Source organism: Streptomyces sp. 130, assembly GCF_007096885.1.
Taxonomy (GTDB): Bacteria; Actinomycetota; Actinomycetes; order Streptomycetales; family Streptomycetaceae; genus Streptomyces.
Genome location: NZ_VJNO01000011.1, coordinates 57,672 through 115,342, shown reverse-complemented (window position 1 = coordinate 115,342; position 57,671 = coordinate 57,672). Strand labels below are relative to the sequence as shown.

Genomic DNA, 57,671 nt, shown 5'->3' with positions numbered 1-57,671 from the left:
GGACGGGCCCAGCGAGCAGGAGACGGAACAGGATGCGCATCGGAGTTCTCACCGCAGGCGGCGACTGCCCCGGCCTCAACGCAGTGATCCGTTCGGTCGTCCACCGGGCCGTCGTCGGTCACGGTGACGAGGTCATCGGCTTCGAGGACGGCTTCAAGGGCCTCCTCGACGGCCACTTCCGGCCGCTCGACCTGAACGCGGTCAGCGGCATCCTCGCCCGCGGCGGCACCATCCTCGGCTCGGCCCGCCTGGAGCGCGCCCGGCTGCGCGAGGCCGCCGAGAACTGCGCCGAGCTGAGCCGCCGTTACGGCATGGACGCGCTGATCCCGATCGGCGGCGAGGGCACGCTCACCGCCGCCCGGATGCTCGCGGACGCCGGGATGCCCGTCGTCGGCGTCCCGAAGACCATCGACAACGACATCTCCTCCACCGATCGCACGTTCGGTTTCGACACCGCCGTGGGCGTCGCGACCGAGGCCATAGACCGTCTGAAGACCACCGCCGAGTCCCACCAGCGGGTGATGGTGGTCGAGGTGATGGGCCGCCACGCGGGCTGGATCGCGCTGGAGTCCGGCATGGCCGGCGGTGCCCACGGCATCTGCCTCCCCGAGCGTCAGTTCGAGGTGGACGACCTGGTGAAGATGGTCGAGGAGCGCTTCGCGCGCGGCAAGAAGTTCGCCGTCATCTGCGTCGCCGAGGGCGCGCACCCGGCCGAGGGCTCCATGCCGTACGCCAAGGGCGAGATCGACCAGTTCGGGCACGAGCGGTTCCAGGGCATCGGCAACCGCCTGGCCGTCGAGCTGGAGAAGCGGCTCGGCAAGGAGGCCCGCCCGGTCATCCTCGGCCACGTCCAGCGCGGCGGGACGCCGACCGCGTACGACCGCGTCCTCGCCACCCGCTTCGGCTGGCACGCCGTGGAGGCGGCCCACCGCGGCGACTTCGGCCGGATGACCGCGCTGCGCGGCAACGACATCGTGATGGTCCCGCTCGCCGAGGCGGTCACCCAGCTCAAGACGGTCCCGCTGGACCGGATGCACGAGGCCGAGTCGGTCTTCTGAGCCGGTTACGCCGGGCGGCTGTGGTCTTTTGGCGCGGGGCTCTTTCCCGTCATGCCGGAGGGCCGGCCGTCTCCCAGAAGCGGGGCACGATCCCGGTGAGGAAGGCCCGGCCCTCCTCACCGGTGTTGCCCGGCCGGTCCGTGCCCGCGCTGCTCCAGCTCAGCGTGGAGACCATCAGCGCCTGGTAGTCGCCGTGCAGCCGTTCCAGGACCTCCTGGAGGCGGCGCCGGTCCAGCGGCACCAGCCTCCCCACCGGCCGGGTGTACGCCTGCCACCGCGTCGTCACCGCGCCGCGCAGCAGGTCCGCCAGCTCCTCCTCGCGCCCGGTCGCCGTCACGAAGTCCGCGGGCGTCAGCCCCAGCGCCTCGCTCAGCGCGGCGGACTGGCGCTCGTTGCCCCGCCACCGCCCCGACTCCTCCATCCGCAGATAAGCGGAGGCGGCCATCCCCACCCGGGCGGCCAGCTCGTCCGGCGACAGCTCCCGGGAGACCCGGTGCTCGCGCAGGCTGCGCGCGGCCGTCAGCAGCTCGCCCGGGGCGCACCACAGCACCCCGGCCAGTGCGGTGAGTTCGTACTCCGAGGGGAGCGCCAGCCCGCGTTCCCAGGCGGCCACCGTCTCGGCGGTGATCCGCAGTCCGTACTGAGCGCCGAGACCGTAGGCGACATGGCCGGGAGCCATACCCAGGGCCTCGCGGAGTCTTCGCGCGGCGGGGGCGTTGAAAGGCGGAGAGGGGTGCACGGGGACACCGTAGGGAGGCGGGGGCCCGTTGACCACGGTGTGTTCACCCGAGAACACGGCTCGTAGGAAAGTCCTAGCGGGCGCCCTGTGGTTCAGCGTCCCTCCGGCCGCCACCGGTAGCGCAGCTCGGGCCGCCCCACCTGCCCGTACTGCGGACTGCGCACCGCCCGTCCCACCGTCACCAGGTGCTCCAGATAGCGGCGCGCGGTGATGCGCGAGATGCCCAGCTCCTGGCCGGCCGCCGAGGCCGTCAGACCGTCCGGGGCCGCCCGCAGCGCCCCGGTCACCGCCTCCAGGGTCGGACCGCTCAGCCCCTTGGGCAGCCGGGCCGGCTCCGGGGCGCGCAGCGCGGCGAGCGCCCGGTCCACCTCGTCCTGCCCGCTCGCCTCACCGGCCGCCGCCCGGAACTCCGCGTACCGCACGAGCCGGTCGCGCAGCGTGGCGAAGGTGAACGGCTTCAGGACGTACTGCACGACGCCCAGCGAGACGCCCTCCCGGACCACGGCCAGGTCACGGGCCGAGGTCACCGCGATCACGTCCGCCGAGTGCCCGGCCGCCCGCAGCGAGCGCAGCAGCTGGAGCCCGTGCCCGTCGGGCAGATAGAGGTCGAGGAGCAGCAGGTCGACCGGGGCGCGCTCCAGCGCCCGGACCGCCTCGGCGCGCGAGTGCGCCACGGCGGCCACGGCGAAGCCGGGCACCCGCCCCACGTACAGCCGGTGCGCGTCCGCCGCGACCGGGTCGTCCTCGACGACCAGCACCTGGATCACGCCCGCGCCCCCGCCGCCAGCGGCAGTCGCACGGTGAACTCCGCGCCCCCGTCCGGCCCCTGCTCCAGGCCCACCGTCCCGCCGCCCCGGTGTGCCGCCTGCCGGACCAGGGCCAGGCCGAGGCCGCGCCCCGCGCCGTGCGTCGACCAGCCTGCCCGGAACACCTCGGCCGCCTGGGCCGGGTCCACCCCGGCCCCGTTGTCCGCGACGCGCAGCAGCAGTTCGCCCCCTTCGGCGAGCGCGGTGACCGTGACCCGCCCGCGAGGCCCGGGCACGGCCGCCTCCCGGGTCACCGCGTCCACCGCGTTGTCGATCAGGTTGCCGAGGATGGTCACCAGGTCGCGGGCGGGGAGCGACGCGGGCAGGGCGCCGTCGTCGATGAGGCTGTCCTCGGCGAGCACCAGTTCCACGCCCCGCTCGTTCGCCTGGGCCGCCTTGCCGAGCAGCAGGGCCGCGAGCACCGGTTCGGCGACCGCGCCCACCACCCGGTCGGTGAGCGCCTGGGCCAGCTCCAGCTCGGCCGTGGCGAAGCCCACCGCCTCGTCCGCCCGGCCCAGCTCGATCAGCGAGACCACGGTGTGCAGCCGGTTCGCCGCCTCGTGCGCCTGGGAGCGCAGCGCCCGGGTGAAGCCGCGCTCCGAGTCCAGCTCCCCGGACAGCGCCTGGAGCTCGGTGTGGTCGCGCAGGGTCACCACGGTGCCGCGCCGCTCGCCGCCGACCACCGGACGGGTGTTGACGACGATGACCCGGTCCGCCGTCAGGTGCACCTCGTCCACCCGCTCCTCGGAGGCGAGCAGCGCCCCGGTCAGCGGGGCCGGCAGATCGAGGTCGGCGACCCGGCGGCCGACGGCGCCCGGGGCCAGGCCGAGCAGTTCCCGGCCCGCGTCGTTGACCAGGGCGATCCGGCGCTGCCCGTCCAGCATCAGCAGCCCCTCGCGCACCGCGTGCAGGGTCGCCTCGTGGTAGTCGTGCATCCGGCTCAGCTCCGCCGCGTTCATCCCGTGCGTGTGCCGCCGCAGCCGGGCGTTGATCACGTACGTGCCGAGCCCGCCGAGCACCAGGGCCGCGCCGGCCGCCAGTGCCAGCGCGCCCAGCTGCGCCCGCACCTGCGAGGAGACCCGGTCCACGGTGATGCCCGCGCTGACGAGACCGGTGATCCGGCCGCCGTCGCGGACCGGGGTGACGACCCGGATCGAGGGCCCGAGCGTGCCGGTGTACGTCTCCGAGAAGGTCTCCCCGCGCAGCGCCCGGGCGGTGTGCCCGAGGAAGGTCTCGCCGATCCGGTCCGCGTCCGGGTGCGTCCAGCGGACCCGGGCCGGGCTCATGATCGTGACGAAGGCGATCCCGGTGTCCTCCCGGACCCGCTCCGCGTACGGCTGGAGCGCGGCGGACGGGTCGTCGCCGCGGATCGCCTCCCGGACCGACGGAGCACCGGCCACCGAGAGGGCCACCGCCCGCGCCTGCCGCTCCGCCGTCTCCTCGGCCTGGCCGCGCCCGGAGACGTACGCGAAGAACGCGCACCCCACCACGACGGCCGCCACCAGCACCACCTGCCACGCGAAGAGCTGGCCGGCCAGGCTGCGCGGTCGGGTACGGGGAAAACGCATCCCCTCAGTCTGCCTGGCCGAAAACGTATGAACGAAATGCACGTAAGGGTGACCGCCGTCACAGCTGGCGGGATAGTCGCCGGGACCCCCGGCACGGGGGTGGGACGAGGACGACCCGAGGAGACCCCCGTGGCAGTGAGCGCCGCCGAGCCGGAACGCACCAAGCCGGACCGCACGAAGTATCTGTATCTCGCCGTGATCGCGGCCGTCGGCCTCGGCATCCTCGTGGGCTTCGTCGCCCCGGACGCCGCCGTCGAACTCAAGCCCATCGGCACCGGGTTCGTGAACCTGATCAAGATGATGATCTCGCCGATCATCTTCTGCACGATCGTCCTGGGCGTCGGCTCGGTCCGCAAGGCCGCCAAGGTCGGGGCCGTCGGCGGCCTCGCCCTCGGCTACTTCCTGGTCATGTCGACGGTCGCCCTGGCCGTCGGCCTGATCGTCGGCAACATCCTGGAGCCCGGCTCCGGCCTCCACATCACCGAGGCGGTCCGCGCCGCCGGTGAGAAGCAGGCCGAGGGGGCCGGCGAGTCCACCACGGACTTCCTGCTCGGCATCATCCCGACCACCCTGGTCTCCGCCTTCACCGAGGGCGAGGTCCTCCAGACCCTGCTGATCGCCCTGCTCTCCGGCTTCGCGCTGCAGGCCCTGGGCCCGGCCGGCGAGCCGGTGCTGCGCGGCATCGGGCACATCCAGCGCCTCGTCTTCCGCATCCTCGCCATGATCATGTGGGCGGCGCCCGTCGGCGCGTTCGGCGCGATGGCCGCGGTGGTCGGGGAGACCGGCGTGGACGCGCTGAAGTCCCTCGCGGTCATCATGATCGGCTTCTACGTCACCTGCGCGCTCTTCGTCTTCGTGGTGCTCGGCGCGATCCTGCGCCTGGTCGCCGGGGTCAACATCTTCGCGCTGCTGAAGTACCTCGGCCGGGAGTTCCTGCTGATCCTGTCCACCTCCTCCTCGGAGTCGGCGCTGCCCCGGCTGATCGCGAAGATGGAGCACATGGGCGTCAGCAAGCCCGTCGTCGGCATCACCGTGCCGACCGGCTACTCCTTCAACCTGGACGGCACCGCGATCTACCTCACGATGGCCTCGCTGTTCATCGCCAACGCGACGGGCGACCCGCTGAGCATCGGCGAGCAGATCTCCCTGCTGGTCTTCATGGTCATCGCCTCCAAGGGCGCGGCGGGCGTCACCGGCGCCGGCCTCGCGACGCTGGCCGGCGGCCTCCAGTCGCACCGCCCCGAACTGGTCGACGGCGTCGGCCTGATCGTCGGCATCGACCGCTTCATGAGCGAGGCCCGCGCCCTGACCAACTTCGCGGGCAACGCGGTCGCCACGGTCCTCGTCGGCACCTGGACCAAGGAGATCGACCGCGAACGGGCCGACCGGGTGCTCTCCGGCGCGCTGCCCTTCGACGAGACGACGATGACGGACGACGCCCACACCGGCGAGCCGCACGTCCCGGAGGCCAGGGGCGGCGAGGAGCGGCCCTCGCTCACCAAGGTCTGACGCACGGTGAGGCGGCCGGTACGGGAGCCCCGTACCGGCCGCCTCACCGTTCACGAGCGGCGGCCGTGCGCGTACGGACCGGTCACGCGGTCACGCGCAGGTGGGTCGGCCAGCCGATCCGGTTCAGCAGCCTGAACATCTTCGCGATGTCCGTCGGGTTCAGCTTCACGCAGCCGTTGGAATCGTAGTCGCCCGGCCCGTCCCAGCGGCGCGCCTCGGTCTTCCCCCGGCTGCCGTCACGGTTCATCTCGGAATGGATGAACATCTCCGTGCGGGTGGCTCGCTTCGTGGAGCACGGCATGTTCTCCAGCCACACCGCGTACCCCTTGACGAGCCTGCCGTTGTAGCGCGTGTCCTTCAGCTTGATCCTCCAGTTGCCGTCCGGAATCCAGCCCCTGCCCACGGCACAGTCGTTCGTGCCCTGGGCGCCGTAGCCCGACCCGGCCCGGTAGGCGGCGTGCAGCTTGCCGTTCCGGTAGACGAGCAGCCGTGAGTCGCCGGGCTTCTTCGGGTTCTTGTCGAACACCAGGGCCGTGCGCGGGGCGGCGGCCTCGGCGGTGGCGGCGGCCGAAGGCGGTGCCGCCACGGTCGCGGCCAGGGCCGCCGTGATCAGGACGCCGTGGACGAGCGGCTTGGACGTCTTCATGCGGTCATCAGCTCCATCTGTTGCGGCCGGCCGTCCGGCCGTGGTGTGGTCCGGGCGCGGGTCCGCGCCCGGTGCGCGGGTGCGGGGCGCGGATCAGACGGTGGCCAGGCGCACCTGGGCCGAGCGGGTCCCGGAAGTCGAAGGCGAAGGGCTCACGCACGCCCGATCCGCACGCCTTCTTCGTCTTCTGCGTGCTGTTGGCGACGACGCGGACGACGGCGCAGTCCCCGTCCATGCGGGTGTCCTCCACCCAGCCCGTGACCCGCACCGAGTTCCCGGTCGGGCAGGTGACCCGCCAGGAGGCCGTGGCACCGCTGGTCTTCGGGGCCCGGGCGGCGCCGCATCCGTCGGCGTGCGCCGTGCCGGCCGCGCCGAGGGCGAGCCCGCCGGCGAGCACGACGGCCGAGAGGGCTGAGGAGAGGGTCTTGCGGGCAGCGGACATGAGGAACTCCTGGAGAGCCGGTGGGAGAGGCGCCGCAACGGATCGCTGGGCGCACCACCAGGCTGCCCGGCCCGGACAGGCGGGACGAAGAGATGCCGTATGCCTGCGTAGGGGCATCGATGCAGCCGCGCACGCCCCGCCCTGACCTGCTGTTATGTCTCCAGGCAGGAGGCCGGGCGGCCCTGCGTGCCGGCGCCGCGCCGCCCCGGGCCGCAGGCCCTCACGGGGACACGGACGCCGAAGGGGTGGCGGCCGGCCGGTGATAGGGCGTGCCCTGGGGCGGGCTCTGGCTCACCAGCAGGGCCAGCCAGGTCTCCGTGTCGACCCGGCCCGTCGGGTGCAGTCCCTGTGCCTGCTGGAAGAAGCTCACGTCGGCGGCGTTCGTCGGGGTGAACGTCCCCGTCACCTCCGTGGCGCCCTGGCCCGCGTTGTCCAGCAGTTCCTGCGCGGCCCGTACGGCGAAGCCCCGGTCTCCCAGCGCGATGTCCCGGACCAGCACCGGCCAGGTCCTCCGGCCCACCTTGCCGTCCGCGGGGAGGTGGTTCGCGCGCTGGAAGTCCACGACGGCCCGGTACGTCCTGTCCCCGAAGATCCCGTCCGCCTCCAGCTCGTAACCCTCCTCCTTCAGCAGGTACTGCAGGGCGCGGCCCGGCGTGAACTGGTCCTCGTGCCGCTTGCGCCTCAGCACCGGCCAGGCGCGCGTCTTCCCGGCCGCGGAGACCGCACCCGCCCGTCCCTCCTCGCGGGCCGCGGGCGTCGAGACCGGCTTCCAGCGCTGCTGTGTGACGGCGCCGGCGGCGAACGCGGCCACCAGGGCCGCCGCTGCCAGCGCCGCCACCGGCAGCCGGCGGCGCAGGAGCGAGCCCCGGGGACGGCTCTCGCGCGCACCGGAGTCCCGCCCCGCTCCGGCAGCGGCCCCGGGGCCGCCGGCTCCCTCCCGCCCGTGGACGACGGCCCGCCGGCGGCTCTGGTCCGCCAGGGCCGCCCCGCACCACACCCGTGCCTGTTCCAGCTCTTCGGCGGGGGCCCCGAGGTGGGCGTGCAGCGCCTCGACCACGCGCGGCGGCGCCGTGGAGGGGTGCTTCACGTTCAGATAGCGCGAGAGCGTGGTCTGGTCGATGCCGAGGCGCGAGGCCAGCGCCTGCTGCGTGGGCCGCGTACCACCGTCCGGTCCTCCGGCCGCCTCCCACCACCCGCGCAGCAGCCCCGCGAGCAGCACTCCGGGAGGGGCCTCACGGCCTTCGCTCCCCGGCTCATCCGCCATGCCTGCGCTCCTCCCGGTCGTGGCGCGGGACCGGCACGGCGGCCGAATCCTCCTGCCTGCCGGCATATACGCAGGTCAGATGACGTGCATAGGTGCATACCCGGATGCATCGGCCGACAGTGGAGCAGATCGTAGCGAGAGCGGTCACCCGTCCGGCACGACGATTTTGCCGCCGCCCGGACGAACGGGCGGCCCGGAGCAGGAGAATCCCCCAGCGCCGTGGTGCCCGCCCCCGTCCACCGCCCCCTCCGCCACCACCGGTCATTCACCCGGAGGGGTGGCCGCGCGTAGCCGCCCCGAGCCCGCGGACCCGCCCGCCGCGCACGGCCGGCCCTTGCCTTGACGTCGGCGTAAAGGATTACGGTCGCCGTATGCGAATCGGGGAGCTGGCCGAACGGGCCGGGACGACGACGCGGACGCTGCGCTACTACGAGTCGCGGGGGCTGCTGCCCGCGCGGCGCGCGGTGAACGGCTACCGCACGTACGACGAGAGCGACCTCAGGCTCATCCGGCAGATCCGGACCCTCCAGGACTTCGGGTTCGACCTGGAGGAGACCCGGCCCTTCGTGGAGTGCCTGCGCGCCGGGCACCCCGCCGGGGACGCCTGCCCCGCCTCGCTCGCCGTCTACCGGCGCAAGCTCGGCGAGCTCGACCGGCTCATCGAGCAGCTGCGGGCCGTCCGCACGGAGGTGGGCGCCCAGCTGGCCCGCGCCGAGCTGGAGGCGTCCGCCGGACTGCCCGGCGGCCCCGAACCACGCTGCGAACTGGGAGGATGACAGATGATCCACGCAACGGGCGTCGACGAGCTCACCGACGACAACTTCGACGCCGAGGTACGGGGGGAGACCCGGCCCGTCCTGGTGGAGTTCACCGCCGACTGGTGCGGCCCCTGCCGCCAGCTCGCCCCGGTCCTGGGCGCCATCGCCGAGGAGGAGCGCGAACGGCTCCGCGTCGTCCAGATCGACGTCGACCGCAACCCGGGGACCAGCACCCGGTACGGCGTCCTCTCGATGCCGACGCTGATGGTGTTCCGGGACGGCGAACCGGTGAAGTCCATGGTCGGCGCCCGCCCGAAGCGGCGGCTCCTCCAGGAGCTGGAGGACGTGCTCTGAACCGCCCGAGGGGGCGAGGCCACCGGGCCCCGCCCCCTCACCGTCTCACGCCGGCTTGAACCACACCGTCGCCAGCGGCGGCAGCGTCAGCGACACGCTCCACGGCCTGCCGTGCGACGGCACGTCCTGCGGCTTCAGCGGCTCCTCGTTGACGACCCCGCCGCCCCCGTACCGGACCGCGTCCGTGTTCAGGACCTCGGCCCACAGCCGGGGGCCCTCCGGCACCCCGAGCCGGTAGTCGTGCCGGACCACCGGCGAGAAGTTGGACACCGCCAGCAGCGGCGCGCCCTTCGCGTCGTGGCGCAGGAACGCGAACACGTTGTCCTCCGCGGCGCCCCCGTCCACCCAGGCGAAGCCCTCCGGACGGGTGTCGCGCTGCCAGAGCGCGGGCGTCGCCCCGTACACCCTGTTCAGGTCGGCCACCAGGTCCCGCACCCCGCGGTGGTCGCCGGACGCCTCGTACGACGGGTCCAGCAGCCACCAGTCCGGGCCGTGCCCCTCCGACCACTCCGCGCCCTGCGCGAACTCCTGGCCCATGAACAGCAGCTGCTTGCCCGGGTGGGCCCACATGAAGCCCAGGTAGGCGCGGTGGTTGGCGCGCCGCTGCCACCAGTCGCCCGGCATCTTGGAGACCAGCGCCTGCTTGCCGTGCACCACCTCGTCGTGCGAGATCGGCAGCACGTAGTTCTCGCTGTACGCGTACACCATCGAGAACGTCATCTCGTTGTGGTGGTACTTGCGGTGCACCGGCTCCTTGGACACGTAGACCAGCGAGTCGTGCATCCAGCCCATGTTCCACTTCAGCCCGAAGCCGAGCCCGCCGTGGTCGGTGGAGCGGGTCACGCCGTCCCAGGCGGTGGACTCCTCGGCGATGGTGACCACCCCCGGATTGCGCCGGTAGACCGTGGCGTTCATCTCCTGGAGGAAGGCGACCGCGTCCAGGTTCTCCCGCCCGCCGAACTCGTTCGGCGACCACTGGCCGTCCTCGCGCGAGTAGTCCAGGTAGAGCATCGAGGCCACCGCGTCCACCCGCAGCCCGTCGATGTGGAACTGCTCGCACCAGTACGTGGCGTTGGCGACCAGGAAGTTGCGGACCTCGGCCCGCCCGTAGTCGAACTCCAGCGTCCCCCAGTCCGGGTGCGCGGCCCGCCTCGGGTCCTCGTGCTCGTACAGCGGCCGGCCGTCGAACTCCGCGAGGGCCCAGTCGTCGCGCGGGAAGTGCGCCGGCACCCAGTCCATGATCACGCCGATCCCGGCCCGGTGCAGCGCGTCCACCAGGAAGCGGAAGTCGTCCGGCGAGCCCATCCGCGAGGTCGGGGCGTAGAACCCGGTGACCTGGTAGCCCCAGGAGCCGCCGAAGGGGTGCTCGGAGACCGGCATCAGCTCGACGTGCGTGAAGCCCAGCTCCTTCACGTACGCGGGCAGCTGCTCGGCCAGCTGCCGGTACGACAGACCGGGCCGCCAGGACGGCAGGTGCACCTCGTACACCGAGAACGGCGCCTCGTGCACCGGCACGTTGCCGCGGTTCGCCATCCACTCCTGGTCCTGCCACACGTGGTGCGCGGCCGTCACCACCGAGGCGGTGGCGGGCGGCACCTCGGTGTGCCGGGCCATCGGGTCCGAGCGCATCGTGTGCGAACCGTCGGGGCGGCAGATGTCGAACTTGTACAGCGCGCCCTCCCCGGTCCCCGGCAGGAACAGCTCCCACACCCCGGACGCGCCCAGCGACCGCATCGGGAAGCCCGTGCCGTCCCAGTAGTTGAAGTCACCGCACACCCGCACGCCCCGGGCATTCGGCGCCCACACCGTGAACCGCGTCCCGGCGACCTGCTGGTGCTCCATCGGCCGGGCCCCGAGCGCGGTCCACAGCTCCTCGTGCCGGCCCTCCCGGATCAGATGCAGATCCAGCTCCCCGAGCGCGGGCAGGAAGCGGTACGGGTCGTGGACCTCGATCTCGTTGTCGTCGTACGCGACCAGCAGCCGGTACTCCGGCACCGAGGGCAGCGGCAGCACCCCGGAGAACAGCCCGTCCCCGTCACTGTGCAGCGGCGCCCGCAGCCCCTTCGCGAGCACGGTGACCGACCGGGCGAACGGGCGCAGCACCCGGATCTCCACCCCGCCGTCCACCTCGTGCGCCCCGAGCAGATCGTGCGGGGCGTGATGCTCACCGGCCAGCAGCCGGCCCCGGTCGGCGTCGGACAGCGGGGTGGCCGGGCGCAGCTCCTGGCTGCCGGCGCTGCGGGGCCTGGGCGGTGCGGCGGCCTTCTTCGCGCGCTTCGCCGGGGCGGCGGCCCCCGTCGCGGGGGTCTTCCTCGGGGCGCGCTTCTTCGCGGGCGGCCCGGCCGGCGGCGAGGAGAGGGTGGCGGCGATCGGCTCCTCGGTGAGCGGGAGCTCGGCGGCGGGCGTGGCGGGGACGGCGGGCTCGGACTTGCGGGACGGCTTGCGGGCGGTCACAGGGACTGCCTCCTCGGAGGTGTTGGCGGGGTGGGGCGGACGGGGCGGTACGGGGGAGGGGGCATCGTCAGCCGGCGGGGACCGAGGCCAGGCGGTGGATCGCGGCCATCGGGACCGGCAGCCAGTCGGGCCGGTGCCGGGCCTCGTACAGCACCTCGTACACCGCCTTGTCGGTCTCGTGGGCGCGCAGCAGCTCCGGCTCGGCGCGCGGGTCGGCGCCCGCCGCCTCGGCGTAGCCGTCGCAGTACGCGTCCCGGCAGCGGGCGGCCCACTCGGGCTTCCAGGGCCGGTGCGAGCGGGCCGCGTAGTCGAAGGAGCGCAGCATCCCGGCCACGTCGCGCACCGGGGGCTGCGGGCTGCGGCGCTCCGGGAGCGGCCGGGCCGGCTCGCCCTCGAAGTCGATCAGTGACCAGAAACCGTCGGCGCCGCGCAGGGTCTGGCCGAGGTGGAGGTCGCCGTGCACCCGCTGGGCGGCCCAGCTGCGCCCCCGGTGCCCGAGCGCGGCGACCGCGTCGAAGGCGGTGCGCAGCCCGGGGACGTACGGGACCAGCTCCGGGACCGCGTGGGCGGCGGCCTCCAGGCGCTCCACCATGGCCGCGGCGAGCTCGTCGGTCTGGGAGCGCCGGAGCACCGGGGTCGGGAGGGCGGCGGCCAGCGCGGTGTGCACCTCGGCCGTCGCCCGGCCCAGCGCCCTCGCCTCGGCGAGGAAGTCGTGCCCGGTGGCGAGGGCGCGCAGGGCGAGCTGCCAGCCGTCCTGGGCACCGCGCAGGAAGGGCTGGAGCACCCCGAGCGTCAGCCGCTCCGGGGTCGCCGCCTCGAACCAGGCGACCGGCGCGGGGACCCGCCCGCACCCCTCGCGGGACAGGGCGAGCGGCAGTTCCAGGTCGGGGTTGGTGCCCGGGAAGACCCGGCGGAAGATCTTCAGGATGTACGCGTTGCCGTACACCAGCGAGGAGTTGGACTGCTCGGTGTCCAGCACCCGGGGCGGCAGGTCCTCCGGGATCGGCTCCGCGCCCCGGTCGAAGCGGACCGCCCCGAGCCGGCCGGGGGTGCGCAATCGTTCCAGCAGCAGCGAGGCCAGGCGCGCGTCGTGCAGCCCGTCGTAGACCGCGAGCCCGGCCAGCGGCCCGTCGGGCACCCGGCCGACGGCGGCGGGCGCCAGGTGCTGGGGCAGCGCGGAGCGGACCCCGAGGAGCAACTGGTAGCAGTCCACGGGGGGCTGGGCGGGCATCGTGGGCTGGTGGACCCGCACCAGCAGGTGCAGGAGCCCGGGGGAGGAGCCGTCGCCGCCGTCCACCGGCAGTATCTCGGTGGCCGAGACGAGCGAGAAGGCGGTGATGGGCCGTCCCTTGCCCGCGAACCACCGCTGCCGGGGCAGCCATTCGTGGAGCAGCGGTCCGAGAGACGGAATCAGGGCTGTGCTGTTCGCCAGGGTGACCTGAGCGGATGCAGCCTCCGACATGGCATCGCGTCCTTTCCCCGGGCACACCACAGGATGCGAAGAGTGTCCCGGATTGCGGCATTGGCTGTCCGGCTGTGCGGGACGTGTCGGGTCAGGATGATCCGTACGGACTCGACATGAGGGGATAGAAACGCCAGGAGAATCCAGGAACCTTCCTGAACCACCCGGTATGGGGGCGGGTGCCCCGTGCGGAGCGGCGGTAACCGCCCCGCACGCGGCCCTCGCGCGTCAGCTCGGCGGCGCGTCCTTGCGCAGCCGGAACCAGTAGAAGCCGTGTCCCGCGAGTGTCAGCAGGTAGGGCCACTGACCGATGGCGGGGAAGCGCACCCCGCCGATCAGCTCCACCGGATGACGCCCGTTGAAGGACCTGAGGTCGAGCTCCGTCGGCTGTGCGAACCGGGAGAAGTTGTGGACGCACAGCACGAGGTCGTCCCCGTGCTCACGGGTGAAGGCGAGCACGGCCGGGTTCGACGAGGGCAGTTCGTTGTAGGTGCCGAGGCCGAACGCCGGGTTCTGCTTGCGGATCTCGATCATCCGCCGTGTCCAGTGCAGCAGCGAGGACGGGGAGGCCATCGACGCCTCGACGTTGGTGACCTGGTAGCCGTAGACCGGGTCCATGATCGTGGGGAGGTAGAGCCGCCCCGGATCGCTGGAGGAGAACCCGGCGTTGCGGTCGGGCGTCCACTGCATCGGGGTGCGTACGGCGTCCCGGTCGCCCAGCCAGATGTTGTCGCCCATCCCGATCTCGTCCCCGTAGTAGAGGATCGGGGAGCCCGGCAGCGACAGCAGCAGGGCGGTGAACAGCTCGATCTGGTTGCGGTCGTTGTCCAGCAGCGGCGCCAGCCGGCGGCGGATGCCGATGTTGGCCCGCATCCTCGGGTCCTTGGCGTACTCCGCGTACATGTAGTCGCGTTCTTCGTCCGTCACCATTTCGAGCGTCAGCTCGTCGTGGTTGCGCAGGAAGATGCCCCACTGGCAGTTGTCCGGGATCGCCGGGGTCTTCGCCAGGATTTCCGAGACCGGGTAGCGGCTCTCGCGCCGTACGGCCATGAAGATGCGCGGCATCACGGGGAAGTGGAACGCCATGTGGCACTCGTCCCCGCCGGACTGGTAGTCGCCGAAGTAGTCCACGACGTCCTCGGGCCACTGGTTGGCCTCGGCGAGCAGGACCGTGTCCGGGTAGTTGGCGTCGATCTCCTTGCGGACCCGCTTGAGGAAGTTGTGGGTCTCGGGGAGGTTCTCGCAGTTGGTGCCCTCGCGCTGGTAGAGGTACGGCACCGCGTCGACCCGGAAGCCGTCGATGCCCAGGTCCAGCCAGAAGCGGAGCGCGGAGATGATCTCCTCCTGCACCGCCGGGTTCTCGTAGTTGAGGTCGGGCTGGTGCGAGAAGAACCGGTGCCAGTAGTACTGCTTGCGCACCGGGTCGAAGGTCCAGTTGGACGTCTCGGTGTCCACGAAGATGATCCGGGCGTCCTGGAACTGCTTGTCGTCGTCGGCCCAGACGTAGTAGTCGCCGTACGGCCCGTCGGGGTCGGTCCGGGACTGCTGGAACCACTCGTGCTGGTCGCTCGTGTGGTTCATGACGAAGTCGATGATCACGCGCATGCCGCGCTGGTGCGCGGCGTCCACGAACTCCACGAAGTCGGCGAGGTCGCCGAACTCCGGCAGCACGGCGGTGTAGTCGGAGACGTCGTAACCGCCGTCGCGCAGCGGGGACTTGAAGAACGGCGGCAGCCAGAGGCAGTCCACCCCCAGCCACTGGAGGTAGTCGAGCTTGGCGGTGAGCCCCTTCAGGTCTCCGATGCCGTCGCCGTTGGAGTCCTGGAAGGACCGGACGAGCACCTCGTAGAAGACGGCACGCTTGAACCAGTCGGGATCGCGGTCCTTGGCCGGGGTGTCCTCGAACGTGTCGTGGACGGGCTCATTGACGATCATGGTGTGGGTGACCCTCCGGTCGGCGGGGACGGTCGCAGGACGGCGATGTGCGCGGGCGTCACGCCCGGCTCAAGGCGCACATAGAACGTCCTGCCCCAGTGATAGGAAGTGCCGGTGAGCTCGTCGCGCACCGGCACGCTCTCGTGCCGGTCGAGGCCGAGTTGCGGCATGTCCAACGAGACGGTCGCCTCCTGGGTGTGGTGCGGGTCGAGGTTGACGACCACCAGAAGGATGTTCGAACCGGAACGCTTGCTGTAGGCGATCACCGCGTCGTTGTCCGACGCGTGGAAGTGCACGTCACGCAGCTGCTGCAGGGCCGGGTGGCGGCGCCTGATCCGGTTGAGCGAGGTGATGAGCGGGGCGAGCGAACGGCCCTCACGCTCTGCGGCTTCCCAGTCCCTGGGCCGGATCTCGTACTTCTCCGAGTCGAGGTACTCCTCACTGCCGTGGTGGATCGGGGTGTTCTCGCACAGCTCGTACCCCGCGTACACCCCCCAGGAGGGGGAAAGGGTCGCCGCGAGCACCGCCCTGGCCTCAAAGGCGGGCCTGCCGCCCTCCTGAAGGTATCCCGGAAGGATGTCGGGGGTGTTCACGAAGAAATTCGGCCGCATGAACGCGGCGGTCTCACCGGCCAGTTCGGTCACGTAATCCGTGAGTTCCTGGCGGGTGTTCCGCCAGGTGAAATACGTGTACGACTGCTGGAACCCGATGGCGGCCAGGGTGCGCATCATCGCCGGCCGGGTGAATGCCTCGGCCAGGAAGATCACGTCGGGATCGGTGCGGTTGATCTCCGCGATGACCTTCTCCCAGAAGATCACCGGCTTCGTGTGCGGATTGTCGACGCGGAAGATCCGTACGCCCCGGTCCATCCAGAAGCGCAGGATGCGCACGCTCTCCGCGACGATGCCCGGAAGGTCCTTGTCGAAGGCGATCGGATAGATGTCCTGGTATTTCTTCGGCGGATTCTCCGCGTACGCGATCGAGCCGTCGGCCCGGTGCTGGAACCACTCCGGGTGCTTCTCCACCCACGGGTGGTCCGGCGAGCACTGGAGGGCGAAATCCAGGGCCACTTCGAGACGCAGGTTGCGGGCCGTCTCCACGAAATGGTCGAAGTCCTCCAGCGTGCCCAGATCCGGGTGGACCGCGTCGTGTCCGCCCTCCGCCGAACCGATCGCCCAGGGCACTCCCACATCGTGCGGGGCGGGGGTCAGCGAGTTGTTCGGGCCCTTGCGGTGCGTCGTGCCGATGGGGTGGACGGGCGGCAGATAGACCACGTCGAAGCCCATCGCGGCGACCGCCGGGAGCCGCTCGGCCGCCGTCCGGAAGGTGCCGCTGACCAGCCGCGGCCGCTGCGGCTCGGCGGACTTGGCGCCCCGGCCCCCGCGCGGCTTCGGGGTTTCGTACCTGGCGCCCTCGGAGCGCGGAAACATCTCGTACCAGGAGCCGTACAGCGCGCGCCGCCGCTCGACCACCAGCGGGTGCGGCCGTGACGCGGTCACCAGTTCGCGCAGCGGATGGCGGTCCAGCGCGGCCCGGGCCTCCGGCGCCAGCGCCGCCGCGAGGCGCGCCTCGGCCGGCCGGGACTCGTCGCGCAGCGCGTCCACCGCCGCCAGCACCGCCTCCCGGCCGTCGCGCTTCGGGACGCCCTCGGCGGCGCGCTCGTACAGCTCGGCGCCCTCGGCGAGGACCAGCGCGGTGTCGATGCCCGCCGGGATCTTGATGCCGGCCGCGTGGCGCCAGGTGGCGACCGGGTCGCTCCACGCCTCGACCGTGTACGTCCAGCGGCCCTCGGAGTCCGGGGTGACCTCGGCGCCCCAGCGGTCGGTGCCCGGGGCCAGCTCGCGCATCGGCGTCCAGGGGCCCGGGCGCCCGCTCGGGCTGCGCAGCACCACATTGGCCGCCACCGCGTCATGGCCCTCCCGGAAGACGGTCGCGGTGACCTGGAAGGTCTCACCGGCAACGGCCTTGGCGGGCCTTCTGCCGCAGTCGACGAGCGGATGGACGTCGAGAACGGGAATGCGACCGATCATGGAATCACCTGGGGACTGGAGCTCGGACTCGGCAAAGTGGGCAGCGTGCGCCGAAGGCTGAACGCGCGCGCCGCGAAGATGGGGTTGCGTCCTTTCTAGCCGCTCGGTGGATGACTGGTGGGGTGTGGGCATGGCCGCTCCTGTGCGCGTTCACTCGAATGGCAGTCCAAACAGGTCGTATACGAACCGGGGACCGATCACCGGCGGCCAGGGAATGAATCACACGCGTGCCGGAGATGAACCGTCATCGGCTGTCATCCGAATGCATTCTTTCCGGGTACCGGAGAAGCCTTCCCCCGCATCGTGGTGGGCCAATCCGGTGATATGTCATCTCCTCGGGCGTACGGGGGAGGTGGGAATGGGCGCCACCCGGCAGCTTTCCCTGTGCCGTGAAGGCCCACAAGACCGAATGAGGGGAAGGAATCGGCCATAACGCCTGTGACGTACGGGCCCGGTGACGCCCTGCGGGACGGGGGAGGCGTACGGGAAAGCCGCGCGCCGTGTCGGGCGCGCCGGGGACACGGTTACCGTCGAGGGTGACGGAGCGGCGCACATGGAGGTGCGTCCCGCTCGGATTCGTAGGTCCCCTGTAAAGGTGGAACGCGTGAAGGCCATTCGTCGATTCACCGTGCGTCCCGTCCTTCCGGACTCCCTCCAACCCCTCAGCGACCTGGCGCGGAACCTGCGCTGGTCCTGGCACACCGAGACCCGTGAGCTCTTCCGGGCCGTCGACCCGGCGGCCGGCTCCGGCGCGGAGTGCGATCCCGTACGCCTGCTCGGCTCCGTGTCCGCGGGGCGGCTCGCCGAGCTGGCCCGGGACGAAGCGTTCCTGCACCGGCTCGCCGAGGCGTCCGCCGGCCTGCGCGCGTACCTCCAGGAGCCCCGCTGGTACCAGGAGCAGCGCGAGCAGGACGGCGCGCTCCCCGCCGCCATCGCCTACTTCTCACCCGAATTCGGGGTGACCGCCGCCCTGCCCCAGTACTCCGGCGGGCTCGGCATCCTCGCCGGGGACCACCTCAAGGCCGCCAGCGACCTGGGCGTGCCCCTCATCGGCGTCGGGCTGCTCTACCGGCACGGCTACTTCCGGCAGAGCCTGTCCCGGGACGGCTGGCAGCAGGAGCACTACCCCGTCCTCGACCCGAACGAGCTGCCGCTCACCCTGATCCGCGAGGCCGACGGCACCCCCAGCCAGATCGTCCTGGACCTGCCCGGCGGCCGGTCCCTGCACGCGCAGATCTGGCAGGCCCACGTCGGCCGGGTCCCCCTGCTCATGCTCGACTCCGACGTCGAGGAGAACGCCCCCGGCGAACGCGAGGTCACCGACCGGCTGTACGGCGGCGGCAGCGAGCACCGGCTGCTCCAGGAGATGCTGCTCGGCATCGGCGGCGTCCGCGCCGTGCGCGCCTACTGCCGGCTGACCGGCCACGCCGCCCCCGAGGTCTTCCACACCAACGAGGGCCACGCCGGCTTCCTCGGCCTGGAACGCATCCGCGAACTCGCGGCGACCGGCCTGGACTTCGACGCCGCGGTGGAATCCGTGCGGGCCGGCACCGTCTTCACCACCCACACCCCGGTCCCGGCCGGAATCGACCGGTTCGACCGCGAGCTCGTCGCCCGTCACTTCGGCGAGGACGGCGAACTGCCCGGGGTCCCCGCCGAACGCGTCCTGGAGCTCGGCACCGAGACCTACCCCGGCGGCGACCCGGGCGTCTTCAACATGGCGGTCATGGGACTGCGGCTCGCCCAGCGCGCCAACGGGGTCTCCACGCTGCACGGCGCGGTCAGCCGGCAGATGTTCGCCGGTCTCTGGCCGGGCTTCGACGCGCCGGAGGTCCCGATCACCTCCGTCACCAACGGCGTCCACGCGCCGACCTGGGTGGCCCCCGAGGTCTACCGGCTGCGCGCCGAGTCGGGCGGCACCCCGGGCCGCTGGGACTCCGTCGCGGACATCCCGGCCCGCCGGCTCTGGGACCTGCGCCGCACCCTGCGCGAACAGCTGGTGGCCGAGGTCCGGCAGCGGCTGCACGCCTCCTGGCGCCACCGGGGCGCCCAGCCCGCCGAACTCGGCTGGATCGACGGGGTGCTCGACCCGGACGTCCTCACCATCGGCTTCGCCCGCCGCGTCCCCTCGTACAAGCGGCTGACGCTGATGCTGCGCGACCGGGACCGGCTGCGGGCGCTGCTGCTGCACCCGGAGCGGCCGGTCCAGATCGTCGTCGCGGGCAAGGCCCACCCGGCCGACGACGGCGGGAAGCGGCTGGTCCAGGAGCTGGTCAGGTTCGCCGACGACGCCCGGGTCCGGCACCGCATCGTCTTCCTGCCCGACTACGGGATGGCGATGGCCCAGAAGCTCTACCCGGGCTGCGACGTCTGGCTGAACAACCCGCTGCGCCCGTTGGAGGCGTGCGGTACCAGCGGGATGAAGGCCGCGCTCAACGGCTGCCTCAACCTCTCCGTCCTCGACGGCTGGTGGGACGAGTGGTTCGAGCCGGACTTCGGCTGGGCGATCCCCACGGCCGAGGGCGGCGCGCTGGACGAGGACCGGCGCGACGACCTGGAGGCGGGCGCCCTGTACGAGCTGATCGAGGACCGGGTCGCCCCGCACTTCTACGAGCGCGGGGACGACGGGCTGCCGGGACGCTGGATCGAGATGGTCCGCCGCACGATGGGCACCCTGGGCCCCAAGGTGCTCGCCGACCGCATGGTCGCGGAGTACGTGCAGCGGCTGTACGCCCCCGCCGCGCTCGCCCAGCGCGCGCTGGACGCGCCCCGGGCGCGGGAGCTGGCGGGCTGGAAGGCGAAGGTACGGGCCGCCTGGCCGGGGGTGGCCGTCGACCACGTGGAGGCGGTGGCGCCGACCGCCTCCGTCACGACGGCGGAGCTGGGGTCCACGCTGGCGCTGCGGGTGCGGGTCTCGCTGGGCGCGCTGGCGCCGGACGACGTGGAGGTCCAGGCGGTGGCCGGGCGGGTCGACTCGTCCGACGCGATCACCGAGGCCCAGGTCTTCCCGCTGAAGCCGGCGGGCGGCCAGGACCTGGAGGGCCACTGGCTGTACGAGGGCCCGCTCGCCCTGGACCGCACGGGCCCGTACGGCTACACCGTGCGCGTGCTGCCCGCCCACCGGCTGCTGGCCGGCGGCGCCGAACTCGGCCTGGTCGCGCAGCCGGCCGGGGCCGCCGGCGAGGGCGGCGGCGTGCTGCTGCGCTGAGCGCCGCCCCGGCATGACGGAACCGCCCGGGAGGAGGGTCTCTTCTCCCGGGCGGTTCCGTGTCAGCGGCGGGTCATGCGGTGACCCGCGTGGTGGGGGGTGGCGCGGACGGGGCTCAGAAGGTCAGCTTGAAGCTGTTGATCTTCCCGCTGTCCCCGCTGTAGACGTCCTGGACCTTCAGCTTCCAGGTGCCGTTGGCCGTCTCGGACGAGGCGTTGACGGTGTAGGTCGCCTTGACGTTGTCCGCCGAGTCGCTGATGTTCGAGTTCTTCAGCCGGTAGGTGGAGCCGTCCGGGGCGACGAGGTCGATAACCAGGTCACCGCGGTAGGTGTGGGTGATGTCCACGCCGACCTGCAGGGCGCTGGGCGCCTTGCCGGAGCGGCCGGAGACGGTGACCGAGCTGGTGACGGCCGAGCCGCCGTCCGGGATGGACACGGCGGTCTTGTTCTCGAAGACCGTGCCGTCACCCGGGTCCGTCGGGTCGGTGCCGCCGTCGGAGCGCGCACCCACGTTGATCCCGGCCCAGGCGTCCTGGACGGCCTTGTACTCGGCGCTGCTGGTGCCGTACAGCTCACCGGCCACCGCCAGCGTGCCGGTGCGGGCCCCCGCGTAGTTGGTGGTGGAGGTGAACTTGGTGGTGAGCGCCTTGAACCAGATCTGCTCGGCCTTCGCGCGGCCGATGCCGGTCACCGGCAGGCCGTCGGAGGTGGGGGAGTTGTAGCTGACGCCGTTGATGGTCTTCGCGCCGCTGCCCTCGGACAGCAGGTAGAAGAAGTGGTTGGCCGGGCCCGACGAGTAGTGCACGTCGATGCTGCCGATGCCCGAGTACCAGGAGTCCTTGGAGATGCCGTCGCGGCTCGGCTTGTCCTGGTAGCGCAGCGGCGTGCCGTCGCCGTTGATGTCGATCTTCTCGCCGATCAGGTAGTCACCCGGGTCGGCGGCGGTGTTGGAGTAGAACTCGACGGCGGTGGCGAAGATGTCGCTGGTCGCCTCGTTGAGGCCGCCGGACTCGCCGCTGTAGTTGAGGCCGGCCGTGTTCGAGGTGACGCCGTGGCTCATCTCGTGGGCCGCCACGTCCAGCGCGGTCAGCGGGTTGGCGTTGCCGCTGCCGTCGCCGTACGTCATGCAGAAGCAGCTGTCGTCCCAGAAGGCGTTCACGTAGTTGTTGCCGTAGTGGACGCGGGAGTACGCGCCGACGCCGTCGCCCCGGATGCCGGTGCGGCCGTGGACGTTCTTGTAGTAGTCCCAGGTCTCGGCCGCGCCGTAGTGGGCGTCCGCCGCCGCCGTCTCCGGGTTCGAGGCGCTGCCGTCGCCCCAGACGTCGTCGGCGCCGGAGAAGAGGGTGCCCTTGCCGGACGTGCCGTGGTTCAGGTTGTACGTCTTGTGGCTGCCGCGCGCGGTGTCGGTCAGGTTGTAGCCGCCGGAGGAGCCGGAGGTCCCCAGGGTGACCTGGCCGCTGTACTCGGTGTTGCCGACGCCGTTCTCGATGGCCTGCCACTCGTAGAGCTTCGCTCCGGTGGAGGCGTCCGTGATGACGTGCAGCGCGTTCGGGGTGCCGTCCTCCTGGAGGCCGCCGACCACGGTCTCGTACGCCAGCTGCGGTGTCCCGGAGGCCATCCAGACGACCTTGCGGGGCGCCGTGTCGGCCTCGGCCCGGTCCGAACCGGCCGCCTTCGCCGCGCCGAGCGCCTGCTTGGTGGCCGCCGCCGGGGTGATGTCCGCGACCGTGTCGACGGCCTTCAGCTGGGCGCTGGTGGCGCGGGACGCCTTGACGACGCTCTCCGTCGCGCCGGCCCCGGTCTCCTGGACGACCAGGTCGCCGCCGAGGACCGGGAGACCGTCGAAGGTGCGCTCGTAACGGGTGTGCGTGGTGCCGTCGTTGTCCTGGACGACATCGCGGACGACGAGCTTCTCCCGGGACCCGAGACCGAGCTTCTTCGCCGTGGCCGCCCGGCTCGCGGTGGCCTCGCGGATCAGCTCGGCGCGCTGCGAGGGCGAGAGCTGCTTGGGCAGGGCGCCGGGGTTCGCCTTGGAGGCGGTGGCGGTCCTGGCGGTGCCGTCGTCCGGGGCGGCGGAGGCCGGTCCCGTCTGGACGCCTACGGCGAGGAGGGCGGCTGCGGCTATGAGAGCGCCGGTCGCGGTGGCACGGCGGCTGTGCGTGGATCTCACGCGGACTCCTTCTGCGAGGGGGGTACCGGCGGCTGGGAGAGCCGTCCGGGCAGAGCAAGCAGAGCGCGGAACGGGGTGAAGAGTGTCAGGAGTCGGCCATCTCTGTCAGGACCGCGTCAACAACTTGGCCGGAATTCGTTCGTTGCCGGAAGATACGTGTTCGTTAAGCGGACGTTTCGCGGATCTTCGCACGGCGGTGCCACGGGGGCCGCCGAGCCCTCCCGCGCGCCGAAAGCGCAGGGCGCGTCGGTATTACGGGCGGAAGAGCGGCGTGCGACGCGAATGTGAACGTGCGGAAAGTTCCCACCTGTCGAGACAGTGCGGAGGCGTGGCGCGATCCGGCCGTCCGCCCCCGGGACAAAAGGGGCGGACGGCCGGGTCGTCAGGCCAGGCTCTCCCGCCACGCGCGGTGCAGACCGGCGAACCGGCCGGTGCCCGCGATGAGCTCGGCCGGCGCGCCGTCCTCCACGATCCGCCCCCGCTCCATCACGAGCACCCGGTCCGCGACCTCCACGGTCGAGAGCCGGTGCGCGATGACCACCGCGGTGCGGCCGTGCAGCACCGTGTCCATCGCCTGCTGCACCGCGCGCTCACCGGGGATGTCCAGCGAACTGGTCGCCTCGTCGAGGATCAGCACCGCCGGGTCGGCCAGCAGCGCCCGGGCGAACGCCACCAACTGCCGCTGCCCCGCCGAGATCCGGCCGCCCCGCTTGCGCACATCGGTGTCGTAGCCGTCGGGCAGACCGGTGATGAAGTCATGGGCGCCGATCGCCTTCGCGGCCCGCTCGATCTCCTCCCGGCTTGCCTCCGGCCGGCCGATCGCGATGTTCTCCGCGACCGTCCCGGAGAACAGGAACGCCTCCTGGGTCACCATCACCACACCGCGCCGCAGCTCGGGCGTGGCCAGGTCGCGCAGGTCGGTGCCGTCCAGCAGGACCCGGCCCGCGCTCGGGTCGTAGAACCGGGCGAGCAGCTTGGCGAGCGTCGACTTGCCGGCCCCCGTGGAGCCGACCACGGCCACCGTCTGCCCCGCCGGGATCGTCAGGTCGAACCGGGGCAGCACCTCGCCGCCCGTCCGGTATCCGAAGCTCACCCCGTCGAAGACGACCTCGCGGCCCGGCTCGTCCCCGGCCCTGGCCGGCAGCGCACGGGGCTCCAGCGCCTCCGGGACCGTCGGCGCCTGCGCGAGCAGCCCGGCGATCTTCGCCAGCGAGGCGGCCGCGGACTCGAAGGAGTTGAGGAACATGCTGAGCCGGTCGATCGGGTCGTACAGCCGGCGCAGATAGAGCACCACCGCGGCCAGCACCCCCAGCGCGAGACCGCCGTCCGCCACCCGGTAGGCGCCCCACAGCACGATCGCGGCCACCGCCGTGTTCGCGACGAGCCGCGAGCCGACGACGTAACGCGCGTTCTCCAGCATCGCGTCGCCGTTCGCGGCCCGGTGACGCGTGTTCAGCTCCAGGAAAGCCGCGTCGTTGATCCGCTCGCGGCGGAACGCCTGGACGGGCCGGATGCCGTTCATGGTCTCCGCGAACTTCACGACGACCGACGCGATCGCCGTCGAACGCCCCGCGAAGATCACCGAGGAACGCTTCCGGTACAGCCGCACCAGCAGGTACAGCGGCAGGAAGGACGCCACCGCCACCGCGCCCGTCGCCAGGTCCAGCCAGAGCAGCACCACGGCGATGGACACGAAGGACAGGACGATGTGGATCAGCTCCTGGAGCCCCTCCTCCAGCAGCTCCCGCAGTGACTCCAGGTCGGTCGTGGACCGGGAGATCAGCCGGCCCGAGGTGTAGCGCTCGTGGAAGTCCACGCTGAGCGCCTGCGCGTGGCGGAAGATCCGGCCGCGCAGGTCGAGCAGGACGTCCTGGCTGACCCGCGCGGAGAGCTGGATGAACGCGTACTGCAGGGCGCCCGAGGCCACCGAGCACAGGGCGTAGCCCAGCGCCACGGCGATCAGCGGCCCGTAGTCCTCGTCGCGGAAGGCGGGCACCCCGCTGTCGATGGCGTACGCGACCAGCAGCGGCCCGGCCTGCACCGCGGCCTGCTGCAACAGGATGGCCAGGGCGGACGCGGCCACCCGCCCCCGCATCGGCCGCAGCAGCGAGGCGAGCAGCTGCCGGGTGGCGCCGCGCGGGGTCGGCAGGTCGTCGCGGTCGAAGGGGTCCCCGGCCGCCGCTTCCGGGGCGGCCGTCAGCCGGTCCTCCACGCCGCCGGTGCCGCCGGTGCCGTCGGTGCCGCCGGGTTCGGCGGGCTCGGCCGGCCGGCCGGTCGTCGTGCTGGTCATCGGGTGCTGCCCTCCTCGGCAGGGGCCTTCGTGCCCAGGAATTCGGTGGTGCGGGTGCCGGTGCCGGTGCCGGTGCGAGGGCGGGTGCCGGTGTCGGAGCCAGTGCCGGTGCGGGTGTCGGAGCCGGTGTCGGCGCTGGTGCCGGTGTCGGTGCGGGAGCCGGAGCCGGAGCCGGTGCGGGTGTCGGAGCCGGTGCCGGCCGGCGTGTCCGCGCCCGACATCAGCCAGGCGTACTCGGCGTTGGTGCGCAGGAGTTCCTGATGGGTGCCGACCGCGCTGATCCGGCCCCCGGACAGCAGCGCCACCCGGTCCGCGAGCATCACGGTCGACGGCCGGTGCGCGACCACCACCGCCGTGGTCTCCGCCAGGACCTGCCGGAGCGCCGCCTCGACCAGGGCCTCCGTGTGCACGTCGAGCGCGGAGAGCGGGTCGTCGAGGACCAGGAAGCGCGGCCGGCCCACCACCGCCCGGGCCAGGGCGAGCCGCTGGCGCTGGCCGCCGGACAGGCTCAGGCCCTGCTCGCCGACCTCGGTGTCCACCCCGTGCGGCAGCTCCTGGACGAAGCCGGCCTGGGCGACCGAGAGCGCCCGCAGCAGCTCCTCCTCGCCGGCCCCCTCGGCGCCCATCAGCACGTTCTCCCCGACGCTCGCCGAGAAGAGCGTCGGCTCCTCGAACGCCACCGACACCAGCTCCCGCAGCCGGGCGCGCGGCATCGCGGTGATGTCCTCGCCGTCCAGGGTGATCCGCCCGGCCGTCGCCTCGTACAGCCGGGGCACCAGTGAGGTGAGCGTGGTCTTGCCGGACCCGGTCGCGCCGACCAGGGCCATGGTCTCGCCCGGACGGACGTGCAGGTCGATGCGCTCCAGGACGGGCGCCGAGCCCTCCTCCGCGTCGGGGTAGCGGAACTCGACGCCCTCGAAGACGATGCCGTCCGCCCCGGGGGCCCCGGTCGAGACCGCCCGGCCGGTGTCCTCCTCCTCGGCTGCGTCCATCACCTCGAAGTACCGCTCGGTCGCCGTCGCCGCCTCCTGGCTCATCGCCAGCAGGAAGCCGATCGACTCGACGGGCCAGCGCAGCGCGAGGGCCGTGGAGAGGAAGGCGACCAGGGTGCCCGCCGACAGCCCGCCGTCGGCGACCTCGATCGTCCCGAACACCAGGGCGGCCCCGATGGCGAGTTCGGGGAGCGTGGTGATGAGGGTCCAGATCCGCGCGAGCAGCCGGGCCTTGGCCAGCTCCGTGCCGCGCAGCTGCCCGGCGAGCGCCCGGAAGGCGTCGGACTGGGTGCGGTGGCGGCCGAAGCCCTTGATGATCCGGATGCCGAGCACGCTCTCCTCGACCACGGTCGTCAGGTCGCCGACCTGGTCCTGGGCGCGGCGCGCCACCTTGGCGTACTTCGCCTCGAAGGCCGAGCAGACGAGCACCAGCGGGATGACCGGCACGAGCAGCACCAGGCCGAGCGTCCACTCCTGGAGCAGCAGGACCACGAAGCCGACGAGGATCGTGGTCGCGTTGACCAGCAGGAAGGTCAGCGGGAAGGCCAGGAACATCCGGACCATCATCAGGTCCGTCGTCCCGCGCGACAGCAACTGCCCCGAGGGCCAGCGGTCGTGGAAGGCCACGGGCAGCCGCTGGAGGTGCCGGTAGAGATCCGCCCGCATCGACGCCTCGACCCCCGCCAGCGGACGCGCCACCATCCACCGCCGCACCCCGAACAGCACCGCCTCGGCGACGCCCAGGAGCAGCAGGTACAGCGCGCCGAGCCAGACCCCGCCCGGGTCCGAGTCCGCGACAGGGCCGTCCACGATCCACTTCAGGACGAGCGGGATCACCAGGCTCAGACAGGAGGCGACGATCGCCACCAGGGCGGCCCCGAAGAGCCGTGCCCGTACGGGCCTCACGTACGGCCACAGCCGCAGCAGCGAACGTACGGCCGACCGGTCCTTGGGTTCTACATGTTCCTGGCGCATCAGGAGGAGCCTACGGTCCGTCCGGATATCGGTCCTGCGGTTTTATTCCGCCACCCGTCCCCCACGGGTCGTAGGGGACGTCAACCGATCGGCCGATGCCGGTTCGAGCGCGATGGCCGATACCGGGGCGGGCCCGCCGGGCGGATGCTCGGTGCCATGGCAGTCATCGAAGTGAACGGGGTGCGCAAGTCCTACGCCGGCCGCCCCGTGGTCGACGGAGTCACCTTCTCCGTCCAGGAGGGGGAGATCTTCGGGATCCTCGGCCCCAACGGCGCGGGCAAGACCACCACCGTCGAGTGCGTCGCGGGCCTGCGGGTCCCCGACGCGGGCACCGTCCGGGTCGCCGGGCTCGACCCGGTCGCCGAACGCGGCCGGGTGACCGGACTGCTCGGCGCCCAGCTCCAGGAGAGCGAACTCCAGCCCAAGATCACCGTGCGCGAGGCCCTGGACCTGTACAGCGCCTTCTGCTCTCACCCCGCCGACTGGCGCCCGCTCGCCGAACGGCTCGGCCTGGCCGCCAAGCTGGGCACCCGCTTCCACCGGCTCTCCGGCGGCCAGAAGCAGCGCCTGTCCATCGCGCTCGCCCTCGTCGGCCGGCCCCGCGTCGTCATCCTGGACGAGCTGACGACCGGCCTCGACCCGCGTGCCCGGCGCGACACCTGGCAGCTGATCCAGGACGTGCGCGACGGCGGCGTCACCGTCGTGCTCGTCACCCACTTCATGGAGGAGGCCCAGCGCCTCTGCGACCGCATCGCCGTCATCGACAAGGGGCGCGTCATCGCGCTCGACACCCCGGCCGGCCTGGTTGCCGGCGCCGACGGCTCCACCGTCATCTCCTTCACGCCCTCCGCACCGCTGCCCGAGGCCGAACTCGCGGGGCTCCCCGGCGCGGTGTCGTACGAGACCGAGGGCGGCCGGGTCGTCATCAACGGCACCGACGAGACCGTCAACGCGGTGATCTCGCTGCTCGCCCGGCTCCGCGTCACCGCCCACCGCCTGCGGGTCTCCGAGACCACCCTGGACGACGCCTTCCTCGACCTCACCGGCCCCGCCGACGGGCCCGGCCGCACAGAACGGGCAGCCTGAGATGGCCACAGCGCACACCGCACCCACCACCCCCGCCCCCGCGCCCCGTACCGCCGTGCCGGGCGCGACGCTCGCCGTCCTCAAGGCGGAGGCCCGGCTCTTCCTGCGCGAACCCGGCAGCCTGTTCTGGATCGTCGTCTTCCCGACCGTGCTCCTGGCGGTCCTCGGCTTCGTCCCCTCCTTCCGGGAGCACGACGACGGGCTCGGCGGCCGGCGCGTCATCGACCTGTACGTGCCCATCGCGGTGCTGCTCGCCCTGATCATGTCCGGGCTCCAGGCGATGCCGCCCGTCCTCACCGGCTACCGCGAACGCGGCATCCTGCGCCGCATGTCCACCACACCGGTGCGGCCCTTCGCGCTGCTCGGCGCGCAGATCGCGCTGCACGGCGCCGCCGCGCTCGTCTCCGCCCTGCTGGTCGTGGCCGTCGGCCGGATCGCCTACGGGGTGGCGCTGCCGGACCGGCCGCTGGGCTACCTGCTGGCGCTGCTGCTCGCGGTCGTCTGCGTCCTCGCCATCGGCTCGCTGATCTGCGCGCTGTCGCGTACGACGAAGATCGCCGCCGCCGCGGGCTCGCTGGTCTACTTCTCCATGATGTTCACGGCGGGTGTCTGGGTCCCCGTCCAGACCATGCCCGACGTGCTCCGCCGCATCGTCCAGGCCACCCCCTTCGGCGCCGCGTCCCAGGCCCTGGACCAGGCCGCCCGGGGCTCCTGGCCGAGCTGGGCCTACCTCGGCGCGGTCGCCGCCTGGGCCCTCGCGGCGGGGTGGACCGCGGTCCGCACGTTCCGGTGGCAGTAGAAGGGAGCCCGGGGCGCCCGGGAGACTGGTGGCCATGAGCGCACAGGCGACGACGGCCGAGCAGTGGTGGTGGCGGTTCTTCCGGTACGGCCCGTACGGGCTGCTCGGCCTGGCCACCGTCGTCTCGGCCGTCTCCCGCGACCTCGTCATGTCCCCGGCCGACGAGCGCGCCGTCCTGGTGCTCCTGCCGGCGGCGCTCGTCCTCCAGCTGTGGTGGTCCCGCACCGCGCCCGGCGCGGGCAGGCGGGCCGGGGTCTGCTACTTCACCGTCCGCACCCTGCTGGCCCTCGGGCTCACCTGGTGCAACCCCTTCTTCTCCATCTACGCGGTGCTCGGCTACTTCGACGCCGCCCGGCTCCTCCCGCGGCGCGGCATCCGGCCCGGACTGCTCGCGGTCGCCGTCATCATGGCCGGCGCCCAGAGCGGCAGCACCCTCCCGCCCGCCACCCTGATGAACTGGACCGTCTTCGGCATCGTCCTCGCCGTGCACACCACGCTCACCATGGTCTTCGCCCACATCGGGGACCGGGAGGCCGAGCAGGACCGGGCCCGCACCGAGACCATCACCGCCCTGGAGACCGCCAACGCCCGCCTGGAACAGGCCCTCGCGGAGAACGCCGGGCTGCACGCCCAGCTCCTCGTCCAGGCCCGCGAGGCCGGGGTGGCCGACGAGCGGAGCCGGCTCGCCGCCGAGATCCACGACACCATCGCCCAGGGCCTCACCGGCATCATCGCCCAGCTGCAGGCCGCCGCCTCCACCGCCGACACCGACCCGGACCTCGCCCGCGAACACCTCGTACGGGCCGCCGGCCTCGCCCGGCACAGCCTCGGCGAGGCCCGCCGGTCGGTGCACAACCTGCTCCCGGCGGCGCTGGAGCACGACGACCTGCCCGGCGCCCTCGAAAAGACCGTCGCCGGCTGGTCCGAGCGCACCGGAGTGCGCGCCGAGTTCACCGTCACCGGCACCGTCGCACCCCTGCACGACGAGGTGGGCGCCACGCTCCTGCGCATCGCCGAGGAGGCCCTGGCCAACGCCGGCCGGCACGCGCAGGCGTCCCGGGCCGGGGTCACCCTGTCCTACATGGGCGACGAGATCACCCTCGACGTCCGCGACGACGGCCGGGGCTTCGACCCGGCCGCGCTGCCCCCGTACCGGGGCGCCGGCGGCTTCGGCCTCGGCGGCATGCGCTCGCGCGCCGAACGCATCGCGGGCACCGTCGAGGTGGAGACCGGGCCGGGCCTCGGCACGGCGGTCAGCGCCCGGGTCCCGCTCGTGCCGCACGCCTGACCCCGTACCGTTGTGCCATGGACCGGGAACCCGCGCGCGTCATCACCCTGATCGTCGTCGACGACCACCCCGTCGTACGGGACGGGCTGCGCGGGATGTTCGCCGCCGCACCGGAGTTCCGGGTGCTCGGCGAGGCGGCCGACGGGGTCGAGGGCGTCGAGATGGCCGCCCGGCTGGACCCCGACGTGGTGCTCATGGACCTGCGCATGCCGGGCGGCGGCGGGGTCGCCGCGATCACCGAGCTCACCCGGCGCGGCGCCCGCTCCAAGGTCCTCGTCCTCACCACGTACGACACCGACTCCGACACCCTGCCCGCGATCGAGGCGGGCGCGACCGGCTACCTCCTCAAGGACGCGCCCCGCGAGGAGCTGTTCACCGCCGTGCGGGCCGCCGCCGAGGGCCGGACCGTCCTGTCACCGGCCGTCGCGTCCCGCCTCGTCTCGGCGGTCCGCGCCCCGGCCGCCCCCGGCAACGAGACGCTGTCGGCCCGGGAGCGCGAGGTGCTGACGCTCGTCGCCCGGGGGACCTCCAACCGGGAGATCGCCGCCGAGCTGTTCATCAGCGAGGCCACCGTGAAGACCCACCTCACCCACCTGTTCGCCAAGCTCGGCGTCAAGGACCGCGCCGCCGCCGTGGCCGCCGGCTACGACCGGGGCATCCTCGGCTGACCGCGCCCTCACTCCCGTACCCGCAGCAGCAGCACCGACCGCTCCGGCACCGTCAGCCGTCCGCCGCCCCGGTGCACCGTGCCCGGGGGCCGGGCCTGGTCCTCGCGCGAGGTGTCCAGGACCAGTTCGTAGGCCTGCGCCCACGGCGGGCCCGGCAGCAGGAAGTCCGCCGGTTCGTGCCCCGCGTGCAGGACGGCCAGGAAGCTGTCGTCGGTCACCTGCTCGCCGCGCGCGTCCCGCCCCGGGATGTCCCGGCCGGAGAGGTAGAGGCCGATCGTCGCGGCGGGCGCGTACCAGTCGGCCTCGGTCATCTCCGCGCCCGCGCGGGTGAACCACGCCAGGTCCCGCAGCCCGTCCGGGGCCTGCGGCCGGCCGGAGAAGAACGCCCGGCGGCGCAGCACCGGGTGGCGGTGGCGCAGCGCGAGGACCCGCGCGGTCAGCGCGGCCAGCTCCCGCCACTCGGGTCGGTCCAGCAGCGACCAGTCCACCCAGCCGGTCTCGTTGTCCTGGCAGTACGCGTTGTTGTTGCCGCCCTGCGTACGCCCCATCTCGTCGCCCGCGACCAGCATCGGCACCCCGGTCGACAGCAGCAGGGTGGTGAGCAGATTGCGCAGCTGGCGGCGGCGCAGCGCGTTGACGTCCGCGTCGTCCGTCTCGCCCTCCGCCCCGCAGTTCCACGCCCGGTTGTCCGAGGTGCCGTCCCGGTTCTCCTCGCCGTTGGCCTCGTTGTGCTTCTCCTGGTAGCTCACCAGGTCGCGCAGGGTGAACCCGTCGTGCGCGGTGACGAAGTTGACCGAGGCGTACGGGCGGCGCCCGCCCCAGGCGTACAGGTCGCTCGACCCGGTCAGCCGGTAGCCGAGGTCCCGCACATCGGGCAGCGCGCCGCGCCAGAAGTCCCGTACGGCGTCCCGGTAGTGGTCGTTCCACTCCGTCCACAGCGGCGGGAACGCGCCCACCTGGTAGCCGCCGTTGCCCACGTCCCAGGGCTCGGCGATGAGCTTGACCCGGCGCAGCACCGGGTCCTGGGCGATCACCGCCAGGAACGGCGACAGCATGTCCACGTCGTGCATGGAGCGGGCCAGCGCAGCCGCCAGGTCGAAGCGGAAGCCGTCCACGCCCATCTCGGTCACCCAGTACCGCAGCGAGTCCGTGATGAGCCGCAGCACGTTCGGCTGGACGACGTGCAGGGTGTTGCCGCAGCCGGTGTAGTCCGCGTACCGGCGGGGGTCGGTCTGGAGGCGGTAGTAGCCCCGGTTGTCGATGCCGCGCAGCGACAGCGTCGGGCCCAGCTCGCCGGCCTCGGCGGTGTGGTTGTAGACGACGTCGAGGATGACCTCGATGCCCGCGTCGTGCAGCGCCCGCACCATCCGCTTGAACTCGCCGACCTGGCCGCCCGCCGTGCCGCTCGCCGAGTAGCCGGCGTGCGGGGCGAAGTAGCCGATGGAGTTGTAGCCCCAGTAGTTGCGCAGCCCGCGCCGCAGCAGATGGTCCTCGTGCGCGAACTGGTGCACCGGCAGCAGCTCCACCGCCGTCACCCCGAGGCGGGTCAGGTGCCCGATCGCCGCCGGGTGGGCGAGCCCGGCGTAGGTGCCGCGCAGTTCCTCGGGGATGCCGGGGTGGCGCTGCGTGAAGCCCTTGACGTGCAGCTCGTAGATGACGGAGTCCGCCCACGGCGTCTTCGGCCTGCGGTCGTCGGCCCAGCCGTCGTCGTCGTGGACGACGACCCCCTTCGGTACGTACGGGGCGGAGTCCCGTTCGTCCCGGACGGTGTCGGCGAACCGCTGGTCGGGCCAGTCCCTCACATGGCCGTACACCTCGGCCGGAAGGGTGAATTCGCCGTCCACGGCCCGGGCGTACGGATCGAGCAGCAGCTTCGCCGGGTTCCACCGGGCGCCCGTCCACGGGTCCCACCGGCCGTGCACCCGGTATCCGTACCGTCGGCCCGGCCGCACCCCGGGCACGAAGCCGTGCCAGACCTCGTGGGTGAGCTCGGTCAGGGGGAGCCGGGTCTCCGTGCCGTCCTCGTCGAAGAGGCACAGCTCCACGGCTTCCGCCCCGCCCGCCCAGAGCGCGAAATTGGTGCCCGCGACCCCGTCCGGGCCGGTCCTGAAGCGGGCGCCGAGCGGCATCGGCGCCCCCGGCCACACCGCGGGCGGGCGCGGTCCTGGCGGGGTGGCGGCGACCGCCTCCGCCACGGCCCCGGCCGTCCCCGCGTCCGTCTGGGCCACTGCCTCCTGCTCGGCTGCGCTCGACACCTGCTCGCCTCCCGCGGCTCGTGGGACCGGCACCGGAAGGGGGTGTGCGGCGTCCCGGCCGCGGCTCCCCGAGTGCGGCCGTCCCCTGTGTTCTGCCCACCGGGCGGCCCGCACTCACGTTTCCCTCGGCCGCCCCCCGTCGTTGGGGGGACATGACTGACGTAGCGAAGAAGGCAGGGCCGAGCCCGGTCACCGCTCCGCCCTGGCGCCGCCCGCTCGCCGTACTGGCGCTGCTGGCCGCAGTGGCGCTGCCGGCCGTGCTGACGGGCTGTTCGGGCGGCGGTTCGTTCCTCGGCGGGGAGGGCAAGCCGCAGGAGGCCATCCGGGTCACGCCCGCCGACCGGGCCGAGGACGTCCGGGCGGACAGCCGGATCGGGGTGGAGGTCCCGGACGGCCGGCTGGAGAGCGTCCGGGTGCGGCGGATCGAGGACGCGCGGGAGCAGGAGGTGCCGGGCCGGATCGCCGAGGACGGCCACTCCTGGGCCCCGGTGAAGGGGGCGCGGCTGGGGCTGGCCGCCAAATACAGCGTCGACGCGGTCGCGGTGGTCGGCGGCGGCCACCGCGCGGCCCGGCACACCACCTTCACCACCGCCGTCCCCGAGGACCGCTTCATCGGCTACTTCAAGCCGGAGAACCGCTCGACCGTCGGCACCGGCATGATCGTCTCCTTCGAGTTCAACCGCCCCGTCACCCGGCGGGCGGCGGTGGAGCGGGCGATCCGGGTGACCGCCGATCCGCCGGTGGCCGTGGCGGGGCACTGGTTCGGGAAGAGCCGCCTGGACTTCCGCCCCGAGGAGTACTGGGAGCCCGGCACCGAGGTCACCGTGGACATCGGGCTGGCCGATGTGGAGGGCGCGCCGGGGGTGTACGGCAGCCAGGCCAAGACCGTGCGCTTCACGGTGGGCCGGGAGCAGGTCTCCCGGGTGGACGCGGCGGCGCACACCATGGAGGTGCGCCGGGACGGGGAGCTGGTCTCCACGCTCCCGGTCACCGCGGGTTCCCCGACGACCACCACGTACAACGGAAAGATGGTGGTGAGCGAGATGCACGAGGTGACGCGGATGGACGGGCGGACCGTCGGCTTCGGCGGCGAGTACGACATCAAGGACGTGCCGCACGCCATCCGGCTGACGAAGTCCGGCACCTTCCTCCACGGCAACTACTGGTCCGACGAGGACATCTTCGGCTCCACCAACGTCAGCCACGGCTGCATCGGGCTGCGTGACGTCCAGGGCGGCAGCGGATCGACCCCGGCGGGCTGGTTCTTCGACCGCACCCTCGTCGGGGACGTCGTCGAGGTCGTCAACTCGGCCGACAAAACGGTCGCACCGGACAACGGACTCGGCGGCTGGAACCTGGGCTGGGCCCAGTGGCGGGCGGGCTCCGCGCTCCGGTAGCGGACCGTCGCGGCACCCCCGGGCCGGGCGGCGGAAATCCCGCGGCCACTTGGGACGGAACGGTGACAATTCCGGGGGGATCTGCCCGCAGTCGGTGTGATTATCTCTTTACTGAGCGCGCACTGTGCAGCGCGCGGGGGTGGGAACCCGAGGGTTCCCGGGGCCTTGGCGGGGCCAGGCCGTGCGAGGGGAGACGACCACATTGAACGGGCAGCCGATATCGGGGACATCGGCCGGGACGGGCGGCAGACGGCGGCTGCGGGGAGCCACCGGTCTGCCGGCCCTGGCGGTGGGCGCGCTGTTGCTTCTGGTGACGGCGTGCGGCGGGGGAGACGCCGACGGCGGACGTGCGGACGCCAAGGCGGGCGGGGTCAGGAACCAGGACACCAGCGCCTCGCAGGCCGTGGTGACCGTCGCGCCCGAGGACGGGACCGACAACGTCGCGACGAGCGGCGCGCTGAAGATCACCGCCGAGCGCGGGAAGCTGACCACGGTGAAGGTCTCGGACCCCAAGGGCGGCGAGGTCGAGGGGAAGATCGCGGCGGACGGCGCCAGCTGGGTCCCCGACCACCACCTGGCCTCGGCGACCAAGTACAAGGTCCACGCGGTGGCCAAGGACGCCAAGGGCCGTGAGTCCGCCAAGGACACCTCCTTCACGACGCTCGTCCCCAAGAACACCTTCATCGGCCAGTACACCCCGGAGGACGGCTCGACGGTCGGCGTCGGCATGCCGGTCTCCATCCACTTCACGCGCGGCATCACCGACCCGGAGGCCGTCGAGAAGGCCATCGAGGTGACCGCCGAGCCCGCCGTCCCGGTCGAGGGCCACTGGTTCGGCAACGACCGTCTGGACTTCCGCCCCGAGCAGTACTGGGCGGCCGGCACCAAGGTGACCGTGAAGCTCAACCTCGACGGCGTCGAGGGCCGGCCCGGGGTCTACGGCAAGCAGGCCAAGACCGTCTCGTTCACCATCGGCCGCAGCCAGGTCAGCACCGTGGACGCCAAGTCGCACCGGATGAAGGTCGTCCGCGACGGCAAGCAGATCAGGGACATCCCGATCTCGGCGGGCGCCCCGGCCACCACCACGTACAACGGGCAGATGGTCATCAGCGAGAAGCTGCGGGTGACCCGGATGAACGGCGACACCGTCGGCTTCGGCGGCGAGTACGACATCAAGGACGTGCCGCACGCGATGCGCCTGTCCACCTCGGGCACCTTCATCCACGGCAACTACTGGGGCGGTCCCGGGGTGTTCGGCAACGCCAACACCAGCCACGGCTGCGTCGGCCTCCAGGACGTGCGCGGCGGCGGCGACTCCGCCATGCCCGCGTCCTGGTTCTTCGACAACTCGCTCATCGGCGACGTCGTCGTCGTGAAGAACTCGCACGACAAGACCATCAGCCCGGACAACGGCCTCAACGGCTGGAACATGAGCTGGTCGGAGTGGACCGAGTAGGTCCGCGCACCACACCGTGGACCGAACAGGTCCGCGCACCCCACACCCCGGGCGGGCCCGGCACCGAGAGCCACGGTGCCGGGCCCGCCCGCGTCCGCCGTGACGCACGGCACCGCCCCCGGTCCGTGCCGCCCGCGGTTAGCGCCGGTTAACCTGCACCCCATGACCGTAACCCTCGAAGTACGCGACGGCGTCGGCACCATCCGCCTGGACCGCCCGCCGATGAACGCCCTGGACGTGGCGACCCAGGACCGGCTGCGCGAGCTCGCCGAAGAGGCGTCCCGGCGCGACGACGTCCGCGCCGTGGTGCTCTACGGCGGCGAGAAGGTGTTCGCGGCGGGCGCGGACATCAAGGAGATGCAGGCGATGGACCACGCGGCCATGGTGCTGCGCTCCAAGGCCCTCCAGGACTCCTTCACCGCCGTCGCCCGCATCCCCAAGCCCGTCGTCGCGGCCGTCACCGGCTACGCGCTCGGCGGCGGCTGCGAGCTGGCCCTCTGCGCGGACTTCCGCATCGCCGGGGACAACGCCAAGCTCGGCCAGCCGGAGATCCTGCTCGGCCTCATCCCGGGCGCCGGCGGCACCCAGCGGCTCGCCCGCCTGGTCGGCCCCGCCAAGGCCAAGGACCTCATCTTCACCGGCCGCCACGTCAGGGCGGACGAGGCCCTGACGATGGGGCTCGTGGACCGCGTGGTGCCCGCCGCCGAGGTGTACGAGCAGGCGCACGCGTGGGCGGCCGCGCTGGCGAAGGGGCCGGCGCTGGCGCTGCGCGCGGCCAAGGAGGCCGTCGACGCCGGGCTGGAGACGGACATCGACACGGGCCTCACCATCGAACGGACCTGGTTCGCCGGTCTGTTCGCCACGGAGGACCGGGAACGCGGAATGCGCAGCTTCGTGGAGGAGGGCCCGGGCAAGGCGAAGTTCCTCTGACGCGGCACTGGTTGGGGCCCCGACCGAACGCCGGTTGAGAACGCGGACCGGCGCGTTCATCCGTGCGGGCGGATTGGCTCCACCCGGGCAGGACCTCGGGCGAGGCCGCGTCCGGAGCGTCCGAGAACCCGGTCAAAGGCGCTGTTTGCGCAGGTCAGACGGGCTTTATTCGGTCGCTCAATGCCGATGGCATATGCCGGACGGGCCTCGGGGAACGGCTGATTACGGGTCGCGTATTCCCCCGGAACGGCCCCGGAAGGCCCGCTGTGCGGCCATGATGGTGGGCATGGCGGGCCTGGAGGGTGTGGAGCAGCCGCGACCGCGCAGCAGCGCGACAGCGGCACGGAGATTACCGGCCGTCGAGGACGAACAGGCGTTCAAAGCGCTGGAGTTGTTCGGCAACCCGACGGAGGAGGAAGTCCGGCTGCCCTCCCGCCCGGAGTCGGCGGCCACCGCCCGCCGGCTCACCTCGTGCGTCGTCCTGCACCAGTGGGCGCTCTCCCCGCAGGCCGCCGAGCACGCCGTCCTGCTCGTCTCGGAGCTCGTCGGCAACGCCGTACGGCACACCGGGGCCCGGGTCTTCGGGCTGCGCATGCTGCGCCGCCGCGGCTGGATCAGGATCGAGGTGCGCGACCCCTCGCGGGGGCTGCCGTGCCTCATGCCGGTGCGCGAGATGGACATCAGCGGCCGGGGTCTCATGCTCGTGGACAAGCTCTCCGACCGCTGGGGCGTGGACCTCTTACCCCGGGGCAAGACCACCTGGTTCGAGATGCGCATCTCCGACCGCTGACGCCCTCCCCGCCGGCCGTTCCCGGGCAGACAGAAGCCCCCGTGTCGGCCGTGGTGCGGCGCCTCGGGGGCTTCTGTGGGGGGACCGTGAAATGGGGGGTGTGTTCACGGCCGCTCATGACGACCTGGCCCGGGTCAATGGGGGTCGTGGCATCGACTATGACAGACGGAGGACTAACCAGCCAAAGCCGCGTACGTGGCATTGTGTGTCAATTCCGGACATTTCTGCGAAGGAATGCAGGTGTGTTGGGTCACTTGCCTGGAAATCCATGAATATCCATGAGAATGCGCGCATAATCCATTGATCGTCCACCATGTGGACGGCGTGTGCCTGGCCCCCCGGCAGTACGCTCACGCCGCGATCAACAGGGCCTCCGCTCCCACCGGCCGGTAGCCCGCCGCCTGGAACGTCCGAACGCTGCGCGCGTTGCCCGGCGACTGCTGGGCCCACACCGCCGGCCCCGGCACCAGATGGCGGGCCGCCCGCGCCAGCCGCCCGCCGAGCCCCTGACCGCGCGCCTCCTCGGCCACCTCGATCGCCGCCTCCCACCGCCCCGCCACGCCCCGCCCGAGGACCAGTACGCCGCCCTCGGCCGACCAGACCCGTACCTCGTCCCGGTATTTCATGGCCCGCGCCACCCGGGGGTGTTCCGGATCGTGGATCTCCCGCAGCGCGAGGTCCGGGGCGCCGGGCAGCGCGGAGGCGACCGTGAGGAGGTCGATCGTGTTCATGCGGCGGCCGGTCCGGGACAGCAGCGCGTTCAGGAAGTGCGGGTTCATCGTCGCCGCGAGCGGGTCCCCGGGCGTGGCGGCCAGGATGCCGAGCACCCAGTCCGGGTCCTCGTCCGTGAAGACCACCGAGTGCGCGGTGAACGCCAGCACCCCGGCGTCACGGCCGCTCGGCTGCGGCACCACCGTGGTCGCGCCGTCCGGTGGCGGAAACCGCCCCTCGGCCACGTCGGCCAGGATTCGGGTCAGTCCCATAGCGCTCCGCGCCTCCCTCTTCGGGTGACCGGCCGCCGGGCGGCGGTCGGCCGGTCCATGATCGATCACCGGCCGCGTCATGGGCCGTCCGGGGCGCCCGATAATCTGAGCCCCGTCAGACAGTCATACGAAGGGGCGGAACAGTGGCGGACATCGAGTCGGCGCGCAAGGCGTTCGAGCGGTACGACCTGAACGGCGACGGGCTGATCTCGGCCGCCGAGTACAAGAGCGTCATGGCTCAGCTGGGTGACCCGTACGTCACCGAGCCGGTCGCGCAGGCCGTGATCAACTCCCACGACGCGAACGGTGACGGGCTCCTCACCTTCGACGAGTTCTGGGCCTCGCAGAACAAGGGCTGAGCGGAACGGGGCCGCGCGGGACCGAGGGCCGATTCGGAACCGAGGCTGATCCAGGGCAGAGGCTGACCCGGGACCGAGGCTGATCCGGGGCAGGCGCCGGGCCGCCGTTTCCGGCCACCGGGCGGCCTGCCCGGCCGTCCACCGGAAGCGCGGGGGCGGCGCGACGAGAAATGTCCGGAAATCGCCGACGCGGCCCCCGTGCCGGCCCCGGACCCGCCCCGTCCGCCCCCGCTCCGGCCCGTCAGGCCGCGAAGTTGCGGGACATCGAGTCGTTCTCGTCGATCTCCGTCAGCTCCGGCCGGGTGTACCGCTCGGCCCGGGCGTGATAGTCGAAGTCCCCCCGGACGAGCCCCCGGTAGTCCAGGACGCAGCGCTCCAGGGCGACGCGCGTCGGGCCCTCGATTCCCGCCGCCTCGATCTCCTGCACGAGTTCCTTCTCGGCCCGCTGCACCCGGTCGGCGATACGGCCGAGCAGAATTCCGGCTTCGTCCACCGCCTCCTGGAGCGTGCAGCCCCGGTCGCGCTGGAGCAGGCGGACGGTGTTGTGCTCGTATCCCAGCACGGCTTCCTTCTCGAACGAGCAGATGTCGTTGCAGAGGCCGGAATGGTCGGTCACCGCATTGCGCAGAGCGATATAGGCGGGGAGGCTCCGGGCGGAATCGGGGAGGTCGATTCCGGCGGTGATCTCGTGCAGATCCAGGAACGGCTGCATCGCCACGGAATCGCGGCGGTGCTTCACGAAGTCGGCGGTGCTCGGCACATGCCCCGCCGCCCGGTCGACGGCCTCCGCGTAGTACGTCCACAGCCAGGCCGCCGTGTCCCGCCGGAACTGCCGCATCCAGTGCGCCGGGCGGTCCCCGCAGGTCCGCGCGATCAGTTCGTCCAGGGCGTGCTCCATGGGGCCGACGGGCGCCCGCACCCCGTCCAGCACGTCCACCAGCCGCCCGATCGCGCTCTCGCACAGCCCGGGGTCGCGCCCGGCCGGGCCGTCGTCGAACTCGTCGTCCACCAGAAAGGCCCAGAAGAGCCACTGGCAGAACAGGTCCAGATGCTTCTGCGAGGCCCGGGGGAATATCAGGGATATCCAGAGCTCCGGACGCGTTCTGATCATTTTCTTCGCGGCCACGGGTGACAGGACGAGATCACTGGCCTCCGCCCATTCCCAGGCGGCCTTCTTCGTCTTCTCCATTCCCGGATGGCATCCCGCACTTTCGAACGGCATGTGGAATTCGGGAAGCGCGATCTTGCTCATGGTGCACCTCGTCGTGACGATATGAACAGGGCAGGGAGACGCGCGAAAGGGATACGCGCACGCGGAACGCGCCGCGACGAGCGACGGACGCGCGCACGGCCGACCGGCGGCAGGCCGCGCCGGTGCGACGGAGGCGGGCCGGAACCGCGCTCCGGCCGCGACGACGCCCGCCGCCCCGGCCGGCCGGAGCCGGCCCGGCGGGCGGCAGCCCCGGGCGACCGGCCGGCCCCTCCGGACGGCCGGGCGCGGCCCGCACGGCCGGATCGCGCCGTGGGCGTGCCCGGGGAGGGGCGGCTGGCATGGTCGTCCTCTTTCCTCCGCGCGGACCGGGCGGCCGGAGCAGGGCCCGGGGCAGCGCGCCGCCTGACGTGCGCGGCGGTCGCGTCACCACTCGTCACGTCCAGTGAACTCCCCGCGCGCACGCGAGGGAAGGAGGGGTGACCGAAAATGTGTGGTCGGCGCGAACTCCTGCGCGGTTGTGAGGAGTTGGCGCGATCCCGGGCAGCCCGGGGGCCGGCCGGCGGAGGGCGCCGCACGGCCTGTGCGCTGACCCGCGCCGGGGAAATGCGAAAGGCGGGTCCGCGCACCCGGTGCCGGTGCGCGGACCCGCCCTCGGCGGCCGGTCAGTTGTAGCCGAAGCCCGCCGGGAGCGGCGACGGCTCGAACAGCCGGGCCGGGACGGCCTCGGCGAGGGCCCGGTAGCCGGCGGGGTTCAGGTGCAGGTGGTCGCCGGTGTCCAGCGAGGCGCGGAGCGCGGTGGGCCGGTGCGGGTCGCGGACGGCCCGGTCGAAGTCCAGCACCGCGTCGAACCGGCCGCTGGTGCGTATCCAGGTGTTGACCGTGCGCCGGGCCTCCTCGCGGTACCCGTCCGGGTCGTCGTACCCGGCGTTGCCGCCGAAGGGCGTCAGCGTCGCCCCGTACACCCGGATGCCCTGGGCGTGGGCGCGGGTGATGATCTGGTCGTACGCGGTGATGACGGCCTCGGCCGTGCGCTTCTGGGCCGCCGGGGTGGCGTCCGCCGTGCCGATGTCGTTGACGCCCTCGAAGACGATCAGCCGGTCCGTCCCGCTCTGCGCCAGGACGTCGCGGTCCAGCCGGGCCAGCCCGTTGGGGCCCAGGCCGTCGGCGAGCAGCCGGTTGCCGCCGGCCGCCTGGTTGACCACGGAGGTGCGGTCCTTCAGCCGTCGCTGGAGCACGTCCGGCCAGCGGTCGTTGCCGTTGGTGGTGGAGCCCCGCCCGTCCGTCAGGGAGTCCCCCAGCACGGCCGTCGCCGACGTGGTGCCCCGGGCCCAGACCTCGACGCCGCTGAGGAGGTACCAGTGGTCGGTGGTCGTCGCGCCCGGCAGGTCCCGGTCCCGTACGTGGTCGCCGCGCAGCAGGTACGAGGTCGTGCGGGAGCCCGGGTGCGAGGTGAGGGCGGTGGACGCCTGACCGGTCGCCAGGTAGACCGTCGCCGTGAGGTTGGACCCCGGGGCGATCCGGAAGTCCAGCGGGTCGGAGACGGCCTGCGCCCCGGCCGGCACGTCGATGGACGCCGAGCCCCGGAAGGTCACCTTGTGCGAGGTCCCCGGACGGATCGCCCCGGTCCCCGCCGCACCGTCCTGCGGGAGGGCCACGGAGACCTCGGTGATCGGCAGCACCGCGCCGCCGAACGCGTTGGAGAACCGCAGCCGGATGTGGTCGCCGCCCGCCGAGACGTGGACGGTCTGCCGCAGCGTCGTGTCCGTCAGCACGGAGTCCTCGCCGGTGAAGGGGGCCGGGGGCATGTTCGACGGCTCCGTCAGCTGCGGCATCGACGTCCAGGTGCTGACCCAGTGCGCGCCGCGTTCCCGGGGGCCGGGCGCGCCGCCGGAGTGCGCGTCGCCGGCGCCGAGGGCCGGGGAGACCGCGGCGAGGGTCGCGCAGAGCGCCCCCGCGGTGATCAGGCTGAGGAGCGGCGTTCTTCGGTTCATGGCGGTGTTCCCTCTGAGTGGTGGGGTTCTCCATGCACACGTGCGTGCCCCGGCCGGGCATGCGGCAGGCTAGCGCCACCGGAACTTTCGGTCAACGTCCCGAAACATTTCGAAACTCCGGCAGAGGAGGATCCGGCAGGGGAAGCTCCGGCAGAGGAAGCTTCGGCAGGGGGCGGCCCCGAACGCGAAGTCGCCCGGCCGGAAGGACCCGGCCGGGCGACGACGTACGACTGTGCGGGACTACTGGGCGCCGAAGCGCGAGCGCCACGCCTCCAGGTCCTCGTCGGTGATCTTGGCGAAGAGCACCGGCGGCACCGTGAAGGCGGTCCCGGCCGGCACGGACGCCAGGGCGCGGGCCTCGTCGGCGCCCACCCAGGTCGCCGTGTCGTCCGCCAGGGCGAACGCCTCGCGCATGGCCCGAGCGGACGACGGGATGAACGGCTCAGAGACGACCGCGTACAGGTGGATCAGGTTCATCGCGGTGCGCAGGGTGAGCGCGGCGCCCTCCTGGTCCGTCTTGATCTCCAGCCAGGGGGCCTTCTCCTCCAGGTAGGAGTTGCCCGCGCTCCACAGGGCGCGCAGGGCCTGGGCCGCCTTGCGGAACTGGAGCGCCTCCATGTGGCCCTCGTACTCCGCGAGCAGCCGCGCGATCTCCTCGCCCAGCTTCCGCTCGGCGTCCCCGGCCTCCTTGCCCGCCGGCACCTCGTCGCCGAACCGCTTGCGCGAGAAGGAGAGCACCCGGTTCACGAAGTTGCCGAGGGTGTCGGCCAGGTCCTTGTTCACCGAGGTGGCGAACAGCTCCCAGGTGAAGGACGTGTCGTCCGACTCCGGGGCCTGCGCCATCAGGAAGTAGCGCCAGTAGTCGGCGGGCAGCAGCTCCAGGGCGGTGTCCGAGAAGATGCCGCGCTGCTGCGACGTCGAGAACTTGCCGCCGTAGTAGTTCAGCCAGTTGAACGCCTTGACGTGATCGACCCGCTTGACCGGCTCACGGGTGCCGATCTGCATGGCCGGGAACATCACCGTGTGGAACGGGACGTTGTCCTTGGCCATGAACTGCGTGTACCGGACGTCGGACGCCTCGTACCACCAGGACTTCCAGTCCCGGCTCTCCGGCTCCAGGTCCGCCCACTCCTTCGTCGCACCGAGGTACTCGATGGGGGCGTCGAACCAGACGTAGAAGACCTTGCCCTCGGCCGCCAGCTCCGGCCAGGTGTCGGCCGGCACGGGCACGCCCCACTCCAGGTCGCGGGTGATCGACCGGTCGTGCAGGCCCTCGGTGAGCCACTTGCGGGCGATCGAGGACGCCAGGTGCGGCCACTCGTCGCTGGTCTCGTCGATCCACGCCTCGACGTCGCCGGACAGCTTCGACTGGAGGAGGAAGAGGTGCTTGGTCTCCCGGACCTCCAGCTCGCTGCTGCCGCTGATCGCGGAGCGCGGCTCGATCAGGTCCGTCGGGTCCAGGACCCGGGTGCAGTTCTCGCACTGGTCGCCGCGCGCCTTGTCGTACCCGCAGTGCGGGCACGTACCGACGATGTAGCGGTCCGGCAGGAAGCGGTCGTCGGCGATCGAGAAGACCTGGCGGACCGCCCGCTCCTCGATGAAGCCGTTCTCGTGCAGCTTGCGGGCGAAGTGCTGGGTGATCTCGCGGTTCTCGGCGGAGGAGCTGCGCCCGAAGTAGTCGAACGCGAGCCCGAACCCGTCGTAGACCGCCTTCTGCGCGTCGTGCTGCTGCGCACAGAACTCGGCCACCGGCAGCCCGGCCGCCTTCGCGGCCAGCTCCGCCGGGGTGCCGTGCTCGTCGGTGGCGCAGATGTACAGCGCCTCCTCGCCCCGCTGGCGCAGATACCGCGTGTAGACGTCCGCCGGGAGCATCGACCCGACCAGGTTCCCCAGGTGCTTGATCCCGTTGATGTAGGGAAGCGCGCTGGTGATCAGGTGTCGAGTCATCGTCGGATGCTCCCAATTTCTACGGTGCCGGTGCCTCTGTCGCAGGCGTCTGCATCCTATCGAACGGGGAACGCCCCCCTTTACCGGATTTCCGGCGCCCTCAGCACTCGATGATGTTCACCGCGAGCCCGCCCCGCGCCGTCTCCTTGTACTTGGACATGTCGGCACCCTGGCGCGCCATGCCCTTGACCTGCATGTTCCAGGGTGTCCGAGGGGCGATCCAGGTCCGCAGGGACTTCTCAGGGACTTTCGGCCGGGAGGGGTCCCGCAGCCAGGCGTCCATCGCGGCGAGCCCACGGTGCCCCGCACCGGGCATGAAGTGAGCGTAGTGGTCGAGCGTGACCTTCGGCGTCGAGTGCCCGAGCCACTTGGACAGGCTGACGACCGACTCGCCGGCCTCCAGCTGCACGCTCGCGTAGGTGTGACGGAGGACGTGGAACATGTCCTCGCGTGGGGCGGCAGCGCGCAACCCGGCGGATTCGGTTGCCGTCGTGCCGCACCTTCTCACCCACGGGCTTGATCAGCCCGGCAGCGGCGAGCGCACGCTTCCAGCTGCGGTCGTTCCAGGTGCGGTTGCCGTGCGACGAGGTGAAAATCAAATCGACGGTAATCGGCTTCCGTTGACGCTCCTCAAGCGTGGTGGTCGGAGCCTCGGGGTTCCGCCACGGCAGCGTGCAGGGAGTCGACGGGAACCGGCGGAAGTGAGAGCGCGCCCTCACCGCCAGGTTGGCCGGCAGCGGGACCTCGCGGATCTTGCGCCCCTTGGGGATCGAGAAGTAGGGGCGCCCCTTGATGTCCCACCTGAACTGGCGGCGGACGTGAACGACGCCGGCCGCGAAGTCGAAGTCCTCTTCGGCGAGACCGACCGCTCGCCTTGGCGCAGCCCGAGACCGATGCCGAGGTCGACCGCGATCTGGTAACGCTCCTGCAGCTCCGCGGACGGCGTCGACGACCTCACGTGACCACGCCTTGGCCTTGCTGTCGATCGCACGTGGGGGCTTGACGCTGTTCTTCATCTTCATCGGGTTGCGCAGCAGACGCTGGTCGTCGACGGCACTGCCGAGGATCGAGGACAAATGTCCCCAGATCACCTCTGCCGTCGATTCCTCGACCCTTGTGAGTAGTGCTGCCTTGGGCTGTCGCGGGACCCGTGCTGGGAGCTGTGCCGCTCGCCCTTGCCGCCATGTCCGCCGCACAGACCGCAGGTCGGCACTTGCCCGCTGCTGCCATCAGGAAGGAGTCCAAGAAACATGGACTCGGCAAGCGTGTGGAGGGAGTCGACCTCAGCGGCAAGCAGGTTCTGCTCGTCGAGGACACGTCCACGACGGGCTCTTCGACACTCGTAGCCATCAAAGCTGTCCATGATCAGAGCGCGGACGTCGCGGGGGTGCTCCTCCTGGTTGACCGCGGAGGCGCGGGCCCCATCACTGCTGCGGGTGTACCCGTGCGTAGCGTCTTCACCGGATCCGAACTGTTGGCGAAGTAGAGGAGGATCGCGCTTGTGAACCATCGGTTTCCTCTTCCGCCCTCACCGGGCGACTTTCGGCCGAAGTTGGGCGGCGTGGCCCCCTTACGGGTTCTACCCTCGTTTTTTCAGGAGCGCTGGCTAACGCGGTAGGGGACTTCGGGAAGTGCCTCGTAGGTCAGGACATGGCTCAGCAGGGGCTTCTCGTGCGACGACATCCGGAATCCTAGGTCGTGGCGCAAGACCGCATGGAGATTTCCGCGCTCTTCCGAACCAGGACACCATGAGTAGCGAAGTGGACATGACACAACAGCGAACTCTTGACTCCGTCGGCTGGATCTCCTGTGAGGGGGGTCGACTTCTCGTCGTCAGGACTAAGGGGCGTGACGCGTTCTATCTACCCGGCGGAAAGCTGGAGCCGGGGGAATCTCCGGAAGAGGCCCTCGTCCGCGAGGTGCGCGAAGAGTTGGGGCTCAAGCTTCAATCGTCCACCCTCGTGCACTTTGGCACGGTGTCGGCACCGGCGCATGCGCAGCCGGGAGTCCAGCTGAGCATGCGGTGCTTCACCGGAGAAGCAGATGGAGTTCCACAGGTCGGGGGTGAGATTGCCGAGATGGGTTGGGTGAGCAAAGAGCAGTCCGACCTGTGCGCACCCGCCGTCCGGGAGGTGCTGCGGCTTCTCCCCGATCTGTGAAATATGGGCCGGAGGGGCATATTTCATGGCGGCGGAGGTCGAGCGCTCTGAGGCGGTAGCGGTGGGATGAGTGCGGGGGCGTGGGAGGTCCGCACTCCGGTAGGGCGAGAAGAGGGGCCGGTGGTCGCCGGCCGCTCTGATGGGTCAGTCGCTCGGCTGGTCAGGCCGGGTTCTGTTGGCTGCCCACCCACTCGTTCACGCTGGGTCCGAGGAGTTCTGCTCCAGGGGGCGCGAGCAGAACGCCCTCGGCCAGGGCGGGAAGGCTGGGTGGGGCGGCGGTGACAGGCCGGGCGTCGCCGGTGGCTTCGAGCAGGGCACGGGCTAAGTCGGGCAGGCGGACCTGTTCGGCACCGGCGACCTGGCGGTCGCGGGAATCGGCGGTGGCGGCCTCGATGAGGACCTGGGCGACGGTGGTCACGGCGACGGGCTGGATGAGCCAGTCCTCAACCCGCACCTCGGTCTCGGTCTGTGTGACCGCACCGGGGTTGAGGGCGAATTCCATCCATTGAGCTGAGCGGATGATCGTGTGCGGCAGGTCGGTCTTGTTCAGGGCCTGTTCCTGTGCGCGCTTGGCGAGGTAATAGTCGAACTGGTCAAAGACAGGGTCGTCGATGTTGCAGATCGACAGGTGCACCAGGCGCTGCACCCCGACCTGTTTGCAGACGGCTATGAGTCGGTCTGTGGCATCGGCAAAGGTCGCAACCAGGTCGGCGTCGCCGGTGGCGGGAAAGGCGTTGGAAGTGTCGATGACCACGTCGGCGCCGCGGATGCCCTCGACGAGGCCCGCACCGGTGTGCAGGTCGACCCCGGTGGCGCGCGACAAGGCGAGAACCTCATGTCCGGCCTGCTGCGCAGCGAAGGTGGCGGCACGGCCGGCGGTGCCGGTGGCCCCCACGATGGCGATCTTCAAGACGGGTTCTCCTCCATAGATCGGGTTCCAGGGGGGAAGCATGGTGCGGCACCGCGCGTCACGATCGCTCTCGGTCTCGTAATCGCAGGTCCCGCTACCTGGCTGTGCCCGCTGCACTCATGGCCTCAGACGGCGAGAGCGCCGGCTCGGTCCTGATGTCGGCCGTATTCAACCGCAAGCAGCGAAGTCTCCGGAGGATATCCAAGGGACTTTTCAGGGACTTTCACGTCTGTCCCAGGGAGGTTCCAGGGGTTTTCCGTCGCGTGAGCAGGGAAGGCCCCGACAACGCTGAAAGATACGAAAGCGCTGGTCGGGGCCTTCCCGCCTAGCACTCGATGATGTTCACCGCGAGCCCGCCCCGCGCCGTCTCCTTGTACTTGACGGACATGTCCGCCCCGGTCTCCTTCATCGTCTTGATGACCTTGTCCAGGGAGACCTTGTGGCTGCCGTCGCCGCGCAGGGCCATCTTCGCCGCCGTGACCGCCTTCACCGCGGCCATGCCGTTGCGCTCGATGCACGGGATCTGGACGAGGCCGCCGACCGGGTCGCAGGTGAGGCCCAGGTTGTGCTCCATGCCGATCTCGGCGGCGTTCTCCACCTGCTCGGGGGTGCCGCCCAGGACCTCGGCGAGGGCGCCGGCGGCCATGGAGCAGGCGGAGCCGACCTCGCCCTGGCAGCCGACCTCGGCGCCGGAGATGGAGGCGTTCTCCTTGAACAGCATGCCGATCGCGCCGGCCGCCAGCAGGAAGCGGACGATGCTGTCGTCCTTCTCGGCCTCCGTCGCGCCGCCCGCCGCGAAGTTCACGTAGTAGTGCAGGACGGCCGGGATGATGCCGGCCGCGCCGTTCGTCGGCGCGGTGACCACGCGGCCGCCCGCCGCGTTCTCCTCGTTGACCGCCATCGCGTAGAGGGTGATCCACTCCATGGCGTGCGTCTGCGGGTCGCCCTCCGCGCGCAGCTGGCGGGCGGTCTTCGCGGCGCGGCGGTGCACCCTGAGGCCGCCGGGCAGGACGCCCTCGCGGGACATCCCGCGCGTCACGCACGCCTGCATGGCCCGCCAGATGCCGAGGAGCCCGGAGTGGATCTCCTCCTCGGTGCGCCAGGCGCGCTCGTTCTCCAGCATCAGCGAGGAGATCGACAGACCGGTCTCGCGGGCGAGGCGCAGCAGTTCGTCGCCGGTGCGGAAGGGGTATTTCAGGACCGTGTCGTCGAGCACGATCCGGTCCTCGCCCACGGCGTCCTCGTCCACGACGAAGCCGCCGCCGACCGAGTAGTACGTCTTCTCCAGGAGCGGGGCGCCCTCGGTGTCGTACGCGAAGACGGTCATGCCGTTGGCGTGGTACGGGAGCGCCTTGCGGCGGTGCAGGACCAGCTGCTCGTCCGCGTCGAAGGGGATCTCGTGCATGCCGAGGAGGCTGATCCGGCCGCCGGTGCGGATCGCCTCGACGCGTTCGTCGGCCGTCTCGACGTCGACGGTGCGCGGGGACTCGCCCTCCAGGCCGAGCAGGACCGCCTTGGGGGTGCCGTGGCCGTGGCCGGTGGCACCGAGGGAGCCGTAGAGCTCGGCCCGGATCGAGGCGGTGTGGGCGAGCAGGCCCTCGTTCTTCAGGCGGCGCGCGAACATACGGGCCGCGCGCATGGGGCCGACCGTATGGGAGCTGGACGGGCCGATGCCGATCGAGAACAGGTCGAAGACCGAGATGGCCACGGGGGACTCCTAAGGGTTGGTAGACGCCGTTGTCTGCCGGGTAGTGCGGTACGGGCCGGGTCGGCCCGACGTGCGGGTGACAAGGGATGGGGCACCACGCCCACTGTTCAGTGTGCGGGGTGCCCCATCCGGAAGCGCGAACGCGCCGGGTCGGCTACTTCAGGCCGGGGTACAGCGGGAACTTCTCGGCCAGCTTCGCGACCCGGGCCTTCAGGCCGTCCGCGTCGTAGGACGGCTTGAGGGCCGAGGCGATGATCTCGGCGACCTCGGTGAAGTCCTCGGCGCGGAAGCCGCGGGTGGCCAGGGCCGGGGTGCCGATCCGGAGGCCGGAGGTGACCATCGGCGGGCGCGGGTCGTTGGGGACGGCGTTCCGGTTGACCGTGATGCCGATCTCGTGGAGCCGGTCCTCGGCCTGCTGGCCGTCCAGCTCGGAGTCGCGCAGGTCCACCAGGACCAGGTGCACGTCGGTGCCGCCGGACAGGACGGAGACGCCCACCTCGGTGACGTCGGGCTGGACCAGGCGCTCGGCCAGGATGCGGGCGCCCTCCAGGGTGCGCTGCTGGCGCTCCTTGAACTCCTCGCCCGCCGCGACCTTGAAGGAGACCGCCTTGGCCGCGATCACGTGCTCCAGCGGGCCGCCCTGCTGACCCGGGAAGACCGCCGAGTTGATCTTCTTGGCGAGCTCCTGGGTGGAGAGGATCACACCGCCGCGCGGACCGCCGAGGGTCTTGTGCGTGGTGGTGGTGACGACGTGGGCGTGCGGCACCGGGTTGGGGTGCAGGCCCGCGGCGACCAGACCGGCGAAGTGCGCCATGTCGACCATCAGGTACGCGCCGACCTCGTCCGCGATGCGGCGGAAGGCGGCGAAGTCCAGCTGACGCGGGTACGCGGACCAGCCGGCGACGATCAGCTGCGGCTTCGCCTCCTTGGCCAGGCGCTCCACCTCGGCCATGTCCACGACACCGGTGTCGTCCACGTGGTACGGGACCACGTTGTAGAGCTTGCCGGAGAAGTTGATCTTCATGCCGTGGGTCAGGTGACCGCCGTGCGCCAGGTTCAGGCCCATGATGGTGTCGCCCGGCTTCAGCAGCGCGAACATCGCGGCGGCGTTCGCCTGCGCACCGGAGTGCGGCTGGACGTTCGCGGCCTCGGCGCCGAAGAGCGCCTTGATCCGGTCGATCGCGATCTGCTCGACCACGTCGACGTGCTCACAGCCGCCGTAGTAGCGGCGGCCGGGGTAGCCCTCGGCGTACTTGTTGGTCAGGACGGAGCCCTGCGCCTCCATGACCGCGACCGGAGCGAAGTTCTCCGAGGCGATCATTTCGAGCGTGGACTGCTGGCGCAGGAGCTCGGCGTCGACGGCGGCGGCGACGTCCGGGTCCAGCTCGTGGAGGGAGGAGTTGAGAAGCGACATCAGGTGGTCCCTTGGGGTCTCAGTTGCCGGAGAACTCGGAGTACTCGTCGGCGGAGAGCAGGTCCTTCGGCTCCTCCGCGACACGTACCTTGAACAGCCAGCCGCCTTCGAACGGAGCGGAGTTGACCAGCGAGGGGTCGTCCACGACGGCCTGGTTGGACTCCGTGACCTCACCGGTCACCGGGGAGTACAGGTCGCTGACCGACTTGGTCGACTCCAGCTCGCCGCAGGTCTCGCCCGCGGTCACGGTGGCGCCGACCTCCGGGAGGTCGGCGTAGACGACGTCACCGAGCGCGTTGGCCGCGTGCTCGGTGATGCCGACCGTGGCCACGCCGTCCTCGGCGGGCGACAGCCACTCGTGCTCCTTGCTGTACCGCAGCTGCTGGGGGTTGCTCATGGTCTGAATTCTCCTGTACGCGGGGAGTGCGGATGAACGGTGGTCTTGCGGTGTGAGACGGGACCGCGTCACGTACGCGGCACCGGCCGGGTCCTACGGTTCTACTTCTTGCGCTTGTAGAAGGGGAGCGCCACGACCTCGTACGGCTCCTGGCTGCCTCGGATCTCCACCGCGACTCCTGCGGTGCCCGGCTCGGCGTGTGCCGCGTCGACGTACGCCATGGCGATCGGCCTGCCCAGGGTGGGGGAGGGGGCGCCCGAGGTGACCTCGCCGATGACCTGACCGCCGGCCACGACCGGGAACCCGGCGCGCGGCACCCGGCGGCCCTCGGCGACCAGGCCGACGAGCTTGCGGGGCGGGGCGGTCTCGGCGCGCTCCGCGGCGGCCTCCAGCGCCTCGCGGCCGACGAAGTCGCCGTCCTTCTCGAACTTCACGACCCGGCCGAGCCCGGCGTCGAACGGGGTCAGCGAGGTCGTCAGCTCGTGCCCGTACAGCGGCATGCCCGCCTCCAGGCGCAGCGTGTCACGGCAGGACAGGCCGCACGGGACCAGGCCGTGCGCGGCGCCCGCCTCGGTGAGCGCCTGCCACAGCCGCTCGGCGTCGCCGGGCGCGACGAACAGTTCAAATCCGTCCTCGCCGGTGTAGCCGGTACGGGCGATCAGCGCGGGCACCCCGGCGACCGTGCCGGGCAGCCCGGCGTAGTACTTCAGGCCGTCCAGGTCGGCGTCGGTCACCGCCGCGAGGATCGCCGGGGACTCGGGGCCCTGCACCGCGAGCAGCGCGTAGGCGTCGCGGTCGTCGCGGACCTCGGCGTCGAAGCCGGCGGCGCGCTCGGTGAGCGTGTCCAGGACGAGCTGGGCGTTGCCGGCGTTGGCGACGACCATGTACTCCGTGTCCTGGAGGCGGTAGACGATCAGGTCGTCCAGGATGCCGCCGTCCTCGGCGCAGATCATGGTGTAGCGGGCCCGGCCCGTCGAGACCGTGCCGATGTTGCCGACCAGCGCGTAGTTCAGCAGGTCCACGGCCTGCGGGCCGGTGACCGTGATCTCACCCATGTGGGACAGGTCGAAGAGGCCGGCCCTGGTGCGGACGGCGTTGTGCTCGTCGCGCTCGCTGGCGTACCGCAGCGGCATGTCCCAGCCCGCGAAGTCGGTCATCGTGGCGCCCAGCGAACGGTGCAACGCGTCCAGGGCGGTGAGGCGGGGGGTACTGCTCATGAAACGGGCTCCCAGGGCATGACGACGGCGAGGGCGATCCCTCCCCATCTGTCATCGGAACCTGAGAGGTTCGCCGAGAGGCCCCGCGAGGGTCGGCTTGCACCTTGGGTGGAGCCGCCGGGCGGCTCGCTTTTCAGATATGCCTCATCCACGCGGTACGGGGCCTGAGAGATTCAAGGGAGGATCTTGCTCCTTCGGCGCCCGGCGCGGTGACCGGGACTCTCCCGCGCGGATTCAAGCGGCCTGTATGCAGTTGGCGGGGTCATCATCGCACGCGTTCCGGGGGAGTGGGGCCCCGGGACCGGTGGGGCCCGTCACGCTTTCGCGGCGGGTCGCACGGTTGTGCCGCATTACCTTTTCTTTACACTTCCGGGGTAGATACCGGTCCTGCACGCGTCGGCCGTACGGCCAGGGGGAGGCGATGACGTTGCGCTACGCGACGACCGCGGGAACCACGAGCACCGCGCTGCCCGCGCAGTCCGGCTCACCGCCCCGGCAGGCGGTGGGCACCCATCCGCCCGTCGTCCGCGACCTGCGGGGACGGGCCGGCCCGCCCGCCCTGCGCTTCGCCGCCGGGGACATCGTGGTGGTCTCCGGGCTCCCCGGCAGCGGCAAGTCCACCCTGATCTCCCGCACCGCCCCGGCGTACGCGGTCGACTCCCAGGACACCCGGGACCGCTGGGCCCGCCGGCTCCCCCGCTTACTCCCGTACGTCCTCTACCGCCCGCTCGTGCGCCTCGCCCACTATCGCGGCCTGCGGCGGGTGCTGCGCTCCGGCGCCCCCGTCGTCGTCCACGACTGCGGTACGCAGAGCTGGGTCCGCGCCCGGCTCGCCCGCCATGCCCGGCGCCGGGGCACCCGCCTGCATCTGGTCCTGCTGGACGTCTCCGCCCGGACCGCGCGCGAGGGCCAGCGCGAGCGCGGCCGGGGCGTCTCCGCGTACGCCTTCGCCCGGCACCGCAGAGCCGTGGGGCGGCTGCTGCGGGACACCGAGGCGGGGCTGCTGCCGCGCGGCTGCGCCTCGGCGGTGCTGCTCGACCGCGAGGCGGCCGGGGCGATCACCCGCATCACGTTCGCAGAAGCACAGCCCGACGGCTGAAACCGGACCGTCCAACAGCCGGACAGTAGCCGGGTACGGACGGTTTCCGGACAGCCCCTGACAGCGACGGAGACCGGGCGAGGCCGTACCCTCTTGCTGCACGGCAACGGGGCGAGAGGGAAGCAGTGGACATTCCGGCACAGGCCGGGAGCCTGCCGCGGGGCGGCTGGCCGGCCAATGAACTCGAAGAGGTCCTTGGCGCCTCGCTCGGCGTCCCGGAGGCGGGCGGCCGCCTGCTGGAGGTGCTCGGCCGCAGCCACGTCTGGGTGCCGCTGCCGGGCGGCGGCGGACCCGACGCCGGGCAGCTCGACCTGCCCGCGCTGGAGATCGACGGCGCCGCGTACGTCCCCGTCTACAGCTCCGAGCACCAGTTCCTCACCTGCGTCGGCGACCGGATGTCCTTCACCGTCGCCCCCGCCGTCGAGTTCGCCCGCGGCCTGCCCCCGCAGCTCGGCATCGCCGTGAACCCGGGCGGCGCCGTCGGCATGCCGCTGCCCCCGCCCGCCGTCGCCGAGCTGTGCCGGGCCGGGCGCACCCCGCTCGACGGCCCGGCCACCGGGGGCCGGGTCCGGCTGTACGAGCCGGACTGGAAGGAGGAGCCCGTCGACTTCCTGGCCGCCGCGGCCGGCGAGTTCCAGGAGAGCGGAGTAGTCCGCACCGCCCGCCGCGCCCTCGCCAGCATCGAGGGCGACGACCCCGTGCTCTTCGTCGGCGTCGAGTTCTCCACCTGGGACGGCGCCGGACAGAGCGCCCCGATGGACGCCCTGGGCCGGGCGCTGGGCCGCGTCGCGGTGCCGTGGCCGGTCAATCTGGTGCTCCTCGACGTGGCGCAGGACCCGGTCGCCGACTGGATGCGCGAGCGGGTGCGGCCCTTCTACACGCGCGCCCCGGAGTGACGGGGGGCGGCCGTGGCGTCAAGCCGGTGACAGTGCGGCCGCATAAGCTGGTTTGATGGCTGAAGGCCGATGCCCGGTGGCCGAAGCAGAGGATCTACGAGGGGCGGGACCCAGGGTGAGCGCGTCAGGCACCGCGGCGGCCGGTCAGGTCGAGCACACGCTGCGACAGGTCGCGCCCGGGCGCTACGACGCGTACGAGGCGCTGCTCCGCGCCCTGGCGGCCGGCCGGGTCTGGATGCTCCTCTGGCACGGCCGCCCCGGCGCCCCCGACGCCCAGTACGGGAACATGGAGGTCGACGGCCTCGGCTACGCCCCGTGCGTCACCTCCCCCCAGGAGCTCGCCGCCAGCGGCTGGAGCCGGGACCACGAGGTGGTCGCCGGTCTGGACGTCGCGCGCGCCCTCTACCCCGACCGCTGGGGCGTCTGGCTCAATCCACACGCCCCGGGCGGCGGCGTCGGCATCCCCTGGCTGGACCTGCGCCGCATCGCGACCGGCCTCGACCGGATGCCCGCCGGCCCGCTGCGGATCAGCGAACCGGCCATCCAGCTCCCGCAGTTCTACGCCCAGCTCACGCAGAACGCCCACCACACCCCCGCGATCCGCTCGCTGCGCCGCGCCTGGGTGCAGCCCGCGCTCGGCGTCCCGTATCTCGCCGTCGGCCTCGACCTGTACGACACCAGCGGGCCGTCGGTCGACGCGGTGCGCGGGATGATGCGCCAGTCGATCGGTGCCGTCCCCGAGGGGCTGCCGGTCTCCACGGTCGCGATGTCCGACGAGTACGACCCGGTCGCGATGTGGCTGCGCGCCAACTCCCGCCCCTTCTACGACCGCGAGGCGCACGCCGCGCCCGGTTACGGCTACCCCCAGGCGCCCGCGTACTGAGCCCGCGCCAGTCCTCCGGCGGTCCGGGGGCGCCGCGGGCGCTTCGCGGTCCGCGCGCGAAGTGTTCGTTATCGCTGTTTTGCGGCCGAGAGGCCCGATTGCCGAGTCCGGCTGTTCGGATACCGGTTGCGTTCTGGCGTCATCACGTTTGAGCAAACATTCCCCGTCAGGTCTGGCGGGTGTGCGCGCAGTGGCTGAAGACTCCCACGCAACTAGGCATGTACGAGCCGCTATCGCGGCGGTGACGGGCCGGCCGCCGCCGGCCGAGAGGGGTCTCCAGCGCAATGACGGCACCTATCGAGACCACCAGGGCGGATACGCGGCCCGAAGCGGTGCTGGAGGGCGCGGGCCGCAAGGAGATCGAGGGCCGCTCGCTCGGCCGCATCGCCTGGACCCGCTTCAAGCGGGACAAGGCGGCGATGGCCGGCGGCATCGTCGTCGTCCTGCTGATCCTCACCGCGGTGCTGTCCAAGCCGCTCCAGTCGCTCCTCGGGCTCGACCCCAACGCGTTCAACCAGAGCCTGGTCGACCCCGTCATGCTGGCGCCCAAGGGCGACTTCGGCGGGATCAGCTGGGACCACCCGTTCGGCGTCGAACCGCAGACCGGCCGCGACATCTTCGCGCGCATCCTCGAAGGCTCCTGGGTCTCGCTCGTGGTCGCCGTCGGCTCCACCCTGCTCTCCGTCGTCATCGGCGTCGTCATGGGTGTCGTGGCCGGGTTCTACGGAGGCTGGGTGGACAGCCTGATCAGCCGGCTGATGGACACCTTCCTGGCCTTCCCGCTGCTGCTCTTCGCGATCTCCATCTCCGCCTCCCTCCAGGGCAACGCCTTCGGGCTGGAGGGCCTCACGCTGCGGATCGCGGTCCTGATCTTCGTGATCGGCTTCTTCAGCTGGCCGTACATCGGCCGCATCGTGCGTGCGCAGACGCTGTCGCTCCGCGAGCGCGAATTCGTGGAGGCGGCCAGATCGTTGGGGGCCCGGGGGCCGTTCATCCTCTTCCGCGAGCTGCTGCCCAACCTGGTCGCGCCGATCCTCGTCTACGCGACGCTGCTGATCCCCACGAACATCCTGTTCGAGGCGGCCCTGTCCTTCCTGGGCGTGGGCATCGCACCTCCGCAGGCGTCCTGGGGCGGCATGCTCACACAGGCGGTCGACCTCTACGAGGTGGACCCGATGTTCATGGTCATCCCCGGCATGGCGATCTTCGTCACCGTGCTGGCCTTCAACCTGCTGGGGGACGGGCTGCGTGACGCACTCGACCCTCGTGGCAAGTAAACGCGGCACTGCCGCACAGGACTAGCGAGGGGGCTTTCCTCAGCATGCAGAACAGAAAGACAGCGGCGCTCGTGGCCGTCGCGATCGCGGTGTCGCTCGCCGCCACGGCGTGCAGCAAGGACTCGGACGGCGGCGGCAAGGGCGGTGGCGGCGGCGGCAGCAGCGCCAAGGCCGACGCCGGCCTGACGAGCATCGTCAACGCCAGCGACAAGAAGGGCGGGACGGTCACCTACGAGCACACCAGTGGCCCGGACTCGCTCGACCCCGGCAACACGTACTACGGCTGGGTGCAGAACTTCGCCCGCCTGTACGCCCGTTCGCTGGTGACCTTCAAGCCGGCCGCCGGCAAGGAGAGCCTGGAGGTCGTCCCCGACCTCGCCACCGGCCTCGGCAAGGCGAGCGCGGACGCGAAGACCTGGACGTACACGCTCCGCAAGGGCGTGAAGTTCGAGGACGGCTCCGAGATCACCTCGCAGGACGTCAAGTACGCCATCGAGCGCTCCAACTTCGCGCCCGAGGCCCTGTCCAACGGGCCCACGTACTTCAAGGCGTACCTCGAAGGCGGCGACAAGTACAAGGGCCCGTACAAGGACAAGTCCCCCGAGGGCCTGAAGTCCATCGAGACCCCGGACAAGTACACGATCGTCTTCCACCTCAACAAGCCGTTCGCGGACATGGACTACCTGGCCGCCTTCTCGCAGACGGCCCCGATCCAGCAGAAGGCCGACACGGGCGCCAGCTACGTCCAGAAGATGGTCTCCTCCGGCCCCTACAAGTTCTCGGCGTACGACGAGAGCAAGGGCGCGACCCTGGTCCGCAACCCGGAGTGGGACCCCAAGACGGACCCGATCCGCAAGGCGCTGCCGGACAGGATCGAGCTGAAGTTCAACGTCAACCCCACCACGGTCGACGAGCACCTGCTCAACAACGAGACCACGGCGGACATCGCGGGCACCGGCCTGCAGTCCAAGACCCAGCCCAAGGTGCTCGCCAAGTCGTCGGAGAAGGCGAAGACGGACAACCCGTACGCCGGCGCCCTGCAGTACCTCGCGCTGAACGTCAACGTGAAGCCGTTCGACAACGTCGAGTGCCGCAAGGCCGTCCAGTACGCCGTCGACAAGCGGAGCATGGTCGACTCGATCGGCGGCTCTGTCAAGGGCGACCCGGCCAGCACGGTCATCCCGCCGACCGTCGCCGGCTACAAGAAGTTCGACCTCTACCCGACCGAGGGCAGCAAGGGCGACGCGGCCAAGGCCAAGGAGCACCTGGCCAAGTGCGGTCACCCGGACGGCTTCAAGACCACGCTGACGGCGCGCTCCGACCGTCCTGACGAGGTCACCGCCGCCACCCAGCTCCAGAACAGCCTGAAGGCGATCGGTATCACCGCCGAGATCAAGCAGTTCCCGGCGGACAAGTACTTCACCGACTTCGCGGGCGTCCCGGCCTGGGTCCACAAGAACAACGCGGGCATGATGATGATGGCCTGGGGCGCCGACTGGCCGACCGGCTTCGGCTTCCTTGACCAGATCGTCAACGGCTCGGCCATCAAGCCCTCCGGCGGCACCAACCTGATGGAGCTGAACGACAAGGGGATCAACAACCTCCTCGTCAAGGGCATCGGGACCGTCGACACCGCGGAGCGCAACGCCACGTGGGGCGAGGTCGACCAGAAGGTCATGGAGAACGCCTCGGTCGTTCCCCTCTTCTACCGCAAGAACCTGCTCTACCGCCCGGACTCCGCGGCGAACGTCACCGTCACCGACGCGTACCTCGGCATGTACGACTACGTGCTCATGACGTCCACCAAGTAGCGCCTGTTCATCAAAAGCATCCCCTGAAAGGCAGGTGAAGGCGCCGGGCGGCGGGGTTTCCCGCCCCACCCGCCCGGC

At 71.8% G+C, this 57,671-nt stretch carries 44 protein-coding genes and 1 riboswitch; of the genes, 20 read left to right on the top strand and 24 right to left on the bottom strand.

Going from position 1 to position 57,671, the window contains the following annotated elements; genetic code table 11:
- The first annotated feature begins 32 nt into the window (after nt 1-32).
- Entirely contained in the window at nt 33-1,058 is a 1,026-nt protein-coding gene (locus tag FKN01_RS12585; protein WP_143619663.1) for an ATP-dependent 6-phosphofructokinase, read from the top strand.
- Between the two features lie 49 nt (nt 1,059-1,107).
- Here the strand turns inward: FKN01_RS12585 and FKN01_RS12580 are convergent, their stop codons facing one another.
- From FKN01_RS12580 to FKN01_RS12570, 3 genes are all read right to left on the bottom strand, one after another.
- Nucleotides 1,108-1,737 (bottom strand): helix-turn-helix transcriptional regulator, encoded by a 630-nt coding sequence (locus tag FKN01_RS12580; RefSeq protein WP_143619660.1) that lies wholly within the window; start codon nt 1,735-1,737, stop codon nt 1,108-1,110.
- Nucleotides 1,738-1,889: 152 nt separating this feature from the next.
- Nucleotides 1,890-2,564, bottom strand: a complete 675-nt coding sequence (locus FKN01_RS12575; protein ID WP_143619658.1) for a response regulator — start codon at nt 2,562-2,564, stop codon at nt 1,890-1,892.
- Nucleotides 2,561-4,171: an ATP-binding protein gene (locus tag FKN01_RS12570; RefSeq protein WP_143619656.1), complete on the bottom strand. Its 1,611-nt coding sequence runs from the start codon at nt 4,169-4,171 to the stop codon at nt 2,561-2,563. Before FKN01_RS12570 ends, FKN01_RS12575 begins: the two co-directional genes overlap by 4 nt.
- Nucleotides 4,172-4,306: 135 nt before the next feature.
- Here FKN01_RS12570 and FKN01_RS12565 point away from each other — a divergent pair, with 135 nt between their 5' ends.
- Nucleotides 4,307-5,680 carry a cation:dicarboxylate symporter family transporter gene (locus FKN01_RS12565; RefSeq protein ID WP_143619773.1) on the top strand — a complete coding sequence of 458 codons (1,374 nt, stop codon included), beginning with the start codon at nt 4,307-4,309 and terminating at the stop codon, nt 5,678-5,680.
- A gap of 82 nt (nt 5,681-5,762) precedes the next feature.
- On the opposite strand, the gene FKN01_RS12560 is transcribed toward FKN01_RS12565, so the two are convergent.
- The 3 genes from FKN01_RS12560 to FKN01_RS12550 form a co-directional block, all read right to left on the bottom strand.
- Nucleotides 5,763-6,326 (bottom strand): L,D-transpeptidase, encoded by a 564-nt coding sequence (locus FKN01_RS12560; protein ID WP_143619654.1) that lies wholly within the window; start codon nt 6,324-6,326, stop codon nt 5,763-5,765.
- A 7-nt stretch (nt 6,327-6,333) separates the two neighbouring features.
- Nucleotides 6,334-6,768 (bottom strand): hypothetical protein, encoded by a 435-nt coding sequence (locus tag FKN01_RS12555; protein ID WP_260696862.1) that lies wholly within the window; start codon nt 6,766-6,768, stop codon nt 6,334-6,336.
- A gap of 220 nt (nt 6,769-6,988) precedes the next feature.
- On the bottom strand, nt 6,989-8,032 hold the full coding sequence (locus FKN01_RS12550) for a peptidoglycan-binding protein (RefSeq protein WP_143619652.1): 1,044 nt from the start codon (nt 8,030-8,032) through the stop codon (nt 6,989-6,991).
- Between the two features lie 371 nt (nt 8,033-8,403).
- Here FKN01_RS12550 and FKN01_RS12545 point away from each other — a divergent pair, with 371 nt between their 5' ends.
- Nucleotides 8,404-8,808 carry a MerR family transcriptional regulator gene (locus FKN01_RS12545; RefSeq protein WP_143619650.1) on the top strand — a complete coding sequence of 135 codons (405 nt, stop codon included), beginning with the start codon at nt 8,404-8,406 and terminating at the stop codon, nt 8,806-8,808.
- Between the two features lie 3 nt (nt 8,809-8,811).
- Entirely contained in the window at nt 8,812-9,144 is a 333-nt protein-coding gene (gene trxA / locus FKN01_RS12540) for a thioredoxin (RefSeq protein WP_143619648.1), read from the top strand.
- A 45-nt stretch (nt 9,145-9,189) separates the two neighbouring features.
- Here trxA and glgB read toward each other — a convergent pair whose 3' ends face one another.
- From glgB to FKN01_RS12520, 4 genes are all read right to left on the bottom strand, one after another.
- Entirely contained in the window at nt 9,190-11,598 is a 2,409-nt protein-coding gene (gene glgB, locus FKN01_RS12535; RefSeq protein WP_143619646.1) for a 1,4-alpha-glucan branching enzyme, read from the bottom strand.
- A 67-nt stretch (nt 11,599-11,665) separates the two neighbouring features.
- Entirely contained in the window at nt 11,666-13,060 is a 1,395-nt protein-coding gene (locus FKN01_RS12530) for a maltokinase N-terminal cap-like domain-containing protein (RefSeq protein ID WP_143619644.1), read from the bottom strand.
- Nucleotides 13,061-13,288: 228 nt separating this feature from the next.
- Nucleotides 13,289-14,995 carry a maltose alpha-D-glucosyltransferase gene (gene treS, locus FKN01_RS12525; protein ID WP_143619642.1) on the bottom strand — a complete coding sequence of 569 codons (1,707 nt, stop codon included), beginning with the start codon at nt 14,993-14,995 and terminating at the stop codon, nt 13,289-13,291.
- A complete protein-coding gene (locus FKN01_RS12520) occupies nt 14,992-17,025 on the bottom strand; it encodes an alpha-1,4-glucan--maltose-1-phosphate maltosyltransferase (protein WP_143619640.1) in 2,034 nt (677 codons plus the stop codon). The genes treS and FKN01_RS12520 overlap by 4 nt, the downstream gene beginning before the upstream one ends.
- A 604-nt stretch (nt 17,026-17,629) precedes the next feature.
- On the opposite strand from FKN01_RS12520, the gene glgP reads away from it, so the two are divergent.
- Nucleotides 17,630-20,233 (top strand): alpha-glucan family phosphorylase, encoded by a 2,604-nt coding sequence (gene glgP / locus FKN01_RS12515; protein ID WP_185992830.1) that lies wholly within the window; start codon nt 17,630-17,632, stop codon nt 20,231-20,233.
- A 115-nt stretch (nt 20,234-20,348) separates the two neighbouring features.
- Here glgP and FKN01_RS12510 read toward each other — a convergent pair whose 3' ends face one another.
- The 3 genes from FKN01_RS12510 to FKN01_RS12500 form a co-directional block, all read right to left on the bottom strand.
- On the bottom strand, nt 20,349-22,403 hold the full coding sequence (locus FKN01_RS12510) for a M4 family metallopeptidase (protein ID WP_143619638.1): 2,055 nt from the start codon (nt 22,401-22,403) through the stop codon (nt 20,349-20,351).
- A gap of 382 nt (nt 22,404-22,785) precedes the next feature.
- On the bottom strand, nt 22,786-24,693 hold the full coding sequence (locus FKN01_RS12505) for an ABC transporter ATP-binding protein (protein WP_143619636.1): 1,908 nt from the start codon (nt 24,691-24,693) through the stop codon (nt 22,786-22,788).
- Complete coding sequence (locus FKN01_RS12500) at nt 24,690-26,660, bottom strand: ABC transporter ATP-binding protein (protein WP_260696861.1); 1,971 nt, start codon at nt 26,658-26,660, stop codon at nt 24,690-24,692. Before FKN01_RS12500 ends, FKN01_RS12505 begins: the two co-directional genes overlap by 4 nt.
- A 156-nt stretch (nt 26,661-26,816) precedes the next feature.
- Between FKN01_RS12500 and FKN01_RS12495 the strand changes: the two genes are divergently transcribed.
- From FKN01_RS12495 to FKN01_RS12480, 4 genes are read left to right on the top strand one after another with little or no spacing between them, the layout of a single operon-like run.
- Nucleotides 26,817-27,746: an ABC transporter ATP-binding protein gene (locus FKN01_RS12495; RefSeq protein ID WP_185992829.1), complete on the top strand. Its 930-nt coding sequence runs from the start codon at nt 26,817-26,819 to the stop codon at nt 27,744-27,746.
- 1 nt (nt 27,747) lies between these two features.
- Nucleotides 27,748-28,545, top strand: coding sequence for an ABC transporter permease (locus FKN01_RS12490; protein ID WP_143619631.1), 798 nt, complete (start codon nt 27,748-27,750; stop codon nt 28,543-28,545).
- Nucleotides 28,546-28,579: 34 nt separating this feature from the next.
- A complete protein-coding gene (locus tag FKN01_RS12485) occupies nt 28,580-29,833 on the top strand; it encodes a sensor histidine kinase (RefSeq protein WP_143619629.1) in 1,254 nt (417 codons plus the stop codon).
- 17 nt (nt 29,834-29,850) lie between these two features.
- Nucleotides 29,851-30,501: a response regulator transcription factor gene (locus FKN01_RS12480; protein WP_143619627.1), complete on the top strand. Its 651-nt coding sequence runs from the start codon at nt 29,851-29,853 to the stop codon at nt 30,499-30,501.
- Nucleotides 30,502-30,509: 8 nt separating this feature from the next.
- On the opposite strand, the gene glgX is transcribed toward FKN01_RS12480, so the two are convergent.
- Complete coding sequence (gene glgX, locus FKN01_RS12475) at nt 30,510-32,756, bottom strand: glycogen debranching protein GlgX (protein ID WP_185992828.1); 2,247 nt, start codon at nt 32,754-32,756, stop codon at nt 30,510-30,512.
- Nucleotides 32,757-32,908: 152 nt separating this feature from the next.
- Between glgX and FKN01_RS12470 the strand changes: the two genes are divergently transcribed.
- From FKN01_RS12470 to FKN01_RS12455, 4 genes are all read left to right on the top strand, one after another.
- Nucleotides 32,909-34,153 carry an Ig-like domain-containing protein gene (locus tag FKN01_RS12470; RefSeq protein WP_143619622.1) on the top strand — a complete coding sequence of 415 codons (1,245 nt, stop codon included), beginning with the start codon at nt 32,909-32,911 and terminating at the stop codon, nt 34,151-34,153.
- A 202-nt stretch (nt 34,154-34,355) separates the two neighbouring features.
- Entirely contained in the window at nt 34,356-35,609 is a 1,254-nt protein-coding gene (locus FKN01_RS12465) for an Ig-like domain-containing protein (protein ID WP_185992827.1), read from the top strand.
- Nucleotides 35,610-35,771: 162 nt separating this feature from the next.
- Nucleotides 35,772-36,539, top strand: a complete 768-nt coding sequence (locus FKN01_RS12460) for an enoyl-CoA hydratase/isomerase family protein (RefSeq protein ID WP_143619620.1) — start codon at nt 35,772-35,774, stop codon at nt 36,537-36,539.
- A 274-nt stretch (nt 36,540-36,813) separates the two neighbouring features.
- Nucleotides 36,814-37,329, top strand: a complete 516-nt coding sequence (locus FKN01_RS12455) for an ATP-binding protein (RefSeq protein WP_143619617.1) — start codon at nt 36,814-36,816, stop codon at nt 37,327-37,329.
- Between the two features lie 350 nt (nt 37,330-37,679).
- On the opposite strand, the gene FKN01_RS12450 is transcribed toward FKN01_RS12455, so the two are convergent.
- Nucleotides 37,680-38,312 (bottom strand): GNAT family N-acetyltransferase, encoded by a 633-nt coding sequence (locus FKN01_RS12450; RefSeq protein ID WP_143619615.1) that lies wholly within the window; start codon nt 38,310-38,312, stop codon nt 37,680-37,682.
- Nucleotides 38,313-38,455: 143 nt separating this feature from the next.
- Here FKN01_RS12450 and FKN01_RS12445 point away from each other — a divergent pair, with 143 nt between their 5' ends.
- Nucleotides 38,456-38,671, top strand: coding sequence for an EF-hand domain-containing protein (locus tag FKN01_RS12445; RefSeq protein ID WP_073963851.1), 216 nt, complete (start codon nt 38,456-38,458; stop codon nt 38,669-38,671).
- 241 nt (nt 38,672-38,912) lie between these two features.
- Here FKN01_RS12445 and FKN01_RS12440 read toward each other — a convergent pair whose 3' ends face one another.
- The 4 genes from FKN01_RS12440 to FKN01_RS33110 all read right to left on the bottom strand — a co-directional run bounded on the left by FKN01_RS12440 (nt 38,913) and on the right by FKN01_RS33110 (nt 44,264).
- A complete protein-coding gene (locus tag FKN01_RS12440) occupies nt 38,913-39,893 on the bottom strand; it encodes a terpene synthase family protein (RefSeq protein WP_185992831.1) in 981 nt (326 codons plus the stop codon).
- A 653-nt stretch (nt 39,894-40,546) separates the two neighbouring features.
- Nucleotides 40,547-41,875, bottom strand: coding sequence for an SGNH/GDSL hydrolase family protein (locus FKN01_RS12435; protein WP_143619611.1), 1,329 nt, complete (start codon nt 41,873-41,875; stop codon nt 40,547-40,549).
- A gap of 240 nt (nt 41,876-42,115) precedes the next feature.
- Nucleotides 42,116-43,822, bottom strand: coding sequence for a methionine--tRNA ligase (gene metG, locus FKN01_RS12430; RefSeq protein ID WP_143619609.1), 1,707 nt, complete (start codon nt 43,820-43,822; stop codon nt 42,116-42,118).
- A gap of 100 nt (nt 43,823-43,922) precedes the next feature.
- Complete coding sequence (locus FKN01_RS33110; protein WP_260696860.1) at nt 43,923-44,264, bottom strand: hypothetical protein; 342 nt, start codon at nt 44,262-44,264, stop codon at nt 43,923-43,925.
- A gap of 1,306 nt (nt 44,265-45,570) precedes the next feature.
- Between FKN01_RS33110 and FKN01_RS12415 the strand changes: the two genes are divergently transcribed.
- Nucleotides 45,571-45,981 (top strand): NUDIX domain-containing protein, encoded by a 411-nt coding sequence (locus FKN01_RS12415; protein ID WP_221939364.1) that lies wholly within the window; start codon nt 45,571-45,573, stop codon nt 45,979-45,981.
- A gap of 160 nt (nt 45,982-46,141) precedes the next feature.
- Here FKN01_RS12415 and FKN01_RS12410 read toward each other — a convergent pair whose 3' ends face one another.
- The 5 genes from FKN01_RS12410 to gcvT all read right to left on the bottom strand — a co-directional run bounded on the left by FKN01_RS12410 (nt 46,142) and on the right by gcvT (nt 51,627).
- On the bottom strand, nt 46,142-46,891 hold the full coding sequence (locus FKN01_RS12410) for an SDR family oxidoreductase (RefSeq protein WP_143619605.1): 750 nt from the start codon (nt 46,889-46,891) through the stop codon (nt 46,142-46,144).
- A gap of 325 nt (nt 46,892-47,216) precedes the next feature.
- Nucleotides 47,217-48,599, bottom strand: a complete 1,383-nt coding sequence (locus tag FKN01_RS12405) for an L-serine ammonia-lyase (RefSeq protein WP_143619603.1) — start codon at nt 48,597-48,599, stop codon at nt 47,217-47,219.
- A 154-nt stretch (nt 48,600-48,753) separates the two neighbouring features.
- Nucleotides 48,754-50,013 (bottom strand): serine hydroxymethyltransferase, encoded by a 1,260-nt coding sequence (glyA, locus tag FKN01_RS12400; protein WP_143619601.1) that lies wholly within the window; start codon nt 50,011-50,013, stop codon nt 48,754-48,756.
- A 19-nt stretch (nt 50,014-50,032) separates the two neighbouring features.
- Entirely contained in the window at nt 50,033-50,410 is a 378-nt protein-coding gene (gene gcvH / locus FKN01_RS12395; protein ID WP_143619599.1) for a glycine cleavage system protein GcvH, read from the bottom strand.
- 101 nt (nt 50,411-50,511) lie between these two features.
- On the bottom strand, nt 50,512-51,627 hold the full coding sequence (gene gcvT / locus FKN01_RS12390) for a glycine cleavage system aminomethyltransferase GcvT (protein ID WP_143619597.1): 1,116 nt from the start codon (nt 51,625-51,627) through the stop codon (nt 50,512-50,514).
- 143 nt (nt 51,628-51,770) lie between these two features.
- A riboswitch (glycine riboswitch) is annotated at nt 51,771-51,864 on the bottom strand.
- A gap of 184 nt (nt 51,865-52,048) precedes the next feature.
- On the opposite strand from gcvT, the gene FKN01_RS12385 reads away from it, so the two are divergent.
- From FKN01_RS12385 to FKN01_RS12365, 5 genes are all read left to right on the top strand, one after another.
- Nucleotides 52,049-52,726: an AAA family ATPase gene (locus tag FKN01_RS12385; RefSeq protein WP_143619595.1), complete on the top strand. Its 678-nt coding sequence runs from the start codon at nt 52,049-52,051 to the stop codon at nt 52,724-52,726.
- Between the two features lie 125 nt (nt 52,727-52,851).
- Nucleotides 52,852-53,622 carry an enhanced serine sensitivity protein SseB gene (locus FKN01_RS12380; RefSeq protein ID WP_143619593.1) on the top strand — a complete coding sequence of 257 codons (771 nt, stop codon included), beginning with the start codon at nt 52,852-52,854 and terminating at the stop codon, nt 53,620-53,622.
- 115 nt (nt 53,623-53,737) lie between these two features.
- Nucleotides 53,738-54,505 carry an enhanced serine sensitivity protein SseB C-terminal domain-containing protein gene (locus tag FKN01_RS12375; protein WP_143619590.1) on the top strand — a complete coding sequence of 256 codons (768 nt, stop codon included), beginning with the start codon at nt 53,738-53,740 and terminating at the stop codon, nt 54,503-54,505.
- Between the two features lie 284 nt (nt 54,506-54,789).
- A complete protein-coding gene (locus FKN01_RS12370; protein ID WP_143619588.1) occupies nt 54,790-55,782 on the top strand; it encodes an ABC transporter permease in 993 nt (330 codons plus the stop codon).
- Nucleotides 55,783-55,826: 44 nt separating this feature from the next.
- Nucleotides 55,827-57,593, top strand: a complete 1,767-nt coding sequence (locus FKN01_RS12365; RefSeq protein WP_143619586.1) for an ABC transporter substrate-binding protein — start codon at nt 55,827-55,829, stop codon at nt 57,591-57,593.
- Nucleotides 57,594-57,671: the final 78 nt, after the last annotated feature.

What these genes read in the sequence shown, in the direction of transcription:
- FKN01_RS12585 (WP_143619663.1), top strand. Translation starts at nt 33, where the DNA reads ATGCGCATCGGAGTTCTCACCGCAGGCGGCGACTGCCCCGGCCTCAAC.
- FKN01_RS12580 (WP_143619660.1), bottom strand. Translation starts at nt 1,737, where the DNA reads ATGGCTCCCGGCCATGTCGCCTACGGTCTCGGCGCTCAGTACGGACTG.
- FKN01_RS12570 (WP_143619656.1), bottom strand. Translation starts at nt 4,171, where the DNA reads ATGCGTTTTCCCCGTACCCGACCGCGCAGCCTGGCCGGCCAGCTCTTC.
- FKN01_RS12560 (WP_143619654.1), bottom strand. Translation starts at nt 6,326, where the DNA reads ATGAAGACGTCCAAGCCGCTCGTCCACGGCGTCCTGATCACGGCGGCC.
- FKN01_RS12555 (WP_260696862.1), bottom strand. Translation starts at nt 6,768, where the DNA reads ATGTCCGCTGCCCGCAAGACCCTCTCCTCAGCCCTCTCGGCCGTCGTG.
- FKN01_RS12550 (WP_143619652.1), bottom strand. Translation starts at nt 8,032, where the DNA reads ATGGCGGATGAGCCGGGGAGCGAAGGCCGTGAGGCCCCTCCCGGAGTG.
- FKN01_RS12545 (WP_143619650.1), top strand. Translation starts at nt 8,404, where the DNA reads ATGCGAATCGGGGAGCTGGCCGAACGGGCCGGGACGACGACGCGGACG.
- trxA (WP_143619648.1), top strand. Translation starts at nt 8,812, where the DNA reads ATGATCCACGCAACGGGCGTCGACGAGCTCACCGACGACAACTTCGAC.
- FKN01_RS12530 (WP_143619644.1), bottom strand. Translation starts at nt 13,060, where the DNA reads ATGTCGGAGGCTGCATCCGCTCAGGTCACCCTGGCGAACAGCACAGCC.
- treS (WP_143619642.1), bottom strand. Translation starts at nt 14,995, where the DNA reads ATGATCGTCAATGAGCCCGTCCACGACACGTTCGAGGACACCCCGGCC.
- FKN01_RS12520 (WP_143619640.1), bottom strand. Translation starts at nt 17,025, where the DNA reads ATGATCGGTCGCATTCCCGTTCTCGACGTCCATCCGCTCGTCGACTGC.
- FKN01_RS12505 (WP_143619636.1), bottom strand. Translation starts at nt 24,693, where the DNA reads ATGACCAGCACGACGACCGGCCGGCCGGCCGAGCCCGCCGAACCCGGC.
- FKN01_RS12500 (WP_260696861.1), bottom strand. Translation starts at nt 26,660, where the DNA reads ATGCGCCAGGAACATGTAGAACCCAAGGACCGGTCGGCCGTACGTTCG.
- FKN01_RS12495 (WP_185992829.1), top strand. Translation starts at nt 26,817, where the DNA reads ATGGCAGTCATCGAAGTGAACGGGGTGCGCAAGTCCTACGCCGGCCGC.
- FKN01_RS12490 (WP_143619631.1), top strand. Translation starts at nt 27,748, where the DNA reads ATGGCCACAGCGCACACCGCACCCACCACCCCCGCCCCCGCGCCCCGT.
- FKN01_RS12485 (WP_143619629.1), top strand. Translation starts at nt 28,580, where the DNA reads ATGAGCGCACAGGCGACGACGGCCGAGCAGTGGTGGTGGCGGTTCTTC.
- FKN01_RS12480 (WP_143619627.1), top strand. Translation starts at nt 29,851, where the DNA reads ATGGACCGGGAACCCGCGCGCGTCATCACCCTGATCGTCGTCGACGAC.
- FKN01_RS12470 (WP_143619622.1), top strand. Translation starts at nt 32,909, where the DNA reads ATGACTGACGTAGCGAAGAAGGCAGGGCCGAGCCCGGTCACCGCTCCG.
- FKN01_RS12460 (WP_143619620.1), top strand. Translation starts at nt 35,772, where the DNA reads ATGACCGTAACCCTCGAAGTACGCGACGGCGTCGGCACCATCCGCCTG.
- FKN01_RS12455 (WP_143619617.1), top strand. Translation starts at nt 36,814, where the DNA reads ATGATGGTGGGCATGGCGGGCCTGGAGGGTGTGGAGCAGCCGCGACCG.
- FKN01_RS12450 (WP_143619615.1), bottom strand. Translation starts at nt 38,312, where the DNA reads ATGGGACTGACCCGAATCCTGGCCGACGTGGCCGAGGGGCGGTTTCCG.
- FKN01_RS12440 (WP_185992831.1), bottom strand. Translation starts at nt 39,893, where the DNA reads ATGCCGTTCGAAAGTGCGGGATGCCATCCGGGAATGGAGAAGACGAAG.
- FKN01_RS12435 (WP_143619611.1), bottom strand. Translation starts at nt 41,875, where the DNA reads ATGAACCGAAGAACGCCGCTCCTCAGCCTGATCACCGCGGGGGCGCTC.
- metG (WP_143619609.1), bottom strand. Translation starts at nt 43,822, where the DNA reads ATGACTCGACACCTGATCACCAGCGCGCTTCCCTACATCAACGGGATC.
- FKN01_RS33110 (WP_260696860.1), bottom strand. Translation starts at nt 44,264, where the DNA reads ATGTTCCACGTCCTCCGTCACACCTACGCGAGCGTGCAGCTGGAGGCC.
- FKN01_RS12415 (WP_221939364.1), top strand. Translation starts at nt 45,571, where the DNA reads ATGAGTAGCGAAGTGGACATGACACAACAGCGAACTCTTGACTCCGTC.
- glyA (WP_143619601.1), bottom strand. Translation starts at nt 50,013, where the DNA reads ATGTCGCTTCTCAACTCCTCCCTCCACGAGCTGGACCCGGACGTCGCC.
- gcvH (WP_143619599.1), bottom strand. Translation starts at nt 50,410, where the DNA reads ATGAGCAACCCCCAGCAGCTGCGGTACAGCAAGGAGCACGAGTGGCTG.
- gcvT (WP_143619597.1), bottom strand. Translation starts at nt 51,627, where the DNA reads ATGAGCAGTACCCCCCGCCTCACCGCCCTGGACGCGTTGCACCGTTCG.
- FKN01_RS12385 (WP_143619595.1), top strand. Translation starts at nt 52,049, where the DNA reads ATGACGTTGCGCTACGCGACGACCGCGGGAACCACGAGCACCGCGCTG.
- FKN01_RS12370 (WP_143619588.1), top strand. Translation starts at nt 54,790, where the DNA reads ATGACGGCACCTATCGAGACCACCAGGGCGGATACGCGGCCCGAAGCG.
- FKN01_RS12365 (WP_143619586.1), top strand. Translation starts at nt 55,827, where the DNA reads ATGCAGAACAGAAAGACAGCGGCGCTCGTGGCCGTCGCGATCGCGGTG.